Origin of the sequence: Nocardia sp. NPDC006044, assembly GCF_042871115.1 — a bacterium.
In the GTDB taxonomy this organism is placed as follows: Bacteria; Actinomycetota; Actinomycetes; order Mycobacteriales; family Mycobacteriaceae; genus Nocardia.
In genome coordinates this window covers 3,707,399-3,763,392 of record NZ_JBIAID010000001.1, presented here as the reverse complement: position 1 = coordinate 3,763,392, position 55,994 = coordinate 3,707,399, and the positions used below count along the sequence as shown (strand labels likewise).

Annotated in this window: 55 protein-coding genes and 1 riboswitch (2 of these 56 running past the window's edge); of the genes, 23 read left to right on the top strand and 32 right to left on the bottom strand. The window is 68.0% G+C overall.

Annotated elements, in window-relative coordinates:
* Positions 1-1,227, bottom strand: partial view of an LVIVD repeat-containing protein gene (locus ACFYO1_RS17230; protein ID WP_387231518.1) — the 5' portion only. Its footprint begins 123 nt before the window's first position; 1,227 of the gene's 1,350 nt are visible here — the first part of the coding sequence; it begins with the start codon at positions 1,225-1,227; its stop codon lies off the left edge, out of view.
* Between the two features lie 259 nt (positions 1,228-1,486).
* On the opposite strand from ACFYO1_RS17230, the gene ACFYO1_RS17225 reads away from it, so the two are divergent.
* The 3 genes from ACFYO1_RS17225 to ACFYO1_RS17215 all read left to right on the top strand — a co-directional run bounded on the left by ACFYO1_RS17225 (position 1,487) and on the right by ACFYO1_RS17215 (position 4,760).
* On the top strand, positions 1,487-2,929 hold the full coding sequence (locus ACFYO1_RS17225) for an ABC transporter substrate-binding protein (RefSeq protein WP_387231516.1): 1,443 nt from the start codon (positions 1,487-1,489) through the stop codon (positions 2,927-2,929).
* A gap of 112 nt (positions 2,930-3,041) precedes the next feature.
* Positions 3,042-3,284 carry a hypothetical protein gene (locus ACFYO1_RS17220; RefSeq protein WP_387231514.1) on the top strand — a complete coding sequence of 81 codons (243 nt, stop codon included), beginning with the start codon at positions 3,042-3,044 and terminating at the stop codon, positions 3,282-3,284.
* 138 nt (positions 3,285-3,422) lie between these two features.
* Positions 3,423-4,760: an MFS transporter gene (locus tag ACFYO1_RS17215; protein WP_387231512.1), complete on the top strand. Its 1,338-nt coding sequence runs from the start codon at positions 3,423-3,425 to the stop codon at positions 4,758-4,760.
* A 45-nt stretch (positions 4,761-4,805) separates the two neighbouring features.
* Here ACFYO1_RS17215 and ACFYO1_RS17210 read toward each other — a convergent pair whose 3' ends face one another.
* Positions 4,806-6,737: an acyl-CoA dehydrogenase gene (locus ACFYO1_RS17210; protein WP_387231511.1), complete on the bottom strand. Its 1,932-nt coding sequence runs from the start codon at positions 6,735-6,737 to the stop codon at positions 4,806-4,808.
* 106 nt (positions 6,738-6,843) lie between these two features.
* On the opposite strand from ACFYO1_RS17210, the gene ACFYO1_RS17205 reads away from it, so the two are divergent.
* From ACFYO1_RS17205 to ACFYO1_RS17195, 3 genes are read left to right on the top strand one after another with little or no spacing between them, the layout of a single operon-like run.
* The gene (locus tag ACFYO1_RS17205) at positions 6,844-7,497 is read left to right on the top strand and encodes a TetR family transcriptional regulator (RefSeq protein WP_387231509.1); all 654 of its coding nucleotides are present in this window, start codon (positions 6,844-6,846) and stop codon (positions 7,495-7,497) included.
* On the top strand, positions 7,497-8,429 hold the full coding sequence (locus ACFYO1_RS17200; protein WP_387231507.1) for an ATP-binding cassette domain-containing protein: 933 nt from the start codon (positions 7,497-7,499) through the stop codon (positions 8,427-8,429). The genes ACFYO1_RS17205 and ACFYO1_RS17200 overlap by 1 nt, the downstream gene beginning before the upstream one ends.
* Positions 8,426-10,060: an ABC transporter permease gene (locus ACFYO1_RS17195; RefSeq protein ID WP_387231505.1), complete on the top strand. Its 1,635-nt coding sequence runs from the start codon at positions 8,426-8,428 to the stop codon at positions 10,058-10,060. Before ACFYO1_RS17200 ends, ACFYO1_RS17195 begins: the two co-directional genes overlap by 4 nt.
* 58 nt (positions 10,061-10,118) lie before the next feature.
* On the opposite strand, the gene ACFYO1_RS17190 is transcribed toward ACFYO1_RS17195, so the two are convergent.
* On the bottom strand, positions 10,119-10,967 hold the full coding sequence (locus tag ACFYO1_RS17190) for an LLM class F420-dependent oxidoreductase (protein ID WP_387231911.1): 849 nt from the start codon (positions 10,965-10,967) through the stop codon (positions 10,119-10,121).
* A gap of 112 nt (positions 10,968-11,079) precedes the next feature.
* On the opposite strand from ACFYO1_RS17190, the gene ACFYO1_RS17185 reads away from it, so the two are divergent.
* Positions 11,080-11,385 carry a cytochrome b gene (locus ACFYO1_RS17185; protein ID WP_387231503.1) on the top strand — a complete coding sequence of 102 codons (306 nt, stop codon included), beginning with the start codon at positions 11,080-11,082 and terminating at the stop codon, positions 11,383-11,385.
* Here ACFYO1_RS17185 and ACFYO1_RS17180 read toward each other — a convergent pair.
* A complete protein-coding gene (locus ACFYO1_RS17180; RefSeq protein WP_387231501.1) occupies positions 11,341-11,982 on the bottom strand; it encodes a phosphatase PAP2 family protein in 642 nt (213 codons plus the stop codon). The genes ACFYO1_RS17185 and ACFYO1_RS17180 overlap by 45 nt on opposite strands.
* A gap of 301 nt (positions 11,983-12,283) precedes the next feature.
* Here ACFYO1_RS17180 and ACFYO1_RS17175 point away from each other — a divergent pair, with 301 nt between their 5' ends.
* Positions 12,284-14,662, top strand: coding sequence for an ATP-binding protein (locus ACFYO1_RS17175; protein WP_387231499.1), 2,379 nt, complete (start codon positions 12,284-12,286; stop codon positions 14,660-14,662).
* 6 nt (positions 14,663-14,668) lie between these two features.
* Here the strand turns inward: ACFYO1_RS17175 and ACFYO1_RS17170 are convergent, their stop codons facing one another.
* The 3 genes from ACFYO1_RS17170 to ACFYO1_RS17160 all read right to left on the bottom strand — a co-directional run bounded on the left by ACFYO1_RS17170 (position 14,669) and on the right by ACFYO1_RS17160 (position 18,842).
* On the bottom strand, positions 14,669-15,550 hold the full coding sequence (locus ACFYO1_RS17170) for a nuclease-related domain-containing protein (protein WP_387231497.1): 882 nt from the start codon (positions 15,548-15,550) through the stop codon (positions 14,669-14,671).
* A gap of 114 nt (positions 15,551-15,664) precedes the next feature.
* Entirely contained in the window at positions 15,665-17,062 is a 1,398-nt protein-coding gene (locus tag ACFYO1_RS17165; protein ID WP_387231495.1) for a DUF2252 domain-containing protein, read from the bottom strand.
* An 85-nt stretch (positions 17,063-17,147) separates the two neighbouring features.
* The gene (locus ACFYO1_RS17160) at positions 17,148-18,842 is read right to left on the bottom strand and encodes a GMC oxidoreductase (RefSeq protein WP_387231493.1); all 1,695 of its coding nucleotides are present in this window, start codon (positions 18,840-18,842) and stop codon (positions 17,148-17,150) included.
* A 165-nt stretch (positions 18,843-19,007) separates the two neighbouring features.
* Between ACFYO1_RS17160 and ACFYO1_RS17155 the strand changes: the two genes are divergently transcribed.
* From ACFYO1_RS17155 to gcvP, 7 genes are all read left to right on the top strand, one after another.
* Positions 19,008-19,646, top strand: a complete 639-nt coding sequence (locus ACFYO1_RS17155) for a CDP-alcohol phosphatidyltransferase family protein (RefSeq protein ID WP_387231491.1) — start codon at positions 19,008-19,010, stop codon at positions 19,644-19,646.
* Between the two features lie 81 nt (positions 19,647-19,727).
* Positions 19,728-20,126: a glycine cleavage system protein GcvH gene (gene gcvH / locus ACFYO1_RS17150; RefSeq protein ID WP_364738409.1), complete on the top strand. Its 399-nt coding sequence runs from the start codon at positions 19,728-19,730 to the stop codon at positions 20,124-20,126.
* Between the two features lie 168 nt (positions 20,127-20,294).
* Positions 20,295-20,774, top strand: a complete 480-nt coding sequence (garA, locus tag ACFYO1_RS17145; protein WP_150401796.1) for a glycogen accumulation regulator GarA — start codon at positions 20,295-20,297, stop codon at positions 20,772-20,774.
* 94 nt (positions 20,775-20,868) lie between these two features.
* Complete coding sequence (locus ACFYO1_RS17140; RefSeq protein ID WP_387231910.1) at positions 20,869-21,669, top strand: MerR family transcriptional regulator; 801 nt, start codon at positions 20,869-20,871, stop codon at positions 21,667-21,669.
* A 172-nt stretch (positions 21,670-21,841) separates the two neighbouring features.
* The gene (locus ACFYO1_RS17135) at positions 21,842-22,315 is read left to right on the top strand and encodes a bifunctional nuclease family protein (RefSeq protein WP_069160942.1); all 474 of its coding nucleotides are present in this window, start codon (positions 21,842-21,844) and stop codon (positions 22,313-22,315) included.
* Positions 22,316-22,521: 206 nt separating this feature from the next.
* Positions 22,522-23,115 carry a MerR family transcriptional regulator gene (locus ACFYO1_RS17130; RefSeq protein WP_378723367.1) on the top strand — a complete coding sequence of 198 codons (594 nt, stop codon included), beginning with the start codon at positions 22,522-22,524 and terminating at the stop codon, positions 23,113-23,115.
* Positions 23,116-23,361: 246 nt separating this feature from the next.
* Positions 23,362-23,461: riboswitch (glycine riboswitch) on the top strand.
* Positions 23,462-23,610: 149 nt separating this feature from the next.
* Positions 23,611-26,433 carry an aminomethyl-transferring glycine dehydrogenase gene (gene gcvP, locus ACFYO1_RS17125; RefSeq protein ID WP_387231488.1) on the top strand — a complete coding sequence of 941 codons (2,823 nt, stop codon included), beginning with the start codon at positions 23,611-23,613 and terminating at the stop codon, positions 26,431-26,433.
* A 33-nt stretch (positions 26,434-26,466) separates the two neighbouring features.
* Here gcvP and ACFYO1_RS17120 read toward each other — a convergent pair whose 3' ends face one another.
* The 9 genes from ACFYO1_RS17120 to ACFYO1_RS17080 all read right to left on the bottom strand — a co-directional run bounded on the left by ACFYO1_RS17120 (position 26,467) and on the right by ACFYO1_RS17080 (position 33,997).
* On the bottom strand, positions 26,467-28,134 hold the full coding sequence (locus ACFYO1_RS17120) for a VWA domain-containing protein (protein ID WP_387231486.1): 1,668 nt from the start codon (positions 28,132-28,134) through the stop codon (positions 26,467-26,469).
* 114 nt (positions 28,135-28,248) lie between these two features.
* Positions 28,249-28,524 carry a WhiB family transcriptional regulator gene (locus ACFYO1_RS17115; RefSeq protein ID WP_387231484.1) on the bottom strand — a complete coding sequence of 92 codons (276 nt, stop codon included), beginning with the start codon at positions 28,522-28,524 and terminating at the stop codon, positions 28,249-28,251.
* 26 nt (positions 28,525-28,550) lie between these two features.
* Entirely contained in the window at positions 28,551-29,096 is a 546-nt protein-coding gene (locus ACFYO1_RS17110) for an HNH endonuclease (protein WP_387231482.1), read from the bottom strand.
* A 45-nt stretch (positions 29,097-29,141) separates the two neighbouring features.
* Positions 29,142-29,267: a hypothetical protein gene (locus ACFYO1_RS17105; RefSeq protein WP_387231480.1), complete on the bottom strand. Its 126-nt coding sequence runs from the start codon at positions 29,265-29,267 to the stop codon at positions 29,142-29,144.
* Between the two features lie 115 nt (positions 29,268-29,382).
* Entirely contained in the window at positions 29,383-29,907 is a 525-nt protein-coding gene (locus ACFYO1_RS17100; protein ID WP_387231478.1) for a DM13 domain-containing protein, read from the bottom strand.
* A gap of 324 nt (positions 29,908-30,231) precedes the next feature.
* A complete protein-coding gene (locus ACFYO1_RS17095; protein WP_387231476.1) occupies positions 30,232-31,521 on the bottom strand; it encodes an acyl-CoA dehydrogenase family protein in 1,290 nt (429 codons plus the stop codon).
* A 2-nt stretch (positions 31,522-31,523) separates the two neighbouring features.
* Positions 31,524-32,177: a TetR/AcrR family transcriptional regulator gene (locus ACFYO1_RS17090; RefSeq protein WP_387231474.1), complete on the bottom strand. Its 654-nt coding sequence runs from the start codon at positions 32,175-32,177 to the stop codon at positions 31,524-31,526.
* 54 nt (positions 32,178-32,231) lie between these two features.
* A complete protein-coding gene (locus tag ACFYO1_RS17085) occupies positions 32,232-33,260 on the bottom strand; it encodes an alcohol dehydrogenase catalytic domain-containing protein (RefSeq protein ID WP_387231472.1) in 1,029 nt (342 codons plus the stop codon).
* Positions 33,257-33,997: an SDR family NAD(P)-dependent oxidoreductase gene (locus ACFYO1_RS17080; protein ID WP_387231470.1), complete on the bottom strand. Its 741-nt coding sequence runs from the start codon at positions 33,995-33,997 to the stop codon at positions 33,257-33,259. Before ACFYO1_RS17080 ends, ACFYO1_RS17085 begins: the two co-directional genes overlap by 4 nt.
* Positions 33,998-34,242: 245 nt before the next feature.
* On the opposite strand from ACFYO1_RS17080, the gene ACFYO1_RS17075 reads away from it, so the two are divergent.
* Both ACFYO1_RS17075 and ACFYO1_RS17070 read left to right on the top strand, forming a co-directional pair.
* Positions 34,243-36,420: a malate synthase G gene (locus ACFYO1_RS17075; protein WP_387231469.1), complete on the top strand. Its 2,178-nt coding sequence runs from the start codon at positions 34,243-34,245 to the stop codon at positions 36,418-36,420.
* A gap of 184 nt (positions 36,421-36,604) precedes the next feature.
* On the top strand, positions 36,605-36,733 hold the full coding sequence (locus ACFYO1_RS17070) for a hypothetical protein (protein ID WP_387231467.1): 129 nt from the start codon (positions 36,605-36,607) through the stop codon (positions 36,731-36,733).
* Between the two features lie 48 nt (positions 36,734-36,781).
* Here the strand turns inward: ACFYO1_RS17070 and ACFYO1_RS17065 are convergent, their stop codons facing one another.
* The gene (locus ACFYO1_RS17065) at positions 36,782-37,366 is read right to left on the bottom strand and encodes a 3-hydroxyacyl-CoA dehydrogenase family protein (RefSeq protein ID WP_387231465.1); all 585 of its coding nucleotides are present in this window, start codon (positions 37,364-37,366) and stop codon (positions 36,782-36,784) included.
* A 35-nt stretch (positions 37,367-37,401) separates the two neighbouring features.
* Positions 37,402-37,671, bottom strand: coding sequence for an acetoacetate decarboxylase family protein (locus ACFYO1_RS17060; protein WP_387231463.1), 270 nt, complete (start codon positions 37,669-37,671; stop codon positions 37,402-37,404).
* On the opposite strand from ACFYO1_RS17060, the gene ACFYO1_RS17055 reads away from it, so the two are divergent.
* Positions 37,664-38,149 (top strand): LysR family substrate-binding domain-containing protein, encoded by a 486-nt coding sequence (locus ACFYO1_RS17055; RefSeq protein ID WP_387231461.1) that lies wholly within the window; start codon positions 37,664-37,666, stop codon positions 38,147-38,149. The genes ACFYO1_RS17060 and ACFYO1_RS17055 overlap by 8 nt on opposite strands.
* Positions 38,150-38,418: 269 nt before the next feature.
* On the opposite strand, the gene ACFYO1_RS17050 is transcribed toward ACFYO1_RS17055, so the two are convergent.
* From ACFYO1_RS17050 to ACFYO1_RS17040, 3 genes are all read right to left on the bottom strand, one after another.
* Complete coding sequence (locus ACFYO1_RS17050; protein ID WP_387231460.1) at positions 38,419-39,060, bottom strand: class I SAM-dependent methyltransferase; 642 nt, start codon at positions 39,058-39,060, stop codon at positions 38,419-38,421.
* Between the two features lie 83 nt (positions 39,061-39,143).
* Positions 39,144-39,689: an HD domain-containing protein gene (locus ACFYO1_RS17045; protein ID WP_387231458.1), complete on the bottom strand. Its 546-nt coding sequence runs from the start codon at positions 39,687-39,689 to the stop codon at positions 39,144-39,146.
* 947 nt (positions 39,690-40,636) lie between these two features.
* Positions 40,637-41,512, bottom strand: coding sequence for a maleylpyruvate isomerase N-terminal domain-containing protein (locus ACFYO1_RS17040; RefSeq protein ID WP_387231456.1), 876 nt, complete (start codon positions 41,510-41,512; stop codon positions 40,637-40,639).
* Between the two features lie 454 nt (positions 41,513-41,966).
* Here ACFYO1_RS17040 and ACFYO1_RS17035 point away from each other — a divergent pair, with 454 nt between their 5' ends.
* A complete protein-coding gene (locus ACFYO1_RS17035) occupies positions 41,967-42,296 on the top strand; it encodes a hypothetical protein (protein WP_387231454.1) in 330 nt (109 codons plus the stop codon).
* A 291-nt stretch (positions 42,297-42,587) separates the two neighbouring features.
* Here ACFYO1_RS17035 and ACFYO1_RS17030 read toward each other — a convergent pair whose 3' ends face one another.
* The gene (locus ACFYO1_RS17030; RefSeq protein ID WP_387231453.1) at positions 42,588-43,376 is read right to left on the bottom strand and encodes a helix-turn-helix domain-containing protein; all 789 of its coding nucleotides are present in this window, start codon (positions 43,374-43,376) and stop codon (positions 42,588-42,590) included.
* Between the two features lie 84 nt (positions 43,377-43,460).
* Here ACFYO1_RS17030 and ACFYO1_RS17025 point away from each other — a divergent pair, with 84 nt between their 5' ends.
* The gene (locus ACFYO1_RS17025) at positions 43,461-44,015 is read left to right on the top strand and encodes a VOC family protein (RefSeq protein ID WP_387231451.1); all 555 of its coding nucleotides are present in this window, start codon (positions 43,461-43,463) and stop codon (positions 44,013-44,015) included.
* 189 nt (positions 44,016-44,204) lie between these two features.
* Positions 44,205-45,488 (top strand): lipase family protein, encoded by a 1,284-nt coding sequence (locus ACFYO1_RS17020; RefSeq protein WP_387231449.1) that lies wholly within the window; start codon positions 44,205-44,207, stop codon positions 45,486-45,488.
* 27 nt (positions 45,489-45,515) lie between these two features.
* Here the strand turns inward: ACFYO1_RS17020 and ACFYO1_RS17015 are convergent, their stop codons facing one another.
* On the bottom strand, positions 45,516-45,644 hold the full coding sequence (locus tag ACFYO1_RS17015) for an LPXTG cell wall anchor domain-containing protein (protein WP_387231448.1): 129 nt from the start codon (positions 45,642-45,644) through the stop codon (positions 45,516-45,518).
* A 128-nt stretch (positions 45,645-45,772) separates the two neighbouring features.
* Between ACFYO1_RS17015 and ACFYO1_RS17010 the strand changes: the two genes are divergently transcribed.
* Positions 45,773-46,195 (top strand): low affinity iron permease family protein, encoded by a 423-nt coding sequence (locus tag ACFYO1_RS17010; protein WP_387231446.1) that lies wholly within the window; start codon positions 45,773-45,775, stop codon positions 46,193-46,195.
* 24 nt (positions 46,196-46,219) lie between these two features.
* Here the strand turns inward: ACFYO1_RS17010 and ACFYO1_RS17005 are convergent, their stop codons facing one another.
* Positions 46,220-46,465 (bottom strand): hypothetical protein, encoded by a 246-nt coding sequence (locus ACFYO1_RS17005; protein ID WP_387231444.1) that lies wholly within the window; start codon positions 46,463-46,465, stop codon positions 46,220-46,222.
* Positions 46,466-46,698: 233 nt separating this feature from the next.
* On the opposite strand from ACFYO1_RS17005, the gene ACFYO1_RS17000 reads away from it, so the two are divergent.
* Complete coding sequence (locus ACFYO1_RS17000; protein ID WP_387231442.1) at positions 46,699-49,134, top strand: molybdopterin oxidoreductase family protein; 2,436 nt, start codon at positions 46,699-46,701, stop codon at positions 49,132-49,134.
* Here ACFYO1_RS17000 and ACFYO1_RS16995 read toward each other — a convergent pair.
* The 8 genes from ACFYO1_RS16995 to ACFYO1_RS16960 form a co-directional block, all read right to left on the bottom strand.
* Positions 49,107-49,958 carry a glycosyltransferase family 2 protein gene (locus ACFYO1_RS16995; RefSeq protein WP_387231439.1) on the bottom strand — a complete coding sequence of 284 codons (852 nt, stop codon included), beginning with the start codon at positions 49,956-49,958 and terminating at the stop codon, positions 49,107-49,109. The genes ACFYO1_RS17000 and ACFYO1_RS16995 overlap by 28 nt on opposite strands.
* Positions 49,955-50,965: a glycosyltransferase gene (locus ACFYO1_RS16990; protein WP_387231437.1), complete on the bottom strand. Its 1,011-nt coding sequence runs from the start codon at positions 50,963-50,965 to the stop codon at positions 49,955-49,957. Before ACFYO1_RS16990 ends, ACFYO1_RS16995 begins: the two co-directional genes overlap by 4 nt.
* Positions 50,962-52,074 (bottom strand): glycosyltransferase, encoded by a 1,113-nt coding sequence (locus tag ACFYO1_RS16985; RefSeq protein WP_387231436.1) that lies wholly within the window; start codon positions 52,072-52,074, stop codon positions 50,962-50,964. Before ACFYO1_RS16985 ends, ACFYO1_RS16990 begins: the two co-directional genes overlap by 4 nt.
* Positions 52,071-53,165, bottom strand: coding sequence for a glycosyltransferase family 1 protein (locus tag ACFYO1_RS16980; protein ID WP_387231434.1), 1,095 nt, complete (start codon positions 53,163-53,165; stop codon positions 52,071-52,073). Before ACFYO1_RS16980 ends, ACFYO1_RS16985 begins: the two co-directional genes overlap by 4 nt.
* A gap of 307 nt (positions 53,166-53,472) precedes the next feature.
* Positions 53,473-54,945, bottom strand: coding sequence for an FAD-dependent oxidoreductase (locus ACFYO1_RS16975; protein ID WP_387231432.1), 1,473 nt, complete (start codon positions 54,943-54,945; stop codon positions 53,473-53,475).
* A gap of 58 nt (positions 54,946-55,003) precedes the next feature.
* Entirely contained in the window at positions 55,004-55,138 is a 135-nt protein-coding gene (locus ACFYO1_RS16970; RefSeq protein WP_387231430.1) for a CDGSH iron-sulfur domain-containing protein, read from the bottom strand.
* 52 nt (positions 55,139-55,190) lie between these two features.
* Complete coding sequence (locus ACFYO1_RS16965) at positions 55,191-55,844, bottom strand: HemK2/MTQ2 family protein methyltransferase (protein WP_387231908.1); 654 nt, start codon at positions 55,842-55,844, stop codon at positions 55,191-55,193.
* Positions 55,845-55,875: 31 nt separating this feature from the next.
* Positions 55,876-55,994, bottom strand: partial view of an iron-containing redox enzyme family protein gene (locus ACFYO1_RS16960; RefSeq protein WP_387231428.1) — the end only. 892 nt of this gene lie beyond the right edge of the window; 119 of the gene's 1,011 nt are visible here — the last part of the coding sequence; its start codon lies off the right edge, out of view; it ends in the stop codon at positions 55,876-55,878.

Sequence of the window (55,994 nt, the reverse complement as noted above, 5' to 3'; positions counted from 1 at the left end):
GTTGGTGGGATCGGAGACGTCCAGGAAACGGGTGCCCTGGGCGTAAAAGGACTGGACCAGGATCTTGTCCTGGACGTCGAAGTAGTGGGCGGAGCAGTCGGCCGAGGCGGGGTCGCTGCCCTCCTGGCCGGCCACGCCCCAGGTGCCGACGGTGTTGAGCCGGTACGGTTTCTGCGGGGTGGAGCGCCAGCCCTCGCCGCCGTAGGAGCCGGCGAGGGAGGCGATGACGAGCACGCCGTCGCCCGCGCAGCCGTCGACGAAGCTCTCCTCGGTGGCGTAGATGAGGTTGCCGTCGGCGAACGGTCCCGCGCCGCCGCCGTCCTTCGCGCGGTTGCCGATCGGGCGGAAGCTGTTGTGCATGAACTTCGATGGCGCGGCCGTCTCCTTGATGCCGCCGCCCGCGTACGGTACCGGGTCGTTGGCCGAGGCCATCCGGAGTTTGCCGGTCACCGGATCCTGGTGCATGCCGGTCGTCCAATAGCCGCGCACGCCACCGCGTCCCGAGGCCCAGGCGATACCCGTCTCGTCCACCTGCACGTCGTGCACGTAGTCGGTCTGACCGTCGTTGCGCGCCAACTCGATCGGGTTCGGGTTGACCTTCGGCTTGCGCGGGTCGCGGACGTCGGTGACCCAGATCGGGCGTCCGCCCCACGCGGCGGGCATGCTGTCCGCCTTGGCGGGGCCGCCGGTCCACAGGTACTGGCAGTCGTTGATGCACGTAGTGGTGTGTCCGGCAGGCACTTTGACGTAGCTGAGCACGGTCGGCTGCTCCGGCTTGGTCAGATCGACCACATAGACGCCGGACTCGCCGGTGCGGACATTGCCGTTGAAGGCGCGCGGGTCGCGGGACAGGAAGACGCGCTTGCGGACCGGGTCGACCTCGGTGTCCTCGGTCTCCCACATGCCGGGCATATTGAGCTGGCCGATCAGCTTCGGCGCGGCCGGATTGGCGGTGAGATCATAAGTCTTCAAGCCGAATTCGCCGGACACGACCATGACGTCGCGGGCGCCGTACTGGAGGAATTGCAACGAGATCGCGCCCTGCGCGCCCGGCACGTTGCCGACGGCTTTGACGTTCTTCTCCGCGCCGGGCGAGCCGGTGAGCCGGGCCGCGACGCCGTGCGGGCCATCGTCTTCGCCGCACGCGGTGGCGGGCAGCGCGGTGGCGGCCAGCGTCGCGCTGACGGTGATCAGGAGCAGGGACGACCGGAGCAACCAGCGGTGCACAACTACCTCCAGCGAGACGCGTCGCTTTGTGACCAGGGATTCCTGGTCGCCGAGATGTCCTCACTGTAGGTCCGGTGTCGTCGGCGTCGGTCCCCAAATCGGGATCGGGGAACTGGGGAACGGCTTTCGCGTGGTCGGCGCCGGGATGGCGGCTATTGCTGTGGGTTTCCCGGCGGAGGAAGTGAATGATGCTGGCATGTCGGATGATCCGCGACCAGGTGTCGCTGACGGGTGCACGCGGTGGGGGAGACTGGTCGTCGTGTTCGCCGTGCTTCTGCTCGGTGTCGTCGGCTGCGCCGAATCGGCGGACGCGGCCGAACCCGGCGTGCTCACGGTCGGGCTCCGCGATCCGGCCGGCCTGCTTCCGGCCGATCTGCGTGATCAAGCCGGTCGCATGCTCGTCGGCGCGCTGTGGACGCCGTTGGTCGACTACGACGCGGCCACCGGCAAGGTCACCCCGCGGGCGGCGGAATCGGTCTCCAGCGCCGACCAGGTGAGCTGGGAGGTCAAGCTGCGCGAGACCCGGTTCCATGACGGGACACCGGTCACCGCGAAGTCCTACCTCGACACGTGGCGGGTGGTCGCGGACGCGCACTGGACCGGATCCGGAGTGCTCACCGAGGTGCTGCGCGCCGCGGAGATCAGCGCGCCGGATGAGCGCACGCTGCGGATCGTCCTCGATCGTCCCTTCGGTCAAGTGCCCGCGGTGCTCGCCGCGCCGGCGTTATTGCCGCTTCCCGCATCGGTTCTCGCGTCCCGGGACTGGACGGCCTTCGCCGCCGACCCGATCGGCAACGGCCCGTTCCGGATGGCCGGGTCCTGGCATCCGGGATCGGGCGGGCGGCTCGTGCGGGTGGACGAGGCGGCGGGTAAGGCGCGGGAAATCCGGTTCGAGGCAGGCGATCCCGCGACGCAGTACGACCGGGTGAAGTCGGGTTCGCTCGATCTGGCCACCGAGGTGCCCGGCGGTCGGCACGACGCCATGCACCATGATTTCGCCGAGCGGCACGCGATGTGGCCGCTGCCGGAGGTCGGCTACCTGGCATTCCCGCTGTCCGACAAGCGGTTCGAGGACGCGACGGTTCGTCATGCGTTCGCCATGGCGGTGGATCGCGCGGCCTTGGCGGGCGGACCGCTCGCGGATCAGGTCGACCCGGCCCGCGCGATCCTGCCGCCCGGTGTCGCACCGGGAGAGCGTTCCGGGCCCTGCCGTCCGTGCGCGCACGATGCCGCCGCGGCCGCGTCGCTGCTCGGTCAGGTCTCGTTCGCCGGCCCGGTCACGGTGTACTTCGGTGCCGGACAGGCGGAATGGGGTCGACCGCTCGTCGATCAGATCCGCAGCGGGCTCCGGGTGGAGGTAACCGCGAAACAGCGCGGCGACGAGGCGAACGAACCCGGCGACGGTCCGTTCCTGCTGACCCGTTCGCTGAACACACCGAGCCCCCATGAATTGCTCGCCGCGCTCGCGAAGTCCGCCGGGTACACCGACGACGGATTCGCTCAGTTGCTGGCGGCCGCCGACTCGGCGGGCATCTCGGCGGAAAGCGCTCAGCTGTACCGGATTGCGGAGAACCAGTTGCTCCGCGACCTTCCGGTGGCGCCGCTGTGGTCGGGTCATGGTCATGCGGTGTGGGCATCACGCCTGCATGACGTGACGGCCGTGCCGTTGCGGGGGATCGACTTCAGTTCGATCTCGGTGTGATTCCACTCGTCCCGGCTGTGACGTAGGACACATTTGATCTTGGATGGAACCGCACGCGCGCTGGCGCGTCTAATCCCCGTGAAAGGCAACAGCATTCGAGAAGGGGAATCAGATGAAACTTCGCGCGGCTATCGTGCTCGGTTTCGCGGCGATCATGGGCTCGGGCCTGATCGCGGCAGGCGCGGCGACGGCGGGCCCGCCGCCGCCGTCCGACGTGCAGACGTCGGAGAACGGATGCCCGATCGTGCCACGGGGGTCGGACGGCAAGCCGCTGCCGCCGCCGAACGGGCCGGACGGCCGTCCGCTGCCGCCGCCGTCGGACAACAACGGCAACCCGTGCCCGAAGCCTTCCTGAGGTAGGGCCGCAGTGGCGGTCCCGGATGGAGGTCCGGGACCGCCCGGGGGATTTCGTCTCCGTCGAAACGCCGGATCATGGGCTGTTTCTGCGCGATAGTCGTACCGGACAGTTCGGTACGAGCGAGGAGACACCACGATGGCCGCACCCGCCGGCGCGCGGTTCGCGCGGATCGTCGCCGCCAGTGTGGCCGGCACGACGATCGAGTTCTACGACTTCTTCCTGTACGGCTTGGCCGCCGCGCTGGTCTTCGACAAGGTCTTCTTTCCGTCCGGCGACCCGCTGACCGGTGTGCTGCTGGCGATGGTCACCTACGCCGTCGGTTTCCTCGCCCGTCCGCTCGGCGGAGTTCTGTTCGGCCACTTGGGCGATCGGCTCGGCCGCCGCCGCACGCTCTCGATCACTCTGATGCTCATGGGCGGCGCGACCGTCGCGATCGGCCTGATCCCCGCGTACTCCACCATCGGGGTCGCGGCGCCGATCCTGCTGGTGCTGCTGCGCCTGGTGCAGGGACTGGCGCTCGGCGGCGAGTGGGGCGGCGCGGTGCTGTTGGTCGCCGAGCACGGCTCGGCCGCGCACCGCGGATTCTGGAGTAGCTGGCCGCAAACCGGTGGGCCGCTGGGAAATCTACTCGCCACGGGGGTGCTCGCGGTCCTCGGTCTCGGTGTGTCCAACGCCGAATTCCAGGACTGGGGTTGGCGAATCCCGTTCCTGCTGTCGATAGTGCTTGTCGCGGTGGGAATCTGGTTACGGCACGCGGTCGAGGAGTCGCCGATCTTTCTGGAGGCTCAGCGGCGCAACACGACTCACGCGGGACAGGCCCCCGTCCGAATCGTGGTGAGCCGCTATCGCAAGCAGGTGCTGATGGCCGCGCTCGCCGACGTAGGGGAGAAGGCGACCTACTACACGTTCAGCATCTTCTTGCTCGCCTACCTCACTCAGGTCGTGCACGTCCCGAAATCCACCGCGCTGACCGCGATCACGATCGCCTCGGTCTTTCAGGCGATCGCGATAGTGCTCGGCGGCGCGCTCGGCGATCGGTTCGGCCGCCGGATGTGCAGCGTGCTCCTCGCCGTCCTGATCGCGGCATGGGCGCTGACCGCACTGCCCACGGTCGATACCGGGGGCGCGATCCGGATCACCCTGGTCATCGCCGTCGGCCTGACCCTGCACGGCCTGCTGACCGGTGCCCAAGCGCCCTTCTTCGCCGAGCTGTTCCCCAGCGAAGTGCGGTACACCGGAGCGTCATTGGGCTATCAGCTCGCCACCATCATCGGCGGGTCGCTGACCCCGATCATCGGCGTCGCCCTCCTGCACCGCTATCCCTCCACTGTGCCGATCACCCTGCTGCTGTGCCTCATGCTCGCCTGCACCGCCACGGCCTTCCTCTGGGCCGGCGAGACCCGCGGCCGCGACCTGCGTGATGTCGCTCAGAACGTGACGGATAACTCGCCGAGCAAAAGGACAACGTCCTGAGCCCGGCGGGGCTCAGGACGTTGTCGCCTGGTCAGTTCGAAGCGGTTACGTCCGCTCGTACACGCTCGCGTCATCGAGCATCGCGGCGCGCAACATGGATTCCGGGACGCCCATGCCCTCGACCAGGGTGAGGGCTTCCGGGCGCAGGCGGTCGACCAGTTCGTTGACACCGCGGCGGACCGCCTTGGCCCGCTCGACGGACATGAAGCGGTGCATGATGTACCAGTCCCGGTTTTCCTCCAGCGTCGCGTAAACATAGAGGTCGCAGACGGTTTCGGCGAGATCGCGGGCTTCCTGGTCCTGGATGCCCTCGATGCCCTCGATGAACGCCTCCAGCACCAGCCGGTCGATATGGGCCGTCCCGGCGGCGAGGATGTGATCCTGCGCGTTGTTGAACGCCTCGAACGGGGTGGTGTCCTTCGCGCGAGCGCGCAGGCGATGCCCGGCGGTGCGCACCAGGTACTCCTCGCGGTCGGCGAACAGTTGCAGCTGAACCGCGCGGCGGGCGAGGTCGCCCTCGTCGACCGAGTCGTTGGAGCCGTCGCGCAGGCGCTGGATCAGCTGACGCACCCCGGTCACCTTGCGGACCTCGTCGCCGGCCATGGTGGCGGCGAACTTCACCCAGCCCAGCGCGTCCAGGTCGCGGACCTCGTCGGAGTACGCGGTGAGCAACTCCTTGGCGACCAGCTGGGTGAGCACCACGTTGTCGCCCTCGAAGGTGGTGAACACATCGGTGTCCGCCTTCAGCGTGACCAGGCGGTTCTCGGTCAGATAGCCTGCGCCGCCGCAGGCCTCGCGGCATTCCTGGATGGCGCGGGTGGCGTGCCGGGTCTGCGCCACCTTGAGGCCGGCGGCCCGCTTCTCCAGTGCCCGTTGCGAACTCGGGTTCAGATCCTGGCCGGTCTGGACCAGGTGCATCCGGCGCACGAGGTCGTTCTGCGCGAACGCCAGCGCGTAGGTCTTGGCGACGAGCGGGAGCAGGCGCCGCTGGTGGCTGCGGTAGTCCAGCAGGACCGTCTCCTGCCCGCTGTCCGGATCGGAGAACTGCCTGCGCTTGAGCGCGTAACGCAGAGCGATGCTCAGCGCGACCCTGGTGCCGGCCGCCGCCGCGCCGCCGACGCTGACTCGCCCGCGCACCAGGGTGCCGAGGGTGGTGAAGAAGCGACGGCTCGGGTTCTCGATCTCGGAGGTGTAGGTGCCGTCCGGCTCGACGTCGGCGTACCGGTTGAGCAGGTTCTCCCGCGGGATGCGGACCTGGTCGAACACGATCCGGCCGTTGTCGACGCCGGGCAAGCCGCCCTTGAGCCCGTCGTCGAAGGTGGTCACGCCGGGCAGGTCGGCGCCGCTCTCATCGCGGATCGGCACCAGCAGGCAGTGCACGCCGCGGCTCTCGCCCTGGGTGATCAGCTGCGCGAAAACCGCTGCCATGCGGGCGTGTTCGGCGGCGCCGCCGATGTAGTCCTTGCGTGCCGACGGCGTCGGCGAGTGGATCACGAACTCCTGCGTGTCCGGGTCATAGGTCGCGGTCGTCTCCAGGTGCGCGACATCGCTGCCGTGCCCGGACTCGGTCATCGCGAAACAGCCGAGCAGGTCGAGCGAGATGAGCCGCTTGATGTACTCGCGGTGCCGCTCGGTGCCGAGGTTCTCCACCGCGCCGCCGAACAGGCCCCACTGCACGCCGGCCTTCACCCACAGCGACAGGTCCGTGTACGCGAGCATCTCCAGGCCGGTCACCGCGGCGCCCGGCTCGCTGGTGCCGCCGTTCTCCCGGCGGAAACCGCGCTCGGCGTAGCCCATGGTGGCGATGACGCGCATCTGGTCGAGCACCCGCGCGCGGGCCGCCTTGTAGTCGAGGTAGGGGTCCCCGGCGAACTTGTCATCGGCGAGTTGGATCCGGGCCTGCTCCCGGATCTCGCCCCACGGTCCGTCCAGTGCCGCGCGTAGGTGATCCGCGGTCGTTGCGATGCCGGTTGTCATAACTCGACATTAGCCCGCGTCGTCCCGGCCAAACCGTGACTGTTGACACGACATTCCGGGCGCGGCTCTTGTGGTGGGTTGAACGGGTGTTTAGTATATTGAACATGTGTTTAACGAACAGCCCCTACCGCAAGGATCCGCCGCGGACCTGACCACCGCGGCCCGAATACGGGACGCCGCGATCGAGGTCTTCGGCGATCAGGGCTTCCAGGTCGGCGTGCGCGCCATCGCGAAAGCGGCGGGCGTCTCGCCCGGTCTGGTGAATCACCACTTCGGCTCCAAGGACGGCCTGCGCGCCGCCTGTGACGAGCGGGTGCTGCAACTGATCCGCGACGAGAAGATCAAGACGCTCACCGCGGGCAGCGTCGCGAAGGGCATGCTGGCCGCGCTCGCCGAGATCGAGGTGTACGGGCCCCTGGTCGCCTACATGGTGCGCAGCCTGCAGGCGGGCGGCCCGATGGCGCTGTCGCTGTTCGATCACATGGCCGCGGACGCCGAGGGCTACATCGAGCAGGGCGTCGCGGCGGGCACGATCAAGCCGAGCCGAGACCCGGCCGCGCGGGCCCGATACCTGATGACGCTCAACGTCGGCGCGACCCTGCTCTGGATGCAGATGCATCAGAAGCCCGGCGAGAAGCTCGATTTCCGTAAAGCAATCCGTGAGCTGACCGAAGAGCTCACGGCCCCCGCTCTGGAGTTCTATACCCAGGGCCTCCTTACCGACCCTACGCTTTTGGACGCTTTCCACGAGGAGCACTGATGTCCGAGATCATTCGAATCAACGATCTCCGCAAGACATTCGGCCACGTCGCCGCATTGGACGGGCTGGATCTGACCGTCGAGGAAGGGGAGATCCACGGATTCCTCGGACCCAACGGCGCAGGCAAGTCGACCACGATCCGGGTGATGCTCGGCATCCTGCGCGCCACCTCCGGCCGGGCCGAACTGTTCGGCCGCGACCCGTGGGCCGACGCGGTCGCGTTGCATCACGAACTCGCTTATGTCCCAGGCGATGTCACGCTGTGGCCGTCGCTGTCCGGCGGCGAGACCATCGACCTGCTGGCCCGCATGCGCGGCGGCATCAACGCCGAGCGCCGGGCCGAGCTGATCCAGCGTTTCGATCTGGATCCGCGCAAGAAGGCCCGGACTTACTCGAAGGGCAACCGGCAGAAGGTCGCGCTGATCTCCGCGCTCGCCTCGGACGTCAAGCTGCTGCTGCTCGACGAGCCCACCTCGGGCCTGGATCCGTTGATGGAACAGGTATTTCGGGAATGCGTCGAGGAGGCCAAGCAGCGCGGGACGACGGTGCTGCTGTCCAGTCACATCCTGTCCGAGGTGGAGGTCCTCTGCGACCGGGTGACCATCATCCGCGCCGGGCGCACCGTGGAGAGCGGCTCGCTGTCGGAGATGCGGCACCTGTCGCGCACTTCGATCACCGCCGAATTGCTCGGCGACCCAGGCGATCTGGGCCGGATCGACGGTGTCGAAGACGTCCAGTGGGACGGCAAGACGCTGCGCTGCCAGGTCGAGGGCGAGCACCTCGGCGAACTGATCCGGCTGCTCGGCGACACCGGCGTGCGCAGCCTGACCAGCGCGCCACCCACCCTGGAGGAGCTGTTCCTGCGGCACTACCACGTCGACGGCGACGACTCGAAGAGCGCGGCGGCGCACGGGGAGAAGGTCGGAGCATGACGACCATCACCGCGGGCAGGCAATCCGCCGCCCCGGCCGTGCGCGGTTCGGCCGATTTCGCGGGTACCGGTCAACTCTTGCGCCTGTACCTGCGCCGCGATCGAATCATCTTGCCGCTCTGGGTGTTCGCGTTCGGCATGCTGCCGGCGTTCTACGTCGCGAGCACCAAGAGCGTCTACGGCACGCCGGACGATCTGGCGAACTACGCGAAGACCATCACCGACAGTCCCGCGCTGGTCGCCATGTACGGCCCGGTGTTCAGCACGGACCTGGGCTCGATGGCGTTGTGGAAGGCCGGACCGTACTTCGCGATGATCGCGATCGCGACGATCCTCACCGTGATCCGGCACACCAGAGTGGAGGAGGAGACGGGCCGGGCCGAATTGATCGGCGCGACCAGTATCGGCCGCTTCGCCGGGCTGACCGCCGCGCTGCTGATGACCGCGGCGGGCTGTGTGCTCGTCGGAATCCTTTCCACGGCAATGCTGTACAGCAACGACCTGCCGATCGCCGGTTCGGTGGCGTTCTCCGCGGCCCTGGCCTGCTCCGGCCTGGCCTGGGCGGGGGTCGCCGCGGTGGCCGCTCAGGTGAGCACCGGCGCGCGGATCGCCCGCGGGACCGCGCTCGGCGCGCTCGCCGCCGCGTTCGCGGTGCGGGCCATCGGCGACGCGGGAAACGGTGTGCTGACCTGGTTTTCGCCGCTCGGCTGGTGCATTCAGATGCGGGCGTTCGCGCAGGAACGCTGGTGGGTGCTGATTCCGCTGCTCGCAGTCGCGGTGCTCGCGGTGGGCGCGGCGTACTGGTTGCTCAGCCGGCGCGACACCGGGTCCGGGCTGCTCGCCGAACGGCCCGGCCCGCCGACCGCCGCTGCGGGGCTGTCCGGTCCGGCCGGGCTGGCCTGGCGTCTGCAACGCGGCTCATTGCTGGTCTGGTGCATCGGATTCGTGCTCTACGGGTTGCTGATGGGCGGGGCGATCAAGAGCGTCGGCGACATGCTCGACAACAATTCCTCCATCAAGGACATGCTCACCCGAATGGGCGGGTCGGACATGCTGCAGGATTCGTTCGTCACCTTCGCGCTCTCGCTGCTCGCCATGGGCGCGGCCGCGTACTCGCTCTCGGCGGCGCTGCGCCTGCACGACGAGGAGTCCAGTCATCGGGCCGAGTCGACGCTGGCCGGTTCGGTCGGCCGCGAGCGATACGCGTTGAGCCACATCGGTTTCGCGCTGCTCGGTCCCGCCGTGCTCCTGCTGCTGGCCGGTCTCGCGATCGGCATCGTCTACGGCGCGACCGACGGCGACCTGCCCGGCAAGCTGACCGACTCGCTGGCTGCGGCGGCCGTTCAGGTGCCCGCGGTGTGGGTGTTCACCGGCATCGCGGTGGCGATCTACGGGATCGCGCCGCGCTTCACCCCGGTCGTCTGGGGCATTCTCAGCGTCATGCTCGTCATCTTCTTCGCGGGTTCGCTGGACGGGCTGCCGCAGTGGGTCGTCGACGTGGTGCCGTTCGTCCATCCGCCGAAGCTGCCCGGCGCGGAGTTCCAGGCCGCCCCGGTGCTCTGGCTGCTGGTGATCGCCGCGGCGCTGCTCGCGGTCGGCATCACCGCGTTCCGCAGGCGCGATCTGCGCTGAAACGATGGACGGCGGCCCGTGCGCGATGCTGCGCACGGGTCGCCGTTGTCGTAGACAGTCAGGCGCCGATGCCGAGCTTTCCGGCGAGCCGGCCGAGGTAGGCGCGCACTTCGTCGGTGGTGCGATCGGGCATCCCGAAAACGGCCTCGGTGACGCCGGCTTCGGCCCACTGCACCAACTGTTCCGGGTTCGGTTTACCGGCGAGCACGACGACCTCGGGGAGGCCTTCGCGGCCGTGTTCGCGCCAGACGCGGTGCAGCAGCGCGATCTTGTCGTCGACCCCGTCCTCGGTGGGGGTGGTGATCCAGCCGTCGACGTTCTTGGCGAGCCAGGTGAACGACTTCTCCGTACCCGCCGCGCCGAGCAGCACCGGGATCCGCTTCTGGATCGGCTTGGGCCAGGACCAGCTCGCGCCGAAGTTCACGAATTCGCCGGCGAAGCTGGCCTCCTCGTCGGTCCACAGGGCGCGCATCGCGTCCAGGTGCTCCCGCAGGATGGTCCGGCGCTTGGCCGGGTCGACGCCGTGGTGGGCGAGTTCGTCGGTGTTCCAGCCGAATCCGACGCCGAGGCTGACCCGGCCGCCGGAGAGGTGATCGAGCGAGGCGATGGTTTTCGCCAGGGTGATCGGGTGGTGTTCGGCCGGCAGCGCGACCGCCGTCGACAGGCCGATCCTGGTCGTGACGGCGGCGATGGTCGCCAGCGCCACCCAGGGATCGAGGGTGCGTAGATACCGGTCGTCCGGCAGGCTCGCGTCGCCGGTGCGCGGATGCGCGGCCGCCCGGATCACCGGGATATGCGTGTGCTCCGGCACGTAGAACGTGTCGAAACCGGCACCCTCCGCGGCCACTGCCGCGTCCGCGGGCGTGATGCCTCGATCGCTGGTGAACAACACAATCCCGTACCGCACCGTACGCGCTCCCATTCAGTAAACTAGAACAAGTTCTACCACCTTTCCCGGTCGGTACCAAGGGTTTGCCGGTCATCGATCCGGCGCGCTGAACTGTTCGCCCGCGGCATTCGTGTCATCACCGTGGGTTCGGCAGTGGCAGGAGAACGCACTGCTTCTCGCGCAGCCGCTGATCGGCTGGGCGATGGTGTCCGCGACGGAAGGAAGCGTGCGGTTAGCCGGCGGGGTCGAGCTGCCCGCGCCTGCGTGGGTGGACTGGAACCTGTACGAGCGGCTGCGGCCGCTGCACGCCTACTTCGGCTACGCCCTGCTCGTGGTGTTCACCGCGCACATCTGCGCGATCGCCTTCCACGCGCTGGTCCTGCGGGACGGGCTACTGCGTCGCATGCTGTTCGGCGCGCCCCGGCCGGTCGAATAACGCCTGCGCCGCCCAGCAGAGCGCGAGTACCGTCGCGATGGCTATCGCGGCGCCCCCGATGATGTCGGTGGGCAGGTGGTAGCCGAGGCCGATCATGCCCACCGACGCCGCGAGCATCGCCACCACCGCCGCGGCGAACGTGATGAACCGCACCCGCACCGAATCGACCAGCACGATGAACGCCGTCGCGATCGCGACCAGATGCACCGTGTGCCCGCTCGGATAGGCGAGATAGTCGTGTAAGTGCCTGTCCCAGAGTGGCTTCCACAGCACCGCATTGAGTCCCAGGGCGAGTTCGGGGACCAGCACCATGATCGCGGCCCGCCGCCACTGGCCGCGGTGACCGAACCACGCACCCGCGAGCAGCAACAGCGGCACCAGGATGTAGCCGTTGCTGGGCACCACCAGCGCCGAGTAGACACCGGGCCGCCCGTCGAATGCCGCGTGGATCGGCGCCGCGACAGCGCGGTCGAACGCGGTCGCGCCGCCGCCGGGCGGGAAGGTCAAGGGCACTAGACCCGCCACGGCGGCGCCCAGCGCGATGCCGGCGAGCCGGAGCGAGCCCCCGAGCCTGGTGTCTTGCGGTGGTCCGAACACCGGTCGACCATAACTACTGACAGGTTCTTGCTAACCGACCGCCGGGCGGCGGAGAAGTCAATGGTCATCCGACCGAAGCCGGTCGTTATCGCATGACTTGCGAAACCCTCGCAGCCCCAGGTCAACTCGGAGTATTGCTGAACGCCTCGCAGTGTCGCGAGGTCTTGGTATGGTCGTATTCGATCGGTGAACATTCAGGTTCGCCGATCGATCTCTCGGCTCGGTCGGCCTGGATGCAATGTGGCTCGGGCGTATTTCGTGCGGTCGTCTTAGCCGTGGCAGTGACTGAGAGGTACCCATGGTGGGCGATGACCTCCGGCCTACGCTGGCCGGAACATATCGGCTTCCGACGATCGTCGGGCGAGCGGCAGAGCTCGCGGAACTCGGTCGATTGCTCCTCGATCGCCGGGTCCGGTTGCTCACCCTCACCGGGACCGCCGGGGTGGGTAAGTCCAGGCTAGCTCGAGAAGCATTGCCGGACAGCGGATTCCGCGCAGAACGGGACGCGATGGTCGATCTCGGCGAGTGCGTCGATCGAACCGGTGCGTGGAACGCGGTGCTGGAGAAGGCAAGCCATCGTTCGCTTGCCGCCGCACCTCGCTACTTCGATCCGGTCGAGGCCTTGGCCGCGCTGGCCGCCATGATCGGCGCCGCACCGGCAATTCTGTTGCTGGACAACTGCGATCGAGTGGTCGAGCAGATCTCCACCGATGTGGCAATGCTTTTGGACCACTGCCCGAACCTGACCCTGGTGGCGACCAGCCGGATCCCGTTCAACCTGTACCGCGAATGTGTGCTGTGCGTGCGTCCGTTGGGCACCGGCTGCGACACCGGCGACTACTACCCGGGGTCCGCGCCCGCCGCCCAGTTGTTGCTCGACAGCATCGACAGCCACTACCGGGGAACCGCCGCGGTGGCCGATCGGCTCGTGCTCGACGAGATCGTGCGCGAACTCGACGGCGTGCCGCTGGCCATCGAACTCGCGGCGGGTTCGATCGCCCGGATCGGTCCGGTGCGCACGCTGCACCGCATCGAGGCGGGCGCCGACCTGAAGTCCACGTCCTATGTCGACGTGCCCGCCCGGCACCGGACACTGCACGGCGCGGTCGAATGGGGTCTGGACGACGTCGCGCCCGAGGTGCTCGAGCTGCTGCTGCGCCTGTCGATGTACGAGTCGGTGATCGACACCGACATGGCCTGCCTCGCGGCCGGCACCACCGACGAGGAGGCGACGACCGCGATGACCGAGCTGGTCAGGCGCAGCCTGCTCGATCACGTCTCCAGCGGGCCGCACGGAAACGGCTACCGGCTCTTCGCCACCGTGCACGCCTACTGCCGGCAGATACTGGCCGCCGACCCGGCGCGCGCCACCGCGATGCGCGACGACCACGTGGACCGGCTCTGCCGGCTCGCCGAGCTGATCGGCCCCCAATTCGACACCCGGGAACACCGCACGGCCGCGCTCGACGCCGCGGGCAAACGCATCGTGGACTTCATCGCGGCGGTGCACTATCTGATCGACAGCGGACGGCCGGAGCGCGCCGTCCGCCTGGCCGCCGACCTGGAATCGGCGTGGATCCAGTTCGGCTACCAGTCCGAGGTGGAATCGGTGCTGGCCAAGGCGCTGGAGATGAGCGACCGCACCACACTGTCGCCCGGGGTGACCGCCCCGCTGTGCCTCGAGGTGCTCGGCACCTGGGCCGGGCGGTCGGGGCGATTACGGCGGGCGGTCGACCTGTTGACCAATTCCATTGCCGCGTACCGCCGTTTCGACCGGCAGGTGGACGCGGCCAGGGTCGCGGTGGTGCTGGGTCCGGTGCTGATCGCGGTCGGCGACCGGGCGGGCGCCAAGGACCGCCTGGGTGTCGCGGCGCGCTACGCCGGCGAGCTCACCGGGCCATGGCCGGGACGGTTACAGGGCTCGATGATGCTGCTGCGCATCCCGGATCCGCCCACCAGGGATACCGAGATCTGGGGCAAGATGCGCGACCGGGCCAGGTGCCTGGACAGCACGGCACGACTGATCGGGTTGAATACGCTGGCGCGCACGCAGATCGGGCCGCGGACCGCGGACCGGGCGCAGATGCTCTACCGGGAGAATCTGGACGAGGACGACCTGGAAGAGCATGTGCTGCAAGCGATCGTCGCCCTGGAGGGCTGCGCCATGGCCTACGACGCGGCCGGGGTCGAGCATGCCGAGGCGACGATGACGCTGATGTACGCGGCCCGGCAGTTGCGCGCCACGCACGGCATCCCGCAGCTGGGCCCGGCCGACCCGGCGCCCCGCGAAGCCGAGCACCGGAATGCCCTCGGCGAGGCCAGGTTCCGGGAGATCATGCGGGCGGCGGGGGAGATGTCGCTGGCCGAGGCGGTGGCCTACGCGTGCGCGAGCCCGACGCTGCCCAACCCGGACGACTCACCGCTGGCCGCGCTGACCAACCGGCAGCGCGAGATCGCGAGGCTGGTCGCCACCGGCATGACCAACCGGATGATCGCCACCCAGTTGGGGATCTCCGAATGGACGGTGGTCAATCACGTGCGCCAGGTGATGCTCAAACTCGGCTGTCCGTCCCGGCTGCACGTCGCGCTGCTGGTGGAACGCGACTCGCAGCCCGCCGATCCGGCCGGCGACGAGCCGACGGCCGAGCTGCCGCGAATCACGGTGGCGCGCAAGGCCTGAGCCGAATCACGGCCCATAGGTCAGGACCGCGCTGATGACGAACCACAGCACCCAGGCGAACGCGATCAGCATGCCGATGGCCAGGGTGATCCGCATGAAGGCGCGACCGAAATCCATGTCCCTGGTCTCCCGCGGATACAGCTTCCACGGGCTGTACCAGGGCGCTTCCACCGCGTAGACCGGCCGGTGCGCGTCGCGCTCGGCCTGCGCCAGCTCCTCCGCATAGGCCTCGGCCTGGGCCTGGTTGGGGCCGCCGTGCCACAGCGTGATGTCGATCGGACCGAGGAAGCCCTCGTTCAGCAGCTCCTGCGGCGCGGGCAGGTAGGGCAGGATGCCGAGGCCGCGGAAGGCGACCGCGACGTCGTTGGCCGTCCAGAGGTGCTTCTCCTCCTCGGCCAGCGCGTCGAAATAGTGCCGCAGCCGGCCGGGGTCGTCGCCCAGGATGACGTCGAAGCTCGGGTCGCTCCACGCCTGCTGGATCTTCAGCTCGGCCCCGCGCAGCGGGACGACGAGCGCGAGCCCGTGCACCGCGCGCTGACCGAGTCCGCGCGCGGCCAGCCAGTTCTGCAACGCGAAGGTGTGCTCGCGGGACTTCTCCAACGGCGTGCGCCGGTCCCGGCCCTCCATGGCCGCCGGGTCGCCGTTGATCGTCCACTGGCCGTTGAGCGGGATCTCCAGCACGCCGTCCTGGCGGGCCACCAGCGCCTCGGCCTCGATCACCACGCAGCTGGTCGGCGTCCACACCACCGCGTCGAACTGGTGCAGCCGATCCTTGTGGAACAGACTGCAGTTGATCGTGGCGACGCCCTTGGGGCTGTCCGCGTCCTTCCAGGTGCGTAGCCAATCGATCAGTGCCCGCTCGGCATTGGTGCCTGCGGCGTTCTGCACTCGCACGAGCATTAACGACCGCCCTTCACGTCGACACTCGACAGTGCACAGGATACGAGGTGCGCGGCCGAATTCGCCGCGCCGGTGGGAACAGTCGGCGTGTTGGTGTCGCGTTCACTCCGGCTCTTCGGCGGCGATCTTGCCCGCCTTTACCGCCTCGACCAGTGTGGCATGGTCGGCCTCGGTGCGGTCGGCATAGCGCACGGCGAAATCGGCGACCGCGTCGTCGAACCGCTCGTCCTCGCCCAGATAGCCCGCGAGCAGGCGCGGATCGAGCGAGCGCGAATGCGCGCGGGCCAGCAGCGCGCCGGCCAGCCGGCCGTAGTCGTCGAGCTCGGCGGCGGACAGGCCGGCCGGGTCGATGCTGCCCTTCAGATTGCGGAATTGCCGCACGATGAACGGCAATTCGACGCCGTCGCCGGTCGGGTCGACGCTGGTCCAGCCGAGCAGGATGTCGCTCTCGGACTGAACCAGCCTCGCGCCCTGCACGATTCGCTTGCCCTCGTGCTTCGGCGGCGGCGCGGGCAGATACGGCGCGAGCGCGGACGGGTTGGCCTGCTTGATCTGTAGCACCAGATCCTCGCGCTCGTTGCCGTGCAGCAGCGCGACATAGGTGTGCAGGCCGACGCTGCCGGTGCCGACGATGCGGAAGGCGATGTCGGACACCGCGAATCGGGCCAGCAGGTTGCGCCGCGACCGGCGCAGCGTGTCGGCGTAGCGTTCCAGGCCGTCGGTGATCGCCGCGGCGACCTGGTCGCCGACCGGGGTGAGAATCGGTGGGTCGCTGATGAATCGGTGCTTCTTGATGCCGGTCTGGTGGTCCTCGAGGTGCTCGGTCCACTTGGCCACCACCTTCGCGCTGGTGTTCTTGCGCGCCTTCTTCGCGGCCTTCTTGAAGTCGTCGACGAGGTCGTGGGCCGCGGCCTCGTCGAGCACCGACTCGTCGGGCAGCGCGCTCCACGATTCCAGGAACGGCTGCTCGGCCAGCTGCGCGACGGCGAGGCGGTAGGCGCGGGCGGCGTCGTGCGCGGCGGCGCGGCAGTCGTCCTCGCCCGCACCGCTTTCCCGCCCCGCGAGCACCAGGCTGGCCGCGAGGCGGTCCAGATCCCACTCCCAGGGCCCGGCGATGGTCTCGTCGAAATCGTTGATGTCCATGATGATTTCGCCGCGTGGCGTGCCGTACAGGCCGAAATTCGCGGCATGCGCGTCGCCGCAGAGCTGTGCGGTGAGCCCGGTGTCCGGTCCGCCGGCCAGATCGGCGGCCATCAGCCCGGCCGCGCCGCGGTAGAACGTGAACGGGGAGGCGATCATCCGGCCGATGCGCAGCGGCACCAGGTGAGCGAGCCGGCCCGCGTTGCTCGCCTCGACGAAGTCGAGCACCTCGGGCCTGCGCGCTCCCTCGGCCGCGCGATCGCGCGCGGTGACCGGCACCCGGTCGCGCAGGGCCGCGCCGCGGGCGCGCACGTCGGCCGCGGGGAGGTAAGAACGTAGATCGATACCACTGTCTGACACGCTGCCGACGCTAGCGGGTATCGGCCCCGCCGACGGTGTCGGTTTCGCCACGTTCGGTGCCGGTCGGATATGCCGCCCGGTGCGCTCAGGTGGCGGGCACCGGGGGATCGACCGGGGTGATCGGCAGCCGCAACGCGCCCGGCGCGGCGGCGGGCACCGTCGGCCGATTCGGCGCCACGGGCGCGATCCGCTGATACGCGGTCCCGAGTTCGGGCCGCGGATCGGCCTCGTTCTTGTTGGGCCAGAACGCCATTGCCCGCTCCGCCTGCGCGGTGATGGTGAGCGACGGGTTGACGCCCAGGTTCGCGGTCACCGCCGAGCCGTCCGCGACATGCAGGCCGGGATGGCCGAACACCCGCTGATACGGGTCGACCACGCCGGTCTCCGGGCTGTCCCCGATGACGCAGCCGCCGATGTAGTGCGCGGTCGCCGGAATGTTGAACACGTCCATCACCAGCCCGTGCGTATCGCCGTGCACCTTCTCGCCGAAGCGCCGCCCGATGTCGTGCGCCATCGGGATCCAGGTCGGATTCGGTTCGCCGGTGCCCTGTTTCGTCTTGAGCAGCCCGCGCCGCCGGAACGAGGTCAGCGAGTTGTCCAGCGACTGCATGACCAGCAGGATCACCGACTTCTCCGACGCGCGCCTGGCGTTGAGGCTGCGCAGGAACACCAGCGGGTGCACCACCATCGCCAGCAGGAAGCGCAGGAACCGGAACGCCCCGCCGTCGACGATCGGCACCGACATCGGGAACAGCGCGTTCTGTCCCTTGCCGTAGTGGCAGACCTCGATGTGAGTGTCCGCGGCCGGGTGGATCGAGGAGGTGATCGCGATGCCCTCGGCGAAATCGCGGCGGGTGCGGCTCACCACGTTGAGGATCGCCTCGGAGTTGCTGCGGGTCAGCTCGCCGAGCCGGGGCGACAGATTCGGCAGCACCGCGTCGTCGCGCATCTTGTGCAGCAGCTTCTGGGTACCGAGCGCGGCGCCGGCGAACACCACCTGCTCGGCGGTGAAGGTCCTGCGCTGCTTGCGGATCCAGCGATCCGAACGCTCGGTCTCGACGGCGAAGCCGCCGTCCGCCAGGGGCCGCACGGACGTGGCGGTGGTCAGCGGGTGCACCTCGGCGCCCGCCTGTTCGGCCAGGTACAGATAGTTCGTGGTGGTGGTGTTCTTGGCGTTGTTCGGGCAGCCGGTGAAACATTGCGCGCAGTGCACGCATCCGCGCCTGCGCGGGCCGACGCCGCCGAAATAGGGGTCGTCGACCTCTGCGCCCGGGTCGCTCTCGTTGAAGAACACGCCGACGTTCGTCGGGTGGAAGGTGTCGGCCACGCCGAGGTCGTCGGCGATCTCGCGAATCACCTCGTCGGCCGGGGTCATCCGCGGGTTCGGCGCCACGCCGAGCATCCGCTGGGCCTGGTCGTAATACGGCGCCAGCTCGGCGCGCCAGTCGGTGATATGCGCCCACTGCTTATCGGTGTAGAAGTTCGGCAGGGGCTCGTAGAGGGTGTTGCCGTAGATGAGCGAACCGCCGCCGACGCCCGCGCCGGAGAACACCGCGCACTTGCCGAGCACGCTGATCCGCTGCGGCCCGGTCAGACCCAGTCGCGGCGCCCAGATCGACTTGCGCACATTCCAATTCGTGCGCGGGATGTCCTCGGCGGGCCAGCGTCTGCCCGCCTCGAGCACGCCGACCCGATACCCCTTCTCGGTCAATCGGAGGGCGCTGACGCTGCCGCCGAAGCCGGAACCGATCACCACCACGTCGTAGTCGAATGCGGGCATGACTTCCTCTCGCTCACCGGACGTTCACCGTACCGACAGATGAGATGATTTCATACTCATTCTGTCACCGCCGGTCTGTGGCGGAAACCATCCTTGCCCGGAGATATCGAGAAAACCGGCGTGCCCGGATGGCGTCGACCGGGGTCGGTGCGGTAAGCACGGGGCGTGACAACCGAATCGGGCACAACGGAACCGGAGGGGCGCGCCGACACCGGCGGCGTCTTCGACGACCGCATCCTCACGGTCCCGAACGTCCTGAGTTTCGTCCGCCTGCTGGGTGTTCCGCTGTTCCTCTGGCTGCTGCTGGTCGAACACGCCGACGGCTGGGCGTTCGTGCTGGCCTTCGCCAGCGGCCTGACCGACTTCCTGGACGGCAAGCTGGCCCGCCTGCTCGATCAGTCCTCCCGCCTCGGCGCCCTGCTCGACCCGTTCGTGGACCGGTTGTACCTGGTGACGACGCTGGTGGCGTTCGTGCTGCGCGGCCTGATCCCGTGGTGGGTGGCGGTGCTTCTGGTCGGCCGCGATCTGGTGCTCACCCTCACGCTTTCGGTCTACAAACGCCGCGATCTGCCCCCGCCCGACGTCATCTATCTGGGCAAGGCGGCCACCTTCGCGTTGATGTCGGCGTTCGTCTGGCTGCTGGCCGGGGAGATGGATTGGGCGCTCGACGGTTTCGGGCGGGCCTTCGGCGGGGCATTACTGGTCTGGGGCACGGCGGTGTATGTATGGACCGGCTTGCTCTACACCGGTAAGGCGATCGCGGTCGCTCGCTCGATACCGGCTGTGGCACACCGGCCGAGCTGACCGAGGCGTCGAGTCGAAGATCGGCTCGGGCCTCGCATAGAGTTGCGCCCACACGATCACAATGGAAAGGACGGACGGCCTGTGACCCAGACCCCCGAAGATCTGCGCTACACCGAGGAGCACGAGTGGGTGCAGCGGATCGGCCCGACCCGGGTTCGGGTGGGCATCACCGATTATGCCCAGTCCCAGCTCGGTGACGTTGTGTTCGTGCAGCTGCCCGAAACGGACAAGGACGTCGCCGTGGGGGACAGCATCGCGGAGGTCGAGTCGACCAAGAGCGTGTCCGACATCTACGCGCCGATCGCAGCGAAAGTTGTTGCGGTGAACGAGGTTCTGGTGCAGGAGCCGGAGACGCTGAACACCGATCCGTACAGCGACGGATGGCTGTTCGAACTCGAGGTCGCGGACGCCGCCGGCCTCGACAAGACCCTTGATGAACTGTTGGATGCGGCAGGTTATCAAGGAGTTATCGGGGGCTGAATCAGCCTTCCCGGTTCTACCTGCACGGGCACGCCCTGGCAGGGTACGGTCAATGCCAACAGATGCGCCGACAGCCATTGTCGGGAATCTAGGGACTCGACGGCAGGTCGTGGTGCCACAGGTATCACCTGCTTGCATGGATAATCAGGTTCGAGGAGGAGAGAAACGGTGAGCGAGAACAAAGACCCGGGTTACGGGGAGACCGCGGCCGAGACGACGTCGGTCTTCCGCGCGGATTTCCTGAACGAGGTCGACGCGTCGCGCTCCGGAGAGCCGACCGGCGAACAGCCGGTCCAAGGGGTCGAGGGTCTGCCCGTTGGTGCGGCCCTCCTGGTCGTCAAGCGCGGTCCGAACGCGGGCTCGCGGTTCCTGCTGGATCAGCCGACTACGTCGGCGGGCCGCCACCCCGACAGTGACATCTTTCTCGACGACGTCACCGTCAGCCGTCGGCACGCCGAGTTCCGTCAGGACGACGATTCGTTCCAGGTTGTCGATGTCGGCAGCCTGAACGGCACCTATGTGAATCGGGAGCCGGTGGACTCCTCGGAACTCCAGAACGGCGACGAGGTGCAGATCGGCAAGTTCCGCCTGGTGTTCCTCACCGGACCGCGGGCGCAGAACGACTCGGCGGGTGCAGGGAGCCTATGAGCACGCGGCGCTGGGTTCTTTCACCTCATGAAGGGCTCGGGGTCATGAAGGACTCAACGCCGTGACAGGTGCGGCGCAGTGGGCGCGCGGAGGCATGTCGATCGGCTCCGTGCTCGACCTGCTGCGCCCGGACTTTCCGGACGTCACCATCTCGAAGATCCGCTTCCTGGAGGCGGAGGGCCTCATTCGGCCGGAGCGCACGCCCTCGGGCTACCGCAGATTCTCCGTCGCCGACTGTGAGCGGCTTCGGTTCGTGCTGACCGCGCAACGCGATCAGTACCTGCCGTTGAAGGTGATCAAGGAACAACTCGAAGCGATCGACAGCGGTGCGGCGACGCTCGGTGTGCGGGAAGCCCGCGCCCGGGCGCATTCGGGCCATACGGGTGCGTCGGAGCCGGCGGCAGCGACCGCCGGCTCCGAGCACCCGGTCGCATCCGGCGGGAACAGAAACGGCGCCATCGCGCCGAGGAGGCTCGGCGTGGTGCCCAGCGAGATTTCCCCCGACGATCTGCGCTTCGATCACGAAATCCGGCTCACCCGCGCGGATCTGCTCGCCCAGGCCGACATCGACGAGGCGTTTCTCAACGATCTGATCCGGGCGAACCTGATCACCCCCGGCGCCGCCGGATTCTTCGACGGCGACGCGGTGACGCTGGCCCGGACCGCCAAGGCGATGGCCGAATTCGGTTTGGAGGCACGGCATTTGCGCGCGTTCAAGCTGGCCGCCGATCGGGAGGCCGCGCTGGTCGCGCAGATCGCCGCCCCGATCGCGAAGAGCCGCGACGCCGGTGCGCGGGCCAGAGCCGAGGAAACGGTGCGTGAACTCGCGGCGCTGTCGCTGACGTTGCACGCCTGTCTGGTGAAGTCGTCGGTGCGGACGTCGCTGGGCGGCTGAACATCCCGTCGGCCCGTTGACGCGGAATCGGTGTCATGTTTCGGTCATCCAACACGCCGATTTCGGCTTGCACACCGATCGCTGCACCCGCGCGGGTTCGCCTAGACTCGTTGGTACGGCGAGCTGGGCGGTGGTCGTGCCGGGCGGCCGGCGGATATTGGGAGGCAGTGCGATGAGTGAAATGCGTGTCATCGGCATTCGTGTCGAGCAGCCACAGAATCAGCCCGTGCTGTTGCTCCGCGAGGTGTCGGGGGACCGGTATCTACCGATTTGGATCGGGCAGGCCGAGGCGACGGCGATCGTGCTGGAGCAGGAGGGGGTGACCCCGATCCGCCCGCTGACCCACGATCTGATCAAGATCCTGATCACCGAGCTCGGGCACACCCTCAAGGAGGTGCGCATCGTGGATCTCCAGGAGGGCACGTTCTACGCGGACCTGGTCTTCGAGAACGATCTGCACATCTCGGCGCGGCCGTCGGATTCGGTAGCGATCGCCTTGCGGGTGGGTTGCCCGATCTACGCCGAGGAGCCGGTGCTCGAGGAGGCCGGGCTGGTGATGCCGGACGAGCGCGAGGACGAGGTGGAGAAGTTCAAGGAGTTCCTCGAGTCGGTCTCGCCCGACGATTTCAAGGCCACGGATAGCTGAACAGGACCTTTCCGGCAATCCGGCGTTTTCGCGGGCTGACCGGGGGATCGTCCCTTAACCAGAGCTTGAGACTTTAACCGCGCGTCGCGTTTGGCCGGACGATGGTGCTCCCTGGACAATCAGGGGAGTAATCTCGATAGTTGGGCCACGTCCGTTTTGGCCAGGTCGTCAGTATGAGCAGTGGTCGAAGCGGAGCCGGGTCATCGATGAGGCCAGCGGTCGGCGGAGCAAGGGAGTGGTCAGTGGCAGAGGAATCGCAAAATGTGGTGCAGCCAGGCCTGTTCCCGGACGACTCGGTTCCCGACGATCTGGTCGGCTACCGGGTTCCCAGTGCATGCCAGGTGGCCGGGATCACCTACCGGCAGCTCGATTACTGGGCACGGACCGGATTGGTCGTGCCCTCCATTCGCAGCGCCGCCGGCTCGGGTAGCCAGCGCCTGTACTCGTTCAAGGACATCCTGGTCCTGAAGATCGTGAAGCGGCTGCTCGACGCGGGCATCTCGCTACAGAACATCCGGATCGCGGTCGACCATCTACGCAGCAGGGGAGTGCAGGACCTCGCGGGGATCACCCTGTTCTCCGACGGCACCTCGGTGTACGAGTGCACCTCGGCCGAGGAGGTAGTCGATTTACTGCAGGGCGGGCAAGGCGTGTTCGGCATCGCGATCAGCGGCGCCATGCACGAACTCACCGGCGCCATCGCCAACTTCCCGGCCGAACGCGCGTCCGCGGTGACCGAGCGGCCGGAGGACGAACTGTCCTACCGGCGTAAGGCCCGGATGAGCCGCAAGACCGGATAAGAACAGACAACCGACAACACCCCGCCGCCCCGGCAGAACTCAGGGTAGCGGGGTGTTGTGCTGGGCGGCATCTGGTTTTCGATGGCGACAGCTCGGACTGTGTCAAAACATAGTGTTAAGTAGATATGCGCATCTATCGATGTGATCGTCCAGAGCTCCCGCATACCGACGTGACCAGCGCGACACCCGCAGGGAAGGGACCAGTGACACGTTCTGGCGTGTCGTCGGCTTAAACTGGTGGCGCGCCAACGCCGTGCGGGAGAGTCCCGGGTTCGACAGAGTCCGGGCGCCGAAGGAGCAGCACCTCCCCGTCAATCTCTCAGGCATCAGGGACCGTGCGGGCTTGGGCGCCTCTGGAAAGCGGTGGCTTCGGGCCGCCCGCCCATGGGGAAAGGGGCTCGACCTTCATTGCGGTCGCGCGTCCGAATCTCTCAGGCAACACGACAGAGGGGGAGGGCTGGTAACCGTCGACCCCTGTCGACCCGCCCGAACCCTATGGGAGCTGCCGTGACTCGCTCATTCGCCGACCGCCACATCGGACCCGACCGGGGCGAGATCGCCCGGATCCTGGACGTCGTCGGCGTCGGCTCGCTCGACGAGCTCGCCACGAAGGCGTTGCCCGCCACCATCCTCGACGGGTCCGGCCTGGCCGGATTGCCGCCTGCCGCAACCGAACACGAGGTGCTGGCCGAACTCGCCGGGCTCGCCCACTCCAACACCGTGGCCACCTCGATGATCGGGCTCGGCTACTACGACACCCTCACCCCGCCGGTGCTGGTACGCAACCTGCTGGAGAACCCGGCCTGGTACACGGCGTACACGCCCTACCAGCCGGAGATCAGCCAGGGCCGGCTGGAGGCGCTGCTCAACTTCCAGACCATGGTGTCCGAGCTGACCGGGATGGACGTGGCGAACGCGTCGATGCTGGACGAGGCCACCGCCGCCGCCGAGGCGATGACGCTGTTGCAGCGGGCGAGCCGGTCCAAGTCGACGCGGCTGGTCATCGACACCGACCTGTTCCCGCAGACCAAGACCGTGCTGACCACCCGCGCGCAGCCGCTCGGCATCGAGCTGGTGCCGGCGGATCTGTCCGCCGGCGAGCTGCCCGAGGGTGAATTCTTCGGTGTGCTGGTGCAGGCGCCGGGCGCGTCCGGCCGGGTAGTGGACTGGACGTCGCTGATCGGCGCCGCGCACGAGCGCGGCGCGCTGGTCGCGGTGGGCGCGGACCTGCTGGCGATGACGTTGATCGCGTCCCCGGGCGACCAGGGCGCGGACGTCTGCTTCGGCACCACCCAGCGTTTCGGTGTGCCGCTCGGCTTCGGCGGCCCGCACGCGGGTTATCTGGCCGTGCGCACCGCGTATGCCAGGCAGCTGCCCGGCCGGCTGGTCGGCGTCTCGGTGGACGCGGACGGCGACGTGGCCTACCGGCTGGCGCTGCAGACGCGCGAGCAGCACATCCGCCGGGAGAAGGCCACCTCCAACATCTGTACCGCGCAGGTGCTGCTGGCGATCGTCGCGGCCATGTACGCGAGCTACCACGGCGCCGACGGCCTGCGCGACATCGCGCGCCGGGTGCATCGGCACGCCGCCACCATCGCCGCCGGCCTGGACGGCGCGGTCGTGCACGACACGTTCTTCGACACCGTGCTGGCGCACGTGCCCGGCGGTGCGGAAGCCGTTGTGGCGAAGGCGAAGTCGCGCGGGATCAACCTGCGCCTGGTGGACGCCGATCACGTCGGCATCGCCTGCGACGAGGCCACGACCGAGGCACACGTCGCGGCGGTGCTCGAATCCTTCGGCACCACACTGTCGGCCGAGCAGCGCGACCCGGCGCCCGCGGTCGAGATCGAGAACCGGACCTCCGAGTTCCTCGACCATCCGGCGTTCACCAAGTACCACACCGAGACCGCGATGCTGCGCTACCTGCGTTCGCTGTCCGACAAGGACATCGCGTTGGACCGCAGCATGATTCCGCTCGGCTCCTGCACCATGAAGCTGAACGCGACCGCGGAGATGGAGGCCATCACCTGGCCCGGCTTCGCCCGCGTGCACCCGTACGCGCCGGTCGAGGACGCACCCGGCCTGTTGCAGGTGATCCACGACCTGGAGCAGTGGCTCTCCGATATCACCGGCTACGACTCGGTCAGCCTGCAGCCCAACGCGGGCAGCCAGGGCGAGTACGCCGGCCTGCTGGCGATCCGCCGCTATCACCTGGATCGTGGTGACACCCACCGGGATACCTGCCTGATCCCGTCCAGCGCGCACGGCACCAACGCGGCCTCGGCGGCGATGGCCGGGCTGCGCGTCGAGGTGGTCAAGTGCCGGGACAACGGCGACGTCGACCTGGACGACCTGCGGGCCAAGATCGCCGACCACGCCGACCGGCTGGCCTGCATCATGATCACCTACCCGTCCACGCACGGTGTGTACGAGCACGAGGTCGCCGAGCTGTGCGCGCTGGTGCACGACGCGGGCGGTCAGGTGTACGTCGACGGCGCGAACCTGAACGCGCTTGTCGGACTTGCCCGTCCGGGCCGGTTCGGCGGCGACGTGAGCCATCTGAACCTGCACAAGACGTTCTGCATCCCGCACGGCGGCGGCGGGCCCGGTGTCGGTCCGGTCGCGGTCCGGTCGCACCTCGCGCCCTACCTGCCCGGCGATCCGCTGGTGACCGACTCGCACGCGGTGTCGGCGGCCAACTACGGCTCCGCCTCGATCCTGCCGATCACCTGGGCCTACATCCGGATGATGGGCGCGGACGGCCTGCGCGACGCGACGCTGACCGCGATCGCCTCGGCGAACTACATCGCGCGCCGGCTCGACGAGTACTTCCCGGTGCTCTACACCGGCGAGCACGGGATGGTCGCGCACGAGTGCATCCTGGATCTGCGCGATATCACCAAGCAGACCGGCGTCACCGTCGACGATGTGGCGAAGCGCCTGGCGGACTACGGGTTCCACGCGCCGACGATGAGCTTCCCGGTCGCGGGCACGCTGATGGTCGAGCCGACCGAGAGCGAAAACCTGGACGAGCTGGACGATTTCATCGAGGCGATGATCGCGATCCGCAAGGAGATCGATCAGGTCGCGGCGGGCGTGTGGCCGGTGACCGACAACCCGCTGCGCGGTGCGCCGCACACCGCGGCGAGCCTGGTCGGCGAGTGGGATCACCCGTACAGCCGCGAAACCGCTGTGTACCCACGGGGTCTCGGCCACCCGCGGCCCAAGGTGTGGCCGCCGGTCCGGCGGATCGACGGCGCGTACGGCGACCGCAACCTGGTCTGCTCCTGCCCCCCGATCGAGGCGTACGCCGACTGACCGTCGGCACGGAGGGCGCCCTTGTCTGCGTCTTCAGGGGGTCGTCAGCGACTGAACCACTGCGGACCCGAAGCTGAGGTCGTCGGAGGTGGTGACCTTCGTGTACGTGCCGCCGGACTGCTCGGCGATGCTTTTCAGCGTCTGCGTGCCCTGGCCGCCGATCACGATGATGTCCACGCGGACCGGGTGCGCCTTGTCGATCGCGGCGGACATTTCGGCGGCGAGTTTCGCGCCGGTGACCGTCGAGTCGTCCTCGGGGCCGTCGGTGATGAGGAGCACGGAATTCGTTCGGCCGGGGGTGTATCCGTTGACCGCGCTCTTGTACGCGGCGATCAGCGTCGGGTACGCCTGGTCGGCCTTGACCTCACCGGCCTTGATGGCGCCGAGCGCGTTGCTGATCTTGGTGCGCTGATCGTCGGTGAGCGCGGCGGTGGCGGCCTGTACCTTGTAAGGCGTTGTGCCGTCGAGGTTTTTGCCGTATGTCCAGAGGCCGAGGCCGAAGTCCGGTGGCATCACCGTCAGCGTTGAGCTCAGCGCGCCGACGACATTCGCCAGCCGGGTCATCGAACCGTCGGTGGTCGACATGGACGAGGAGACGTCGACCAGCACGGTGGATTGCACGCCGAGCACCGGATTGGCAAGGGTGGCACGGACTTTGTCGAGGGCTGCGCGCGGCGGTGCGGGGGTGGCGGCGGGTGCGGTGCCGAAACCCGCCGCGGTGAAGGCCGATACCTGCTCAGGTGCGCGCAGGTAGTCCGCGAACAGTCCGCCGATCAGGTTCTGTGTCTTGTCGACCCAGGGCCCGGACATCAGCGCCGCCGGGTGATCGGCGACCGGCGCCGCGCCGGACGGCCGGAAGACCGTAAGTCCCGCTTGGGTTTTCGCCTGCTGCTCGGTGGTGGCGACCGCGTGCACGGTGGCCTGCTGCGGTGCGCCGGCGAGAATGCCGAACGCCGCGGCGGTATCGGCCGCCTCCGGCGCCTCGGCGGCGAGACCGGAGATCGCCGCGACGGCTTGGCCCGACTGCGCGGCCTGCTCGGTGAGCGGTTCCGCGCCGGATACCGCGGACCCCACCGCCACGGCGGCGGCGAGCGAGGCGTCCCCGGGCGGTAGTGCCATGCGCAGGCCGCCCCAGCCGGACAGCCCGACGTCTTTGAGCGAACCTTGTTGCAGCCGTGGCAGATCCGCCCACGTGGTGTTGGCTTGTTCCAGCGCGCCGCGCAATTCGTCCGGCACCGCGAGCACGATCGGGCTCACCGCGACCGGCGCGGGCGTGCCCTCGATCATTCCCGGCACCCGCATGGACTCGATCGAACGGGTGGAATCGGGGATCCAGAGCACCGGCTGCGGGCCGAGGTTCTGGTCCCACGGCTTGCCGTTGGTGAACGCGGCGACGATCGCGGCGGACGGTTGCGCCGTCACGACCACCTGCGCGCAGTGATCCCGCACCTTCGGCTTGGTCGCGTTGTACCGGTCCGCGGCGCCTTTGACCTGCGCGGCAATGTCCGGATCGGCGGTGACGTAGAGCGTCGACGCGCCGGAGACGCATGCCGCGGCCGCGGCGCTGTCCTCGTCGGCCGCCCGATCCCGTAACTGGAACCATCCGACGACCCCGGCGACGAGCAGCACGATGGCCACCACTGCGATAACCGGACCTTTGCTGACGCCCCGGGATCTGGTTCCGCTGCGATGAGTGCCCACGGTGCACAGTGTATGTTCACCGGCGATTTGCGGCCGCGTCGAGGTTGCCCTCACCGGCGTGCCGTAGGCCGTGTCCGCCGGCCGCCGTGTCCGGGGCGGACACGGCGGCGGGATTCACGGGCGGATCAGCTGCCCGCGGTCGAACTCGTGGCCGCCCCAGACGCCGGACTGGCCGGTGCGGGCGGCGAATTCACCGCAGGCCACGCGGATCGGGCAGCCCGCGCAGATGCCGCGGGCGTAGTCGAAGTCCTGCGACGGGTACGGGAACCACGCCTCGTGCTGCGGATCGCCCCGGCAGGCGGCGCGATGCCACTCTCGGGAGTCCGAGAGCGGAAGCAGCTCGGCCAGGGTCAGTTCCACGACCGCGCTGGTCTCGGTGCGGATGGTCATCGCGATCCTCTCCTTTCTCGGATGGTTCAGGTGGCGGCGAGCTGCTTCCAGATCCGCCGCTGTTGCCTGGCCTGGTGGTTGGGTGCCTTGGGCTGCCAGAGCAGCCGCATGCCCGCTTCCTCGGGGGTGCGGTCGGCCTTGGTGGTATTGCACGGGCCGCAACAGGCGACGAGGTTGCTCCAGGTGTTCGGGCCGCCGCGGCTGCGCGGCCGGATGTGGTCGACGGTGCGGGCCCAGGCGGCGCAGTAGCCGCACCGGTGGCTGTCCCGGCGCAGCACGCCGGCCAGGGTGGCCCGGCTCTCGTCGTGCACCCGCGCGGAGTGCTCGAGGTAGACGTAGCGCAGCAGCCGGATGGTCTCCGGCAGCAGTAGCTCGACGTGCTGGGACCGGATCAGGAACTGCGGCGCCCGGTCGGCGATCGACTCCGCGGCGCCGCTCGTCAGCAGCACGACAGCCCGGTCGGCGCTGATCTCGTGGAGCGCCTCGTAGGAGGCGTTCAGCACCAGCACGCCGGTGTCTATCCAGTTGTCTGCGGTCAGCATCGCCGGGTTGGCGGCATAGCGGAATGTCATGGGAATCACCATGTTTCGGGAAGGGTCGAGCGGGGGAAGGGGCGGTCAGTTACCGGCCGGGAGGCAGCCGTCGTCGTTTCCGCTGCGCAGCTGCCGGTCGAATGCTGGTTTCATGGTCGACAACCGTTGTGCCGCTTCGGCGTTCGCCCGAATCGGGTCGTATACGCGCATGGCCACCTCCTCCTTTCCGCGTGCTCGTGGATCACCGCTACCTGGTGATCATCGTCGAATTCCATGGTGACATAACGGGCCTACCGCTGTCGGGTCATTTATTTCCGGGCGCGGGTCAGGCGTTCTGTAGCTGGGCGGCGCCGAACGAAACGTGGAACCGCTGGCACCAGATGGTGACGCTGGTGAACGCGGTCAGATCGGTGTCGGCGGGCAGGACGTAGTTCTGGCTGCCCTTGTTGCCTTTGAGGCTGCCGAGGTCGGTGTGTGTGCCGTCGTCGAAGACGAACCAGCCGGCCTTGCCCTCGACCACCTCGGCGTCGGTGAGCCATACGTGCAGGTCGGGGCCGTCGGAGGTGTCGAGGTCTTCGAGCCGGAGCACACGGGTGCCGTCGGGCAACTGGAGGATTCGCACGGTGCCGGAGGTGTCGTGCTCGTGGGAGATGAGGGTGCCTGTGGCCAGGGTGCGCGGTTGCGCGGGCTGGCCGGGCGCGGCGGCGGAGGGTGCGGCCTCGTTGACGGTGGTGTTGGTGAACAGGCGCCACGGTTGCGCCAGCGCCAAGCCGACGCCGAGCCCGACGATCAGGAGAACGGCCAGCGTCCACGTGATGGGGGATCGGGCGATCTTGCGTGCGGAAACCATGGGTGCCCTCCGGGTGGCGCGACAGACGTTGTCTCTCATTGAACACGGGTGAGCATCGATTTCCAGGTGCTCAATTGTGACCAATTGCTGACGTCGACCTGGGTTTCCGGCGTTCGCGGTGGCGAGCACCTCGGCAGCGCGACTGGTGAATTCGACCGTGCCGTAGGGACTTTCGCGCCTCGCATACATAGTGCAGCAATCGCATACGCCGCAGCGTGCTGGGGAGTATGCGGGGTACGAAGGAGCTGTGCGAAGGACTCCCTATCTGTCGCTTGGGACGGCTCCGGGCCTCGACTCATCCCGCCGAGGCCCGACGTCCGGCGCCTACAGGTTGCCGACGATGTGTTCGAGGCGGTCCGCGACCAGTTCACGGGCCTTCTCGCGCAGGGCGGGGCGGTAGCCGCTCGGGTACACCGGATCGCCGGGCGCGTAGTCCTTCAGGACCTCCTTGGCCAGGGTGATCTTGTGTACCTCGGTGGGGCCGTCGGCGATCGCCATCACCTCGGCGTAGTTCATCATGTCGACGAACGGGAGGTCGGTGCTGACGCCGATGGCGCCGTGCAGGTGCAGTGCGCGCTGGGCGATGTCGTGCATGACCTTGGGCATGGCGACCTTGATGGCGGCAATGTCCTTGCGCACCTTGAGATAATCCTGTTCCTTGTCGATGCGCCACGCGGTGCGCAGGACGAGCAGGCGGAACTGTTCCATCTCGATCCAGCTGTCCGCGATGCGTTCCTGCGTCATCTGCAGGCCGGCCAGCGGGCCCTTGCGCATCGGGCGGGAGACGACCCGCTCGGCCATCATGTCGAAGGCCTTGCGCACCAGCGCGACGGTGCGCATCGCGTGGTGCACGCGGCCGCCGCCGAGGCGGGTCTGCGCCACGATGAAGCCCTGTCCCTCGGCGCCGAGCAGGTGGTCGGCGGGCACGCGGACGTCGGTGAAGCGCAGGTGTCCCTCGTGCTCGCTGAACCCGTGCACGTGGAAGTTCTTGACGATCTCCAGGCCCGGGGTGTCGGCGGGCACGATGAACATCGACATGCCCTGGTACGCACTGACTTCGGTGTTGGTGACCACCATGACGATGTGGAAGCTGGCGAACTGCGCGTTCGAGTTGAACCACTTCTCGCCGTTGATCACCCAGTGGTCGCCGTCGCGCACCGCGGTGGTCTTGAACGTCGTCGGGTCCGAGCCGCCGGTGGGTTCGGTCATCACATAACAGGAGCCGATCTCACCGGCCAGCAGCGGCTCCAGATACTTCGCCTTCTGCTCCGGGGTGCCGTAGTGCGCGAGGATCTCGGCGTTGCCGGAATCCGGTGCCTGGCAACCGAATACCGACGGCGCCCAGAACGACGTGCCGAGCACCTCGTTGAGCAGGGCCAGCTTCATCTGCCCGTAGCCCTGGCCGCCGAGCTCGGGACCGAGGTGACATGCCCACAGCCCCTGCGCCTTCACCTGCTCCTTGAGCGGGCGCATGAGCGCCATCGCCTCTTTGTCGGTGCGGTCGTACGGGTTCGGGTAGAGCAGGTCGAGGGGCTCCACCTCGGTGCGGACGAATTCCGCCGCCCAGTCCAGCTTCTGCTGGAAGTCCGGGTCGGTCTCGAAATCCCAAGCCATGGTCAGCCTTTCGTGTGGTTGTCGGACGTGGTCACCACGCCGTCGAGGAACGTGGTCGCGAGGATGTCGGCGATCTCGGCGGGGGTGTGCCCGCCGTGTGGCCGGTACCAGAAGGTCACCATGTTCAGCATGCCGAGCACGCTGTTGGTGACCACGTGGTCGTCGGTGCGCAGCAGCCCGGCGGCGTGGCCCGCGTCGATCGTCCGCTGCCAGCAGTGTTGCACGCGATCGCGCAGTTCTTGCAGCTGCGCGCCGCGTTCGCCGCTGAGCGCGGTGACGTCGCGGAGCTGGATCGCGACCTCACGGCGATGATCGATGATCAGGCCGACGTGGCTGTGGATCAGCTTGCGCAGCTTGGTGATCGGGTCGTCGGCGCCGGAGGTGATGCGTTCGGCGTCGACCAGCATCAGCTGGATGTAGTCGTGCAGGATCTGCCAGAGCAGTTCCTCCTTGGAGCCGATGTGGTAGTAGAGCGCGCCGCGCTGCACGTCGGCGCGGTCGCCGATCTCCGCGACGCCGGTGCCGTGGAATCCCTTCTCCGCGAACAGTTCCACGGCGGCGCGCACGATGCGCTCGCGGGTGTCGCCCGCCGACGATTCGGCCGCGGGCGGGCGGCCGCGCCTGCGGGTGGGGGCGATATCGGAACCGCTCGTCATGGGCCGGAACCGCGCTCGCGGTGCGTCGTGGTGCTCATCGGGCCGGGTCCAGGACTACTTGCTCACGCCGTCCGCGCGTTCGGCGAACAGCTGATAGGCGTCCGCGCCCTCGGACATCGGAAGTGGATGGGTGACCACGAATTCCGGGCGCAACCGGCCGGCCGCGGTCAGCTTCAGCAGGGTCGGCAGCTCGTATTGGATCGAACACAGCCCGATGTGGAATTCGAGCTCTTTGACCTGGGCCAGCGGCATGTGGAACGGATACGCGCGGTTCTGGTTGACGCCGATCACGCTCACCCGCCCGCGGTGCCCGACCGCACTGATCGCCAGCTTGATGGTGGCGTCCGCGCCGACCGCCTCGATCGCGACATCCGCGCCGCCACCGAGCATGTCGCGAATCGCGAGCTTCGGGTCGTCCGCCTCGACCGGTTCGGCTCCGAGTTCGGCGGCCTGCTTGCGGCGTTCGTCGATCAGGTCGACGCCGAGCACGCGCGCCGCGCCCATCGCGAACGCCGACTGGATCGCCATCAGCCCGACCGGCCCGAGCCCGATGACCACCACCGTGTCGCCGGGCGCGATGCGCGCGCGGCGGGCGCCGTACCAGGCGGTCGGCGCGTTGTCGGTGAGCACGACCGCGGCCGCGTCGCTGACGCTCTCGGGCAGCGGCACCAGGTTTCCCTCGGCGTGCGGGACCGCCAGCAACTGCGCCTGGCCGCCGGGCAGCGCCCCGCCGAGCCCGTAGCAGGCGTCGATCGCCAGCGGAGTGCGCTCGCAGGCCGCGACGATGCCGGCCCGGCACTTCGCGCATCGGCTGCACCCGGCCGAGGCGGACACCAGCACCCGGTCGCCGATCGACAGGCCGTGCACCTCGGGGCCGAGTTCGACGATCTCCCCGACCGCCTCGTGCCCGACGCTGTAGCCGACCTGGTCGGTGAACCCGTGGCCGCTGTAGATGTGCAGGTCGCTGCCGCAGATACCGGTCGCGGTGACCCGGATGATCGCGCTGTCCGGCGCGGTGAGGACCGGATCGGGCACGTCGGAGTACGAGATCTGCCGCGGGCCTTGATAAGTCAGCGCCTTCATCGCCAACCGCCGTCCAGTGCCAGGGTGGCGCCCGTGCAGAACGCGGAGGCGTCCGTGGCGAAGAACAGTGCGGCGCCGACGATCTCGCCGGGTTCGCCGACACGGTGCTGCGCGTTGAGCGAGGTGATCTGGGTGCGGACCTCGTCCGGCCAGGCCTTCGAGATGTCGGTGGCGAAGGCGCCGCACTGAATCGTGTTGACCCGCACCGTCGGTCCGAAACTCTGCGCGAGACCCGCGGTGAGCGTGTTCAATCCGGCCTTGGCCGCGGCGTAGGGCAGCGCGAACGGCGCCGGGCGGACCGCCTCGATCGAGGAGATGTTGATGATCGAACCGCCGCCGCCGGCCGCCATCCGGGTGCCGATCAGCGATGAAAGCCGGAACGGCCCTTTGAGATTCACGCCGATCACCTTGTCGAACAGCGATTCCGAGACCTGATCCAGGCTCGGGTACAGCGGGGAGAGGCCGGCGTTGTTCACCAGCACATCGACCCGGCCGAATTCGGCGTACGTGGTCTCCACGAGCGCGTCGCACTGCGCCCAGTCGCTGACATTGCAGGCCACCGGCAGCGCGCGGCGGCCGTGGGCGTTGGTCACCTCGTCGGCCAGCGCCACGCAATCGTCGAGCTTGCGGCTGGCGATCACCACATCCGCGCCCGCCGCCGCGAACGCGAGCACCATCTCCCTGCCGAGTCCCCGGCTGCCGCCGGTGACCACGACGACCTTGTCCGTGAGCGACACACACACTCCTGCCGATCAGAAAATGTTCCGATCAGTACATTAAATCTCCGCGCCGATAGAATCAAGGAGTTGTCCGGCCGACCGCCGACACGGCACGACGCGCCGACTGATCGATCCCCTCACGATCGGCGCGCCGGAACATATCGGCGAGACGCCGCGTTCGACCCGCTACAGGGTGGTATCACTACCCACGGGTAACATGTATGCGTCTTTCCCACCCGGCTTTCTCAGAAGTGAGGCAGTAGATGACAGAGCGGATTCAGGTCGGCGGGCTTCAGGTGGCCAGCGTTCTCCACGAGTTCATCGAGAACGAGGCGCTCCCCGGAACCGGCGTAGATTCCGCCGCGTTCTGGGCCGGAGCCGAGCAGGTCATCAACGATCTCGCGCCGCGCAACCGCGCGCTGCTCGCCGAGCGCGACGAGATCCAGGGCAAGGTCGACGCGTGGCACGCCGAACATCCCGGCGCCAACTACGACAAGGCCGCCTACAAGAGCTTCCTCGGCGAAATCGGTTACCTCCGTCCGGAGCCCGCCGATTTCCAGATCACCACCCAGAACGTGGACACCGAGATCGCCACCACCGCAGGCCCCCAACTCGTGGTGCCGGTGATGAACGCGCGCTTCGCGATCAACGCCGCCAACGCGCGCTGGGGTTCGCTCTACGACGCGCTGTACGGCACCGACGCAATCTCCGAGGCGAACGGCGCGGAAAAGGGCAAGAGCTACAACAAGGTTCGCGGTGACAAGGTCATCGAGTGGGCGCGCAACTTCCTCGACGACTCCGCGACGCTGATCACCGGCTCGCACATCGGCTCGACCTCCTACAAGATCGTCGACGGTGAGCTCGAGGTCGGCCTGGAGGACGGCACCGAGATCGGCCTGGCCGATCCGTCGCAGCTCGTCGGCTACCTGGGCGATCCGGAATCGCCGACCGCGGTGCTGCTCAAGCACAACGGGCTGCACATCGAGATCCAGATCGACCCGGAGTCGCCGGTCGGCAGCACCGACACCGCGGGCGTCAAGGACCTGGTGCTGGAGTCCGCGGTCACCACGATCATGGACTTCGAGGACTCGGTCGCCGCCGTGGACGCTGAGGACAAGGTCCTCTGCTACCACAACTGGCTCGGCCTGATGAAGGGCGATCTCACCGAGAAGGTGAGCAAGGGCGACAAGACCTTCACCCGCACCATGAACCCGGACCGCGTCTACACCGCGCTCGACGGCAGTGAGCTTGTGCTGCACGGTCGTTCGCTGCTGTTCGTGCGCAACGTCGGTCACCTGATGACCAGCGACGCGATCCTGGACAAGGACGGCAACGAGGTCCCCGAGGGCATCCTCGACGGCCTCGTCACCTCGCTCATCGCGACGCACTCGCTGCGTGGCGACACCGAGCTGAAGAACAGCCGCACCGGCTCGGTCTACATCGTGAAGCCGAAGATGCACGGCCCCGACGAGGTCGCGTTCACCAGCGAGCTGTTCGGCCGGATCGAGGACGTGCTCGGCGTGCCGCGCAACACGCTCAAGGTCGGCATCATGGACGAGGAACGCCGCACCACGGTCAACCTCAAGGCCTGTATCCAGGCCGCCGCCGAGCGCGTGGTGTTCATCAACACCGGCTTCCTCGACCGCACCGGCGACGAGATCCACACCTCCATGGAGGCCGGGCCGATGGTCCGCAAGGCCGACATGAAGGCCCAGCAGTGGATCAAGTCCTACGAGGACTGGAACGTCGATACCGGCCTGGCCACCGGGCTGCCCGGCAAGGCGCAGATCGGCAAGGGCATGTGGGCCATGCCGGACCTGATGGCCGACATGCTGGTGCAGAAGATCGGGCACCCGAAGGCAGGCGCCAACACTGCGTGGGTGCCGTCGCCGACCGCCGCCACCCTGCACGCCACGCACTACCACCAGGTCAACGTGCTGGAGCGGCAGCAGGAGATCCTCGCGGGCGGCCGGCGCGCCACCGTCGATCAGATCCTGGAGATCCCCCTCGCCGCGGCCCCGAACTGGACCGCCGAGGAGAAGCAGCAGGAGCTCGACAACAGCGCCCAGTCGATCCTCGGCTACGTGGTGCGCTGGATCGATCAGGGCGTCGGCTGCTCCAAGGTGCCCGACATCGAGGACGTCGCGCTCATGGAAGACCGTGCGACCCTGCGCATTTCGAGCCAGCTCGTGGCCAACTGGCTGCGCCACGGCATCGTCTCCGAGGACGAGGTGGTGGCCAGCCTCGAACGGATGGCCCCGGTCGTGGACCGGCAGAACGCGGGCGACGCGAACTACCACCCGCTGGCCCCGGATTTCGCCGGCAGCATCGCGTTCCAGGCCGCCAAGGAGCTGATCCTGGAGGGCACCAAGCAGCCGAACGGGTACACCGAGCCGATCCTGCATCGCCGTCGTCGTGAGGCGAAGGCGGCCAACAAGTAGGGTGCCATTTTCTTCACGAGGCTCCGCACCGGTAATGCCCGGTGCGGAGCCTTTTGCCCTACCTGGAGATCAGCGGTAATACCGGACCGTCACGCTCAAACCGGTCACAGGAGAGGATCCGCCTCGACGACGGAGACGCATAGGCTGTGTCGGCAATCGAACTCGACGGTTGGGAGAACGTTGGATGCGCACCGGCAAAGTCGAGCGTCTGAAAGAGCTGATGATCATCGCGCTGACCGACGCGATGCCTCGAGTTCATCGCTTTTCGAGCGTCTGCTCGGCGTCCACCATCCGGCGCTCGACCGTCCGGTAATCCATACCGACGAGATCCAGGAGAAGGCCGAATGGGTCGCCGGAGTTGTCACCGGCCGGGCCGCCGACTGGTGCTCTCCTTGCGGGCTTCGAACGGGTAGACACCGAATTCCGGAAGAGTCTTCAGGACGAAGTCCATGACTGCGCGGTCGGTTTGCCCGCTGGACATGACATCCACCGCGTTTTGCTCGGGTGGCATGTAGAAGTGCGTATTCAGCACGCGCTCAGGGTGTTTCACGTTTTCCAGAAAGAGTCGGCTCGCGTACGAGGAGGAGTTGCCGGCCAGAATGGCATCCGGCGCGGCGAGCTCGTCGAGCTGGCCGAAAACCTCCTTCTTGAGGTCGAGGCGCTCCGGGACGGCCTCGACTACCAGCCACGCGTCATGGAGGGCCTCGGCGAGATCGCCGGTGCTCGACACGGTGCCTGCCCGTGCACCAGCGCGGCCGGCGACGACCGTGGGCAGGGTGTCGATGACGTACTTCTCGGCAGCCTGGCGCGAGTCGGGAACGAGATCGTAGATTCGGACTGTGCCGCCGCCGCTGGCCAGCATGAGCGCGATGCGGCGGCCAAGGGTGCCGGCGCCGATGACGACGGCGGGTCGGGAGGTGTAGTCGGTGGGAACGGTGAAAGTCATGGGAAACACGCTCCTGCAATAGTTTTCGCGAAGAATTACGCGCCGGTGTAGTAGTTGTGTACGGGTTCGAACAGCCGCAGATCCAGATCGGTCACGATGTGCTGGCCCTCGAGCACCTCGAGCACCGGCAGGTCGGCGAGCGGGGCCATCACATGCGGCACCAGGTCGAGGCGGGCCGGGCCACGCCATGCCTCCTTGACCACGATGTCGGTGATCTCGGTGCGCACCAGGTCGACCGACAGCAACTGCGCGTTGTGGCCGGGAATGGTCTTGACTGCGTAAGTGGGCTTGGTCAGGGTGGCCACACTGGTGGAGATGGTGCGGGCCGACGCCCTCGATCTGGCTGTACTGCGCGCCCCCGCGCCCGGCACTGCCGACCTCACCGTCACCACCGTCGGGTACGAACGTCTTTCGGCCGCTCTTCCACAGACCCATCCGCTGGCCGGGCGCAACGCGATAGATCTGTCCGCGCTGCGCGATGAGAACTTCATCCTGCCCGGACCCAAAATTCCCGAGCTCGCCCAGCAAATCCAATTAGCATGCCGCCAAGCCGGTTTCACCCCGCGCGACTACGCCAACGCCGATGCCACCATCGGCCTGCTCAGCTACGTCGCCGCAGGATTGTGCGTGGCCCTCATGCCGCCCATTCCATTCCCGGGCGTCACCTACGTCCCATTGCACAAGCCGCCGAAGTTCACCGAGATCACCCTGGTGGCCGTCGGCCGCAATAGCGCGGATCTCGCGGTGCAGCGCTTCCTGAAACTAGCCGCCCGACTGGCCTGAGCGGATCGGGCCGGCCGGTGAACGGTTGACGCGGCGAATGCCGCTGCCCTACAAGACCATCGACATGGCAGGAGCATCCGGAGAGCCGAAACGGTCTCGGTCCCTTGGCCTTCCGAGGAGCTACTCCGACACCTACCATGTGCGAGTCGCGGCGGTCGTAGATTTGCGTCAGGGTTCGTAGGTGCCACCGTGGCAGGCGCTGCGGCCCAAGGCGATCCCCGATGGGCCCGCCGAACTATTCGAACCCCTCGTCGCACCCGAGTCCGCCGCTACGCTGCGGCCGGAAACGCACGGCCGACGAGCAGGATGCTCATCGGGCTCGGGACCAGTCCGCGAGGCACTACCCGGCGTAGGCCGCTTACGTCGAATTGCGCCTTACGCAAGGCTTCTTGCGTGCGGCGGTTGGGATGGCAGCCGTCGGTCAGCGCCATCCATGGCCGTTCCATGGCATCCTGTGTCGCGCCGATCACCCGATTCAACGGGCCTTCGCTTCCGGCGTGCACGTGCTCCAGCACCAGCACCTGACCGTCCGACTGTAGGACGCGTCGTACTTCGGCGAGGGCGGCTGACATGTCTTGCACGCTGCACAGCACCAGTGGCAGGACTACCGTGTCGAAGCTGTTGTCGGCGAAGGGCAGATCCTCGGCGAACGCGGCGTGGATGTCGACCGCGATGCCGTGTCGCTGGGCTCGGGCGGCGGCGACTGCTCGCATCGTCGGGTTGGGTTCGACCGCCGTGACCGAGGTGGCAGCGTCGGGCAGGTAGGGCAGGTCATGTCCAGGACCCAGTCCGATGATCAATACTCGGCCGCGGGCGCCGGCGAGCAGTGTGTTCCGCGTGGGCCGGATGAAGACCGGCTCGGCCACGGTCATCATCGCCGAGTACCAGGTGCCGAAGAACGGGCTACACATACCCCTCACGCTAGCCCGCTACAGCGCGACAAGATAGAGATAGGCAATTTTTGCATCATTATCCCAGTCGGCCGAGATATGTTTCACCACTTGACCATCGGTAGCGGTGAAAGTGGATGCGCGCGTGCGCGGTCGGCGGCCAGCCGCGCGAGCCGTCGATAGAACCCGGCGCTGGGGTAACGCCGCACGATCGCGCGGTAGTCGCGGCGAGATACGCCGAACCGGCGAGCGCCGGCGGTGGCGTCGATGGTGTCCGCACGCCGGAAGATCTCGACTTGCGGACGCGGGTCGCGCGCGGCCCGGATCCGATGGTGTTCATCGATCATCGCGATCACCAGCGGGATCTGCGCACCGCCGTCGTGCGCGGTGAGCCACTGCTCGGCGAGACGCTCCGACGGTTCGAGATAGTCGAAAGTGCCTGCGGTCCAGACTCCCAGGTCGTGAAAGACCGCGGCGGTGAGGTATTCCGCACGGGAGCTGGGCGCGGGTTCGCCCGCGCCCAGCGCGAGCAGATCGCACAGGCTCAGCACCCGCAGCACGTGATTGGTGTAGAGCTCGAGGTCCTTGCCGAGCGCGCCGGTCCAGGGCGACAACCGCTCCTGCACAACGGTTTCGACGGGGTCGCTCATACCGGCCTCCCGGGGTGAGAACAGGCGAAATCCAGGCGGTACGAACCCATCTGGGAGCTTGCGTGCATCGGGTCGCTACTGCGGGCAGATCACCGGCGCGACAGCCTGCAGGACCGGATAGAGGGGACTGGTGTGACTACCGGTCAACTCGGTCGCGACCATCAGCGGCATTCCCACGACCGTGCACAATGTGAAGGACGGACCCGGAGGCGATGCCTGCGCGGTGGTCGAGGAGATCGCGGGGATCGCCACAGCGATCGACACGCCCGCAGCGAGAGTCAGAACTGAACGCCGCATAGCGCAACCTCCGTATGTCGCTGATCATTAGCTGATTACCGCACGTTAGTACGGATAGACGCGTGTTGGCTGTGAACAGGATCACTGGGCGGTCAGGATCAGCCCGGAAACCATGACCGACTATTTTGGATCGATCGTCGAGGTCGTCGGAGCGGCTCTACGGGTTCAGCCCGGCTACGGCCAGATGGAACAGTCGCTCCGCCTGGGCGGCGGGGCCCGAAATCGATGGTGACAGTGGCAATTCCGGCCTAGGCAAAGTGGCGTGGAACGGTCGCGAATGTCACTTTCAGGGTTGCGGACAGCCCGGGTTGCCGCTGCCGAATTTCTTCGTCTTGCACACCCTTGGGCAGCTCACGAACTCAACCGTATTCGGCCGGCAAGTTATGTGGCGAGCTGATGGTCGTTGGGTTGCTGATGTGGTCATCGAAGCAGGCGGGACGGTTTTCCACGCCGGACCGCTGTCGAACAAACCGGTCAGCCCGGATCGGCGCACCGTCGGGCTCGATACCTCCCCCAAGAGCATCTTCCGGATCATGGTGAGCAGGGACACCGTCGCCGCCGCGATGCTCGACGAAGCGGAGACCCGCAGTTCACCGGCCGGATCGCTGTGCCACTCACGCGCTGATCGGGCTTCACGCGGGCCATCGGGGTCACTCGGAGTGGCCGCGCGGCACGGAGTTGGTTGGTAGCCGGACCACGCGCAGGAACCCGGGCAACAACCACGGGCGTCTGCCGGTGACGAGTACCTTGCCGGTCAGTGCCGCGCGTGCGCGGCTCAACCGTCCGAACAGCATCAGGTCCAGGCCGGGCGGATCGAACCGCAGTCGCACGTCGCACTGCCCATCGGGCGGCTCGACCGACACCTTTCTCTGGTGGAGCACGACTTTGGCCGGCCTGGTGTGTTTCGAGAGCAGCTCGACCGACACCATCCGGTCCGGATACTGCGTAGCGGAGGGCACCAGCCTCCCCGGCGATGCCAATACGTTGAACAAGAACAGGTCCACGAACAACGCCGCGTCCGTCGTCGGAATCGTCCAGGGAAGGCGGAGCGCGGTGCCGATGTCATGTCCGTGTACCAACAGCTCGTTCAGCATGTGCGCCAGCACGCCGGCCACCGGGAGCCTGGCGTCCCCGAGCCAGGGCACGGGCAGGTCGGCCGGTAGCAGCTCGGCGAACCGCAGGATGTCGTCGACATCGGTCAGCAACTGGTTCGTGAGAACCTCCGGCCTGCGCTCGGTGAATTGCCGCAACGTCGCCTCGTTGTACTCGGCAACGGTGTCGACTGTGACTGTGGGGACCAGGCCGGCCATCGGGGAGCCCGGTGGCGCCGCGCCGCGGTTGGCGAGCCGACCGGAGTACATCGAGGCGATAGCGGCCACGTGCGCCGTCATCTCGGCGACCGACCACTCGGCCGTAACCATCGCCGCAGGTGAAGGTGCCGCACGAACCAGCTCCGCGAACCGCTCGGCCGATGTGCGAAGCGAATGCCGCACCGCGCACCACTGTCGTTCGCTGACCGTCGTCATCGCCCACCCCCACCGACCGTTGCATAAATGCTATGCGACCGAAGTACTCATGCACCCACGAAATACGCCAGTTCGGTTGCCTCCGTATGCGATTCGACCCGAGGTGCGGGTTCCCCAAGCATCGATCCGATGGTGCTGTGTCACCCGAACTCGGACTCGATCCACAGCGTTGGTTCCGGGGTGGTCGGTGGAGGCGTGACCGAGTCGCCGCGATCGTTCGAGCGGAGAGATATGAGGATCGCGATGGCTGCGATGAGGATGCAGAGGCTTGTTGCGACCACCCATTTGCGTGCCATGGAGACGAGTCCTCGTTGAGATGTCGGCCAGTAGAAGCGGATGGATCGGGCGTCTTGGCCGGATGCTCATCGGCGGACGCAGTTCGGACGGAGGTTCGAGGGCTGGAAAACGGGAAAGACGGGATCTGACCAGTCATACCGTGTCGAAGGAGGATCTCGTGACCGATTACGGAGTGTCCAGTAGCCATACTCGGCGCCTGGCCGAAGACCATGACAATTTTCCCGATGACGCGCGGACCACGCGAAGTCACGCGGGAGAGGGCATCCAGGACGGGTACAACATCCCGGGGATCGTGCTGTGGGCGCTGGGTCTGGTCGCGCTCGGTTTGACCTTGACCGCTGCGGGCTACGGCTTCCACGGATGGGCCGTCATCGGCGCGATCGTGTGCGCGACCGCGCTGGTGACCGGGTCGGCCTGGCTCGTTCTCGAGCACCGCCGGATCAAGGCGAAGGAGGGACGCGCGCTGACCGATCCGGCCGGGCACTGAACTCGCCCGCGGGCCGGCAGCAGTAGATCGCGGTGAGGGGGGCATGAACGGTTAGGTGAACGACTGTGCGGAGCCGTGGGGAAGTACGGTGGGAGGTGACCGAGTGTCGCGGGTCCTATCTCATCCGACCACTCGGTGATCTGACGGGGTGGCGCGCCTGGGGCTGCGCGCCGCAATGGCCGGTGGGCAAGGTGGTGTGGGCGGTGTTGCCCATTCGGCCGTCGCGCACCAGCAGGTGCGTATCGGAAACCGCGGTGTAGACGTGCCCGGCCCATGCCCCTGGTCGGCCGGTCAACGCTCGGGCGCGGGTGCCGGATTGCGGAAGAATTGTTCTGCTGTGGGGTCGAGGGGGTGGAACAGTTCGACGCGCATTTCGTCGAGGGCGAGGTCGGACGCGGTGTCGAAGCGGGTGCTCAGTTGGATCGTGTGAATGACGTTGCCGCCCAGGCGGAATGCGGGGCACGGGAGGGGGTGGTGGGCTCCGGTGTGCTCGGGGAGGGGGAGGTCGGCGACGGCCGGGGCGGTGCGGTCCAGGAGGGCGCGCAGGCGGGAATCGAGCGGAGCGCGGTCGAGCTGGACGCGCAGGCGAGTCAAGAGCGCGCAGGCGATCTCGGGCCAGTTGAGGATCAGATCGCGGGCGGCGCGATCGACGACGAGACGCTCGATCAGGTTGTCGCCGAGCAGGTTCGGGCCCAGCAGGCGCTCGCTCGCGCGATTGGCGGCGACGACTTCGGAATAGGGGTCGAGCACCAGCGCCGGGAACGGCTCGTGGGTGCTCAACAGCCGCTCGACGGCGGTGGTGAACGCCGCCAGGTGTGGCGGATCGATCGGTGCGGCGGGCCGGCTGGGGGCGAAGCCCGCGCCGCGCAGCAGATGGTTGTGCTCGCGTGGTGGAATGCCGAGGACCTCGGCCAGGTGCAGCACCGTGGCGCGGCTGGGTCGCGAACGGCCGGTCTCGAGGAAGGAGATGTGGCGCGGCGTCGAACCGGCCCGGCTGGCCAGCTCCAATTGACTGAGGTTGCGCACCAGTCGCCACTGCCGCAGGTGGGCCCCGAACGGGCTGGCCGAGACGGAGGTCATGCCCAAGTCTCGCGAATCTCGTGGCCGGACACCACTCCCTGAACGGGAATCGTCTCGGTGCCGCGACGCGATCATGCTCGAGCTATGACGACAACGCATCCGGAAACACGGAAATCGCGCGCTCCGCAACTTATCTCGGGACTGAACCACATCAACGTGTACACCCGCGATCTCGAACGATTCATCGAATTCTACTGTGAAATATTGGGATTCGAGGTGGTGGTCGCCCTGCGCGACGACTTCGTCGACGGTTCCGACATCCCGGCTCCGGATGGTCGGGTCGCGGCCAGAGCGGGACAGATGATCCGGCCGCGGCATTACGTACTGCGGGTCGCGGATCGCAGCTATCTCGCCGTGTTCGATCAAGGCCCGGACTTCGACGGTCCCGGTGGTGGGTTCCATCATCTCGCCTTCACCGTTCCCGACGAGCAGGCGCTGGCCGCAGCGGGCGACCTGCTGCGCGCACACGGCGTGGCGGTGAGCGCCGCCGTCGATTACGGGCCGTACCACTCGCTCTATTTCCTCGATCCGGACGGGCGCAATCTCGAACTCTGCGTACAAATTCGAGATCTCGGACTGCCCGAGGATTTCACCGATCCGGATCTGCTGCCGCAAGTGCGGCGTCCGGGCTCGCGATAGTGCCGTCAATATCGGGTTTGGCGGTTTGCCGAATATATGCTTTCGAGATCGACATCTCGTCCTGATGCCGAGAACGCAGCGCGTGTGCTTTCAAAGCTCGATTGCTACGCCATTGCCTCTAGCGCGGATGTGTCCGGCCGACGGTGGTCCGAACGCTGCGCCCATGGGCGAAGTCGGAGCATCCCAACGATGGAGGTCGAGATGTTCTGTGAGGCGCAGCGACGCGTCCGCGGATTCGGTGTTGCCGCAGTGGCCATCCTCGTGATGTTCGCCGGACCGGCGATCGTTTCCCCGAGTCCGGCGGGCGCGGCGCCACCCCTGCCGCAGGTGGATGAGTTCTATCAGCCGCCGGCCGGTTTCGAGTCCGCGGTCCCCGGGGCAATTCTGCGCTCCCGGCCGATCGAGTTGGTGGCGCCGTTCCCGGCGCAAGCCTGGCAATTGCTCTATCGCACGACCGACGTCTTCGATCAGCCGGATGTCACCGTCACCACGGTGTTCCTGCCCCACAATGTCCGACCGGATCGTCCGTTGGTGTCGCTGCAGATGTTCGAGGACGCCTCCGGGCCGCAATGCGTCCCGTCCTACGGATTGCAGGCCGGCGCCCAGTCCTCGCTGGAGACCACGGGGCAGCTCAAGGATCTGCAAACGATGCTGCAGAACGGCTGGGTGGTGTCGACGCCCGACTTCGGCGGGCGATTCGGCCACTTCCCGGTCGCCCAGGAGCCCGGTTATATGGCGCTGGACGGCATTCGCGCGGCCCGGCAATTCGCTCCGCTCGGTCTCGGCGCCGAGAATCGCATCGGCCTGTACGGGTATTCGGGCGGCGGTTTCGCGACGGGGTGGACGGCTGAGCTGCAACCCAGTTACGCACCCGAACTCAACATCACCGGCGCCGCATACGGCGGTCCGGGTGCCGATATCAATGCGGCACTGTTCACCACGAACGGCGGACCCTTCTCCGCCATAGTCGGTAGCGGTCTGTCGTCCTATTACGCCACCTATCCCGAGGTCGAAGCGGCGATGCGACCGCACCTGACACCCGAGGGCGTGGCCGTGATGGAGCAGATCCAGACGCAGTGCTTGTCCACCACGCTGGCCCAGCAGTTCTTCGGCGACTGGAAACGGTATTTCGACATCCCGCTGGACCAGGTGCTGGCGTTGCCGCCGCTCGCCGAGGTGATCGACAAGGCCAGGTTGGGTACCCGCGTGCCGTCGGCGCCGCTGTACGTCTTCCAAGCCGTGCAGGACGAGGTGATTCCGGTGTACTCGACCGACCGGATGGTCGACGAGCTGTGCGCCGGTGGGGCCCGGGTCACCTACATCCGGGAGCAATGGGCCGAGCACATGAGCACGATCTTCTCGGCCTCGCCGGGCGCGTTCTCCTGGCTCGCGGAACGCGTCAACACCGACGCCGCGGTGCCGGCCGGATGCAGCAGCATCACCGTGCAGTCCCAGTTCATCACCCCGAGGTAGCCGATCGGGCAAGGCGCCGAGCCGCGATCAATCGTCGTCGTTGCCCGATGGATTGCCGGTGGACAGCGACGTATCGTGCCGTTTGCCGTTCCGCTTGCGGAACACCAGCACTGCGCCGACCAACACCGCGATACCGAGGATTACGAGTAGCTCCATGCGGGTGGCCTACCCGTATCCGCGTGGTCGAACCCGGAGTCGGCAACATCCTCGCTACGCACCGGTGGTGCCGGGATTGAATCGCGGGATCGCGGGTATGCGGCGGTAGGGGAAGGGAGAACGGGTTCATGGACAACGATGTGCGCCGCCGCGGCAGTGCGGCCAAGACCATGCCGTCCGATGTGCGGGGCAAGTTGACGGTCTTCGATCGGTTCGCCACCGGTGCCGCTGAATTGACCGCCAAGGCAGGGTTTTTCGTCTTCTGCGTGTTGCTGGTAGTGCTGTGGGCGCCGACGTTCCTGCTCTTGCCGAGCATCGACACCTGGCAACTGGTGATCAATACCGCGACCACCATCATCACGTTCCTGCTCGTCGCGCTCCTGCAGAATACTCAGTCCCGTTCCGACGAGGCCGTGCAGCAAAAACTCAACGCCATCGCCGACGCGCTGTCCGACTTCATGGGCGAACTGAGCGCCGAACATCCCGAACTGGAACGGCACCGCCGGGAACTGGCCGACGCTGTCGGTCTGGAGGATCGGGAGTCGGCGTGAACCAGGGCTGACTCAGTCGGGCGGTTATTGCGCGTCGTCGCCGGTTTCGCGCACCGCGTCGGGTGGCTGCGGTGCCGCACCGGTACCCGCCAGATCGGGCGTGCCACCGGATTCACCAGATTCGTTGCTCAGCGCAGGATCGTCGTTGTCGACGGCGTCGATCGCCGAGCTCAGTTCCGCACGCAGCCGATCGGCGGTGGCCTGGTCGCCTGCGTCGGTGGCGGTGGTGATGTCTTGGCGGAGTTGGGCGATGACGTCCTGGGAAACCATGGTGCTCCTCGCTTGTCGTGGGTGACGCGGTCCGGTGGCGGCCGTCTCGCGTGCGGCCGTTCGATCGGGGATGCCGATCAGCCGCAGTGACGCACTACCCGTCACGTTCGTCAGTAATCCGCGATCTCGGCGAGGCGGTGTGCTCGCCTCCCATGCGCGGCGGGACAGTCGGCGCGTGCTTGGACACCGGTAGCGCCGGATTGCCGGTCTTTGCGCAGGGTAAGCGGGCGGATATGGAGCGACGAGATCGGATAGGGGAGCCCTGGGGCCGGCGCACACCGTATGGGCCGGGTGAGAGCTGGCCCGCTCGAGTGGACATGTACCTCGCCGAGGGTGTGGATCCTGCCGAGGTGCGCTGGGTGCAGTCGGCATCGGTGCTGCATTCCAACGGTGATGCCCTGGATATCGCGGTGCGGGACGGTGCGATCGTGGGGGTGCGTGGGCGCGCGGTGGACCGGGTCAACCGCGGTCGGCTGGGTCCGAAGGATCTGTTCGGCTGGCAGGCGAACGCCGCCCCTGATCGGCTCACGCGTCCACTGATCCGCCGGGACGGCGAACTCGTGGAAACCGATTGGGACACCGCGATGGATCGGATCGTGCGGCGCAGCCGTGCGCTGCTGGCCGAGCGTGGCGCCGAGTCGATCGGCTTTTACACCTCGGGCCAATTGTTCCTCGAGGAGTACTACACGCTGGGCGTGATCGCGCGCGGCGGCATCGGCACCAATCACCTCGACGGCAACACCCGGCTCTGCACGGCGACCGCGGCCGAGGCGTTGAAGGAGTCCTTCGGCAGCGACGGCCAGCCCGGGTCCTACACCGACGTCGACCACGCGGACGTGATCGCGCTCTACGGCCACAATGTCGCCGAGACCCAGACGGTGCTCTGGTCGCGGATCCTGGATCGGCTCGCCGGACCGAATCCGCCCCGGCTGATCTGTGTCGATCCGCGGCCCACACCGGCCGCGGCGCGCGCGAGCGTGCATCTCGCGCCGCTGCCGGGAACGAACGTGGCGCTGATGAACGGGCTGCTGCACGAGATCCTCGCCAACCATTGGATCGATGCGGACTACATCACCGCGCACACCGTCGGAATCGACGAATTGCGTTCGCGCGTCGCGGATTACTCGCCAGAGGTGGTGGCCGGAATATGCGATGTCGAGGTCGAGGACCTGCGCGAGGCGGCCCGGATTCTCGGTACCGCGCGGCGACTGCTGTCCACCGTGTTGCAGGGGTTCTATCAGTCGCACCAGGCAACGGCAGCCGCCGTGCAGGTCAACAACATTCACCTCGTCCGGGGGATGCTCGGGCGGGCCGGGTGTGGCGTACTGCAGATGAACGGCCAGCCGACCGCGCAGAACACCCGGGAGTGCGGCGCCGACGGTGATCTGGCCGGATTTCGTAACTGGGCCAACGATTCACACGTCGCCGAGCTGGCCGAGCTGTGGCATGTCGATCGTGCCCGCCTGGCGCATGACGAACCGCCGACCCACGCGATGAAGATCTTCGACAAGGCCGAGGACGGCAGCCTGGGGATGCTGTGGGTCAGTGCGACCAATCCGGCGGTGTCGCTACCCAAATTATCCAGGGTCCGTGCGCTTCTCGCCGAGGACAGCCTGTTCCTGGTGGTGCAGGACATCTTCCTGACCGAGACGGCCGCGCTGGCGGATGTGGTGTTGCCCGCCGCGGCCTGGGGCGAGAAAACCGGGACGTTCACCAACGCCGATCGCACAGTTCACCTGTCCGACAAAGCTATCGAACCGCCGGGGCAGGCCAGATCCGATCTGGACATCTTCTTGGACTACGCGCGGCGGATGGGATTCCGGGACAACGACGGCCGCCCGTTGCCGCCGTGGCACGACCCGGAGTCGGCTTTCGAAGCGTGGAAGAAATGCTCGGCGGGACGGCCGTGTGATTACACGGGGCTGACCTACGGGCTGCTTCGCGGCGGTTCGGGCATCCAATGGCCTTGTACGCCAGCACATCCCGAAGGCACCGAGCGGTTGTACGCCGACGGCGGGTTCTGGAGTGCACCGGACTACTGCGAGTCCTACGGCAAGGACGTGGTCACCGGCGAATCGCTGACGGCCGAGGACTACCGTGCGCTGAACCCGGATGCGAAAGCGATCATCAAGGCGGCGCGATACCACCCTGCCGCAGAGCGTCCGAGCGCCGAGTTCCCGCTGGCGTTGATCACCGGCCGAACCCTCTATCACTTCCATACCCGCACCAAGACCGCCCGCGCGCCGCAATTACAGGCGGCGGCTCCGGAAGTGTGGGTGGAGATCTCCCGCCAGGACGCCGACGAAACCGGCGTCGGTGAAGGTGACCTGGTCGAGGTGTCGACTCCGCGCGGCAGCCTGCGTGCTCTCGCCAGGGTGAGCGGGATCCGTCGCGGGGTACTGTTCGTCCCGTTCCACTACGGGTACTGGGACACCGCGGACACCGGCCATCGGCGCGCGGCCAACGAACTCACACCGACGGCGTGGGACCCGGCGTCGAAGCAGCCACTCTTCAAGACCGGCGCGGCCCGGCTTCGGCGGTTGGCGGGCGCCGAGACGCCGTCGCCGGCGCCGACCACCGCGGCCTCGGCGCCGCTCGATCCCGCGATCGAGCCGACCGCGGGCGGCGCGCAGGCGATGGTTCACGAACTCTTGCCTGGCGCGCCGTAGGCCACTAGATCTGCGGTCCGGTGCCAGCGCTGTGCCGCGTGGTCATAGGTGATGTGCCCGTCGGCGGCGAAGCTGTCCAGCCAGCCGCGCATCGGCCATCGGCCCCAGCGGCGGTGGAAAGTCGTTGCGTTGGTGAGGATGTCGTCGAGATGCTCGATCGGCGGGTCGGAGACGGGGTGGTATTGGTGGTAGGCGTCGGCGCCTCCGGTCCAGCGCAGCCGGGCGCCGGCCGCGGCGGCCTTGTAGGCGAAGTCGGTGTCCTCGCCGCCGTAGCCGTGATAGCGGGTGCAGAAGCCGCCGATGCGGCGCCAGGTGTCGGCGGTGAGGGCGAACGACAGCGACCAGAACAGGTCGAAATCGGTGCTGTCGACGCAGGTAGAGCCGGGTGGGTCCGGTCGCGCCGGATGCGGCGCGCGTTGCCGGCGTAGGCCGGGCAGGTCGTATCCGGCCGGCGGGGCGGGCGGGAGGTAGGTGACCGGTCCGCACAGCAGCAGCGGCTCGTCGGTGGCGGCGGCCCGGTAGCGGGCGATCATTTGCGGGTCGGGGATGCAGTCCACGTCGAGGAACACCAGGAGTTCGGCGCCGCGGGCGATCGCTGTCCTGGCACCGAGATTGCGGGCGTGGGCCAGCGGCAGTTGCGGCGTCCGCGCGTCGAGCCACACCCCATGCGCACGATGGTGCCGGGCGAGGTCGAGGGCCTCCGGGTCGCCCATGGCGACGACGAGGTGATCGCCGGGTGCCGCCGTGCTCCGGGCCAGTCCGCGTATCTGGTTGCGCAGGTGGGTGATTCGCCGCGCCGCCAGAGTGATGACCGCGGTTCTCATGCGGCAGGTGTACGCGCGGGGGAGACCGACCGGGCGACGTGATCGATGACGGCTGCGGCCCGGCCCGCGGCCCCGTTGGTCCGCCACTGTCGCCAGCGGCTGGCGTCCAGGCGCAGCGCCGCGTCGATCAGCGCAGGCCACTCGTGCGGGCCGGGCCACTCGTCGACGGCGAGCGCGAGGCCCGCGTCGGCGAGCGCGCTCGCGGTGGCGTGCTGCTCGCCGAACGGGCGTTGCGCCGGGATGAACACGGCGGGTTTACCCGCGGCGGCGATATCGGCCACCGCGCCCTGTCCCGCGTGAGCTATCACCACGTCGGCGGTGCTCAGCAACGGCCACAGATCATCGGTCCAATCATCCAAACCCGCTGTGCGCCAGCGGTACTGCGGGTGACGGTCCGCGCATTCGCGAACGGACGCCGCGGTGAAGCCGCTGCCGCCCGCGCCCGCGAGGACCAGAACGGTGGGCCGGGCCGGGGTGTCGCGGGGCGCGATCGGCGGATGGTCCGCGAATCGGCTGATTCCGCCGACGTAGTGCGTCTTATCCGCGTACGGGTGCAGCCAGGGCGGGTCGTAGACCGCTCGCGGCCAAGCGGCGATCAGGGCGTCCGCGATGTCGTGTACCAAAGTGTGCGGGGCGTCGGTGCGGGTGCCCGGCAGCGCCATGCTGACCACGGGCACGCCGTGCAACCTGGCCAGCAGCGCCACCTCGACGGATACGTCGACCACGAGGGCGCGGGGGCGTTCGGCGGCGATCCAGCCCGAGACGGCCGCCATCCGATCGCGCAGTCCCGCATCGGCTTTGGGGACCCAGTGCAGGCGATCGGCGGCGGTGGGATCCACCACATCGGTCCCGGCGTCGTCCGCGGGCAGTACGACCGTTCGCGCGAAGACCGGGTCGTCGACCGGCATGGAGCTGAGAACGGTTACGGGCGAGTCGATTTCGGCGCAAAGGGCGCGGGCTCGGATGAGGTGACCGACGCCGTGATGGTGGATGTAGTAGCCGATCATGCTGCCCCCCTGTGGTATTCGCCATAACCCGGGACGGTGACGAGCTGCCGGTAGTGCTGGAGATACGCGTCGACCATGGCGGTGATGCCGCACGCGGCCACGGCGCGATCGCGGGCGTCGGCGCGCGACAGCGTCGCGGCCTCCGCCGCGCCCGCGGCCAGGGCGTCGACGTCACCGGCGGCGACGAGCCTGCCGCAGTCCGGACCCACGATCTCCGGAATGCCGCCGCGTTCGAACGCGACGACCGGGGTGCCGCAGGCGAGCGCCTCCGCGACGACCAGGCCGTACGGCTCATCCCACAGCGGGGTGACCAGCGCGGCCGCACACGAGCCGACCAGGTCGGCCAGCGCCGCCTGGTCGAGATGGCCGTAATAGCGGGTGTTGTCGTCGAGCTCGGGCTCGATGGCATCCCGGAAGTAGCGGGCATCGCTGACCGGGCCCGCCAGATGCAGCCGCCGCCCGGCGCGGCGTGCGGCGGCGATCGCCAGGTGTGTGCCCTTCTCCGGGGTCAGCCGTCCGAACCACACCAGATCGGGACCGCCGGCACCGCTCGGCCACGCCCGCAGGTCGATCCCGTTGGGCACGACGCCGACAGGACGCACGGCATGGCGCCACGCGTGCGCGGTGTGCTTGCTGACGGCGACGAATGCCGAACCGAGCCCTTTGCTGACCGCCAGGGCCGATTCCAGCCACGGCGTCGGCGGGGTATGCAGGGTGGTCAGCATCGGGACGCCCAGCGCCGGAGCCATGGCGACGGGCAGATAGTGCAGGCTGTGGTTGTGGATGACGTCGAACGAGGTCGGTCCGATCGCGCTGAGGTCGGTCATCACCGTCAAGTAGGCATGGTGGTCGGCGAGAAACTGTCGCGGCTGCATCGACGAATCGGCGGCGGCCGCGGCGCTCGGGCTGAAGGCCTGCACCCGCAACGCCGAATCCGCCGCCCGCACATCGCTACCGTCGGCGGCGAACAGCGTCACCCGGTGGCCCCGCGCCTGCAAGGCGCGGGCCAGGTGCCACACGTGTGCTTCGAGCCCGCCGGCGAAGGGTTGCTTGATCGGATGCCGGTTGGAGGCGAGCAGGGCGATGGACAACCCGTTGCCCGCGGTCATCCGGCCAGCACCTGCTCGTAGATGGCGCGGTGCGCGGCCGCCAGCTCGCTGCGCTCCGCCCGGCGCGCGGACCACGTCGCGCGTTCGGCGCCGCCCTCGTACACGGAGCGGACCGCGCGCTCGAGCGAGTCGGCGTCGAAATGCGTCTCGTCGAAACCGAAGACCGCACAGGGCCGCTGCTCGGCGTAGCAGCCGCAGCTCGGCGCGATGACCGCGGTGCCGAGGTCGTAGCAGGCTTCCAGCCAGCCCGAATGCGTGCCGAAGCGGTAGGGCAGCAGCGATGCCGTCAGTGACGAAAGATACTGCCACAGTTGATCATCGGTGAAGTATTCGTGTACCCGGACCTCGACGCCGGGGCGGCGGCCGAAGTCGACCAGGGCCGCGCCCGTGTCCGGGTCGTACCAGTGGTTGTCCGGGGCGAACAGCTCGTCGTGCAGATCGATGCGCAGCACCGCGCCGGGCAGGGTGGCTATCGTGTCGGCGAGTATGTCCAGGATCGGCAGGGGATCCATGTTGGGGCGCAGGCTTTTCGCGTGCACGCCGAGCACGAAGGGCTGAGCCGGACGTGGCCGAACGATGAACTCGCGCTCCAGCACGTGCGGGTGGCTCAATACGCGCGGTCTTCGATTCCACAGCCGCTCGATCCGCGCCGCCGCGGTAGGGGTGAGGGTGATGATCTCGTCGGCAGCCGGAATGAGCACATCCAGTTGTTCTCGGTGCCCGCGCGGATCGGGTTGATGCGGGTTGCGCAGATCGTGCGCGGTGTAGATCAGCGGCTTGCCGTGTTCGCGTAGCTCGCCGACGATGTCGATGAGCGTCTCGGTCTCGACCGAGTCGAAGCCGAAGTGCACGTGGAAGACATCGAAGCTGCGGTGATTGTCGCGGATCCACCGCGGGTCGAGCATGACCGGCGGCCACCAGCCGCCCGGCACCGTGCGCCCGTCGGCCGGGCGCGGATCGGGTAGTCGCAGCACACCGTCATCCCCGTCCACGGCCGACAGGTGCCGTACATAGACGTGCGAAGCAGGCACCGACGCTACCCGCAGGGTGCTGGCGCCCGCGTGCATTCGAGCATCGGCGAGCGCGGTCATGCCGACCACCGTTGCACCGGGCCCACCTCGGGCACCCGTTGCGCACCGGTCGCGACATCATCATGAACGCGCCGCGTACCGTCGAGGATCTGCCGTCGCGTACCTTCGCGGATTTGCATGGCTTGCACCCCTTTCACAAACGATCAGGTGGCTGGGTCGTTGCCGATCTACCCTGCGTTTTCTCGATCAAACCGGGCGGGCGCGCTGTCCTTGTACGGCATCGCGGTCACTGTCGTCCACGAGATGACAACGCCGCCAATCGGTTTCAGCGGCGTGCTGGTCGGCGGAACTCGCCGCGCGGCGCGACTCAGTCGCGAGGTGTCAGGGGATGTGTCGCGGGGCCTTCGAGCACGTCGCCTTCGGCCGAGAAGCGGGAGCCGTGCAGGGGGCAGTCCCAGGTCTGTTCGGCGTCGTTCCAGCGCACGATGCCGAACAGATGCGGGCAGATCGCCGAAACGGTCTTGGTGTTTCCGGCCACGGTGCAGGTGGCGACCGGTGTGAGGCCGTCGCGGACGACCCGGCCCGTGCCCTCGGCGGGCACGTGCCCGTCACCGTGCAGTTCCGCCCGTATCCAGCCCCCGGCCATGGCGAGCGCGACGCCGCCGTTGGCCTTGATCGCCGTGGCGAGCCCGGTGAGTTCGCGTGGCCGCCACGTTTGCAGCACCGTTGCCCATTCCTTGCGCCTGCCGAACACTCGCTCGGAGATCGCCAGGGCCGCGGCGACGCCGTTGGTCATTCCCCATTTCGAGTATCCGGTGGCCAGGAGAATGTGATCGCTGCCCGGCACGAGCGGCCCGACGTAGGGCAACCCGTCGATCGGCGAGTAATCCTGCGCCGACCAGCTGTGCGTCAATTCCGCTGCGGGCCAATGGTTCCGCGTCCATTCGACGAGATCGTCGACCTGCGAGCCGGTCGCTGGCTCGCGTCCGACGATGTGCCCGTTGCCGCCGACCAGCAGGAGTTCGCCGTCCGATCGGGGCGCATAGCGCAGCGAACGGGTCGGTGCGTCGGCGGACAGATACATCCCGTGCGGAATCGGTCCTGGCACGCGGAAGGCCAGCGCGTAGGAACGCATCGGTTCCAGCCGGGCGAAGAACCCGCCCCGGTCGAGAATCGGTGTGCCGGTGGCGAGTACGACCGTTCCGGCGCGGATCGCACCGTGCTCGGTCTGCACCACGTCGCCGCTGACGCCGGTGACCCTGGTGTTCTCGAAGATCGCCGCGCCGGACCGTTGCGCCGCAGCGGCCAATCCACGCAGCACGGCTACCGGGTCGAATTGCGCTTGGTCGTCGACGCGGACCGCGCCGTAGGTCGGGAACGGCAGTTCCAGCTCGTCCTGCCACCGGGCATCGAGGCCGGCCGCCCGGCACGCCGCGAGTTCGGCCTCGACCTGTGTTGTGCCGCCGGGCTTCTGCGCGTAGGTGAAGGCGGGTTCGCGCTGGACATCGATGCCTTCGGCGGCGCAGAAGTCCAGCATCCATTGCTGCCCTTCGCGATTGGCCGCAACGTAGGCGCGCAACGTCTCCTCGGAGTGCTTCTTCGCGATACTCGATAGGTGGGTGCCCTGGAGCAGGCTCAGCTTCGCGGTGGTGTTGCCCGTCGCGACCGCCCCGAGGGTGCGTGCCTCGAGCAGGGCCACCGAGGCACCGCCGCGGGCCAGCAGCAGGGCGGTCGTCACGCCGGTGAGGCCACCGCCGACGACGACGTGCTCGAACCACCTGCCCGGCTCGACCGGCGGATACGTATCGGCGGGTGCGCCGTCTAGCCACAGCGAGGTCATGGTGCGCGGGTGCCCGCGCTGTCCAGGTCGAAACCGCGTTGTCCTCCGGGTATGGAGATCAGCCCGCGGGGCGACTGCGCCTGCGGTGGCTGGTATCGCAGAGCGGGTAGTTCTTCGAGCGTTTGCACAGGCAGAGCGCCACCCGGAACCGGTCGCAGTCGATCGTGGTGCCGTCGGCGGTGACGATTTCCACCGGGCCCTCCACGAGGGCAGGACCGTCGGCGGTGAAAGTTATTCTCCGCCGGTCATTTCCGGGTCTTGTCGGCACGGATCACCACCAATTCCTCGTACTGCTGCCCCGGCGTGATCAACCCCTGGGCGACCAGATGCGGGACACCCCGTCGCATCACCGGCCCGAACGGGATCGTCGCGCGCGCCACGACCGCGGCTTTCAACCCGCCGTCACGCAGCTGGGTGATGGTGCGGTCGGGGTCGGCGACCGCGGAATGCACGATCAGCGCCGTGCCCTGCGGCGTCAGCAGATCGGGCGCTCGCCCGCAGAGCCGGTCGAGAAAGGACCGGCCGTCGGTTCCGGCATGCCAGGCCCGGCTCCGGCCGCGGACCGGCTGTCCACGCCGGTGCGGCACGTACGGGGGATTGGCCAGCAAGATGTCGAATTGCCGGTCTCGAAGCGCCTTTTCGAAATCACCACGCAGCACCTCGACCTCGATGCCGCGTACCCGGCAATTGGCCCAGGCCGACAGGCCCGCCGCGCGGGAGATGTCGACCGCGGTGACGGAGGCCGCGCCCGCGAGCCCGGCGTGTACCGCCAGCGCGCCGGTGCCGCAGCACACGTCGACCACGTCGCCGCCAGGGGGAAGGGCGGCTTCGGCCAACGCGGCGGCCAGCAACCAGGTATCCGTCTGCGGGCGGTAGACGCCCGGCGTGCGTAACAACATCACCGGGACGCATTGCCCGGCAAATCCGGATCTAATCACGATCAACGACGGGGAGCGGTTCGCGCAGCGAGGTGCGCTCTGCCCGCCAGCTACCGAGCAATAGGTCGCCGAGCCGGTCCTCCAGGAGATCTGTGACCTGGATGCCGAACA

Excerpts from the sequence above, each read along its gene's own strand:
- ACFYO1_RS17220 (WP_387231514.1), top strand. The coding sequence starts at position 3,042 with ATGAAACTTCGCGCGGCTATCGTGCTCGGTTTCGCGGCGATCATGGGC.
- ACFYO1_RS17215 (WP_387231512.1), top strand. The coding sequence starts at position 3,423 with ATGGCCGCACCCGCCGGCGCGCGGTTCGCGCGGATCGTCGCCGCCAGT.
- ACFYO1_RS17210 (WP_387231511.1), bottom strand. The coding sequence starts at position 6,737 with ATGACAACCGGCATCGCAACGACCGCGGATCACCTACGCGCGGCACTG.
- ACFYO1_RS17200 (WP_387231507.1), top strand. The coding sequence starts at position 7,497 with ATGTCCGAGATCATTCGAATCAACGATCTCCGCAAGACATTCGGCCAC.
- ACFYO1_RS17195 (WP_387231505.1), top strand. The coding sequence starts at position 8,426 with ATGACGACCATCACCGCGGGCAGGCAATCCGCCGCCCCGGCCGTGCGC.
- ACFYO1_RS17160 (WP_387231493.1), bottom strand. The coding sequence starts at position 18,842 with ATGCCCGCATTCGACTACGACGTGGTGGTGATCGGTTCCGGCTTCGGC.
- ACFYO1_RS17140 (WP_387231910.1), top strand. The coding sequence starts at position 20,869 with ATGTCGATCGGCTCCGTGCTCGACCTGCTGCGCCCGGACTTTCCGGAC.
- ACFYO1_RS17135 (WP_069160942.1), top strand. The coding sequence starts at position 21,842 with ATGAGTGAAATGCGTGTCATCGGCATTCGTGTCGAGCAGCCACAGAAT.
- ACFYO1_RS17130 (WP_378723367.1), top strand. The coding sequence starts at position 22,522 with ATGAGGCCAGCGGTCGGCGGAGCAAGGGAGTGGTCAGTGGCAGAGGAA.
- gcvP (WP_387231488.1), top strand. The coding sequence starts at position 23,611 with ATGGGAGCTGCCGTGACTCGCTCATTCGCCGACCGCCACATCGGACCC.
- ACFYO1_RS17115 (WP_387231484.1), bottom strand. The coding sequence starts at position 28,524 with ATGACCATCCGCACCGAGACCAGCGCGGTCGTGGAACTGACCCTGGCC.
- ACFYO1_RS17110 (WP_387231482.1), bottom strand. The coding sequence starts at position 29,096 with ATGACATTCCGCTATGCCGCCAACCCGGCGATGCTGACCGCAGACAAC.
- ACFYO1_RS17105 (WP_387231480.1), bottom strand. The coding sequence starts at position 29,267 with ATGCGCGTATACGACCCGATTCGGGCGAACGCCGAAGCGGCACAACGG.
- ACFYO1_RS17100 (WP_387231478.1), bottom strand. The coding sequence starts at position 29,907 with ATGGTTTCCGCACGCAAGATCGCCCGATCCCCCATCACGTGGACGCTG.
- ACFYO1_RS17095 (WP_387231476.1), bottom strand. The coding sequence starts at position 31,521 with ATGGCTTGGGATTTCGAGACCGACCCGGACTTCCAGCAGAAGCTGGAC.
- ACFYO1_RS17090 (WP_387231474.1), bottom strand. The coding sequence starts at position 32,177 with ATGACGAGCGGTTCCGATATCGCCCCCACCCGCAGGCGCGGCCGCCCG.
- ACFYO1_RS17085 (WP_387231472.1), bottom strand. The coding sequence starts at position 33,260 with ATGAAGGCGCTGACTTATCAAGGCCCGCGGCAGATCTCGTACTCCGAC.
- ACFYO1_RS17075 (WP_387231469.1), top strand. The coding sequence starts at position 34,243 with ATGACAGAGCGGATTCAGGTCGGCGGGCTTCAGGTGGCCAGCGTTCTC.
- ACFYO1_RS17070 (WP_387231467.1), top strand. The coding sequence starts at position 36,605 with ATGCGCACCGGCAAAGTCGAGCGTCTGAAAGAGCTGATGATCATCGCG.
- ACFYO1_RS17065 (WP_387231465.1), bottom strand. The coding sequence starts at position 37,366 with ATGACTTTCACCGTTCCCACCGACTACACCTCCCGACCCGCCGTCGTC.
- ACFYO1_RS17050 (WP_387231460.1), bottom strand. The coding sequence starts at position 39,060 with ATGTGTAGCCCGTTCTTCGGCACCTGGTACTCGGCGATGATGACCGTG.
- ACFYO1_RS17045 (WP_387231458.1), bottom strand. The coding sequence starts at position 39,689 with ATGAGCGACCCCGTCGAAACCGTTGTGCAGGAGCGGTTGTCGCCCTGG.
- ACFYO1_RS17040 (WP_387231456.1), bottom strand. The coding sequence starts at position 41,512 with ATGACGACGGTCAGCGAACGACAGTGGTGCGCGGTGCGGCATTCGCTT.
- ACFYO1_RS17030 (WP_387231453.1), bottom strand. The coding sequence starts at position 43,376 with ATGACCTCCGTCTCGGCCAGCCCGTTCGGGGCCCACCTGCGGCAGTGG.
- ACFYO1_RS17025 (WP_387231451.1), top strand. The coding sequence starts at position 43,461 with ATGACGACAACGCATCCGGAAACACGGAAATCGCGCGCTCCGCAACTT.
- ACFYO1_RS17020 (WP_387231449.1), top strand. The coding sequence starts at position 44,205 with ATGGAGGTCGAGATGTTCTGTGAGGCGCAGCGACGCGTCCGCGGATTC.
- ACFYO1_RS17015 (WP_387231448.1), bottom strand. The coding sequence starts at position 45,644 with ATGGAGCTACTCGTAATCCTCGGTATCGCGGTGTTGGTCGGCGCAGTG.
- ACFYO1_RS17010 (WP_387231446.1), top strand. The coding sequence starts at position 45,773 with ATGGACAACGATGTGCGCCGCCGCGGCAGTGCGGCCAAGACCATGCCG.
- ACFYO1_RS17005 (WP_387231444.1), bottom strand. The coding sequence starts at position 46,465 with ATGGTTTCCCAGGACGTCATCGCCCAACTCCGCCAAGACATCACCACC.
- ACFYO1_RS17000 (WP_387231442.1), top strand. The coding sequence starts at position 46,699 with ATGGAGCGACGAGATCGGATAGGGGAGCCCTGGGGCCGGCGCACACCG.
- ACFYO1_RS16995 (WP_387231439.1), bottom strand. The coding sequence starts at position 49,958 with ATGAGAACCGCGGTCATCACTCTGGCGGCGCGGCGAATCACCCACCTG.
- ACFYO1_RS16990 (WP_387231437.1), bottom strand. The coding sequence starts at position 50,965 with ATGATCGGCTACTACATCCACCATCACGGCGTCGGTCACCTCATCCGA.
- ACFYO1_RS16985 (WP_387231436.1), bottom strand. The coding sequence starts at position 52,074 with ATGACCGCGGGCAACGGGTTGTCCATCGCCCTGCTCGCCTCCAACCGG.
- ACFYO1_RS16980 (WP_387231434.1), bottom strand. The coding sequence starts at position 53,165 with ATGACCGCGCTCGCCGATGCTCGAATGCACGCGGGCGCCAGCACCCTG.
- ACFYO1_RS16975 (WP_387231432.1), bottom strand. The coding sequence starts at position 54,945 with ATGACCTCGCTGTGGCTAGACGGCGCACCCGCCGATACGTATCCGCCG.
- ACFYO1_RS16965 (WP_387231908.1), bottom strand. The coding sequence starts at position 55,844 with ATGTTGTTACGCACGCCGGGCGTCTACCGCCCGCAGACGGATACCTGG.